The following is a 55611-nucleotide window of genomic DNA, read 5'->3' as shown; positions in this document are numbered from 1 at the left end:
TGGATGCAGGCGCAACTCGGCAGCTATCAAGTGCAACTGCACGAGCGGCCCGAGTTGGCCATGCTCGCCATTCAAGGCCCCCATGCTCGGCAGAAGATCGCCGAGTTGGTCACCCAGTCTCGCGGCACCCTGATCCACCAGCTCAAGCCATTTGAAGGCGAGGCCGACGGCGATTGGTTTATCGCCCGCACGGGTTACACCGGCGAAGACGGCCTGGAAATTGTGTTGCCTGCCGATCAGGCACCGGGATTTTTCAACGATCTGGTGGGTGCAGGCATCTCACCTATCGGCCTCGGCGCGCGGGACACCCTGCGCCTGGAAGCCGGCATGAACCTGTACGGCCAGGATATCCACCAGAACGTTTCGCCCCTGGCGGCCAACATGGCGTGGAGTATTGCCTGGGAACCAGCCGAGCGCGATTTCATCGGGCGTGCGGCGCTGGAAGCAGAGCTGGCCGCCGGTGTGCAGTTCAAACTGGTCGGGCTGGTACTGGAAGAACGTGGGGTTTTACGCGCTCATCAGGTAGTTCGCATCGCCAATGTTGGCGAAGGTGAGATCACCAGTGGTAGTTTCTCTCCTACGCTGAGCAAATCCATTGCCTTGGCGCGTGTACCGACGGCAACTGCCGACCGGGCCGAAGTGGAAATCCGCGGCAAGTGGTACCCGGTTCGAGTGGTCAAACCGACCTTCGTGCGCCATGGCAAAACCTTGATCTAACTATTTCCGGCAGGCCGATGGCCGCTGACACTACTTCTGAGGACACAGACTATGAGCAATATCCCGGCCGACCTGCGTTTTGCCGAGAGTCATGAATGGGCCCGTCTGGAAGCTGACGGTACCGTGACCGTCGGGATCTCCGACCACGCCCAGGAAGCGTTGGGTGATGTGGTGTTTGTTGAGTTGGCCGAAGTCGGCGCCCAGTTTGGCGCGACTGATCAGGCAGGTGTGGTGGAGTCGGTCAAGGCCGCTTCGGATATCTACGCCCCGGTTGCAGGCGAAGTGATTGCAGTCAACGAGGAACTGAGTGGTAGCCCCGAGTTGCTGAACTCTGACCCTTACGGCGCCTGGATCTTCAAGCTCAAGCCAAGCAACCCGGCTGATCTGGAAAAACTGCTGGATGCTGCTGGTTACAAAGCCGCCATCGGCGAGTAACACCGCACATAACCCTGTAGGCGCCGGCAAGCCGGCCCCTATAGGGTTAGCGTTTGAGCACCGCTTTCACTGCCGCCACCGACCGCTCCACATCCGCCTCAGTCATCGCCGTGAACATCGGCAATGAAACAATCAAGCGCCCAACCTTTTCCGCCACCGGGAACATGCCTTCCTTGAAACCCTGTGCCCGATAAAGGCTCAGCAGGTGGATCGGTGGGTAGTGATAACCAATGCCCACGCCATGAGCCTGCATCTGTTCCATGAACGTTGCGCGGGCCGGCAGGCCGTCCTGACGCTCCGGCAGCACTAGCTGGAACAGGTGCCAGTTGCTGTTTTCGAAGTCGGCGGGTGGCAGTTGTGCGCCGTACTTCTCTTCAAAGTCACTGCCGAAACACTTGAAATAGTGCCTCGCCAGGTTCTGGCGGTGGGCGGTGATTTTCTCGATATGGGCAAACTGCCCCAGGCCAATGGCCGCAGCGATATCGGTCATATTGAACTTGCCACCCAGCACATCAACATCCAGGCCGTCGAAGCCGGTACGGGTGACGCCCTGCAGGCGGTATTTTTCTGCCAGGCGTGCCTCTTCGGCGCTATTCAAAACCAGGCAACCACCCTCGGACGAGGTGATGTTCTTGTTGGCCTGGAAGCTGAACGAAACGAAGTCCCCGGTGGCGCCAATGCGTTCGCCATCCCAACTGGAGCCAAGGGCCTGGGCCGCGTCTTCGACGATACGCAGTTTGTACTTGTTGGCCAGCGCGTAAAGCATTGGCATATCCAACGGCAGCCCGGCCAGGTAAACGGGGATGATGGCCTTGGTGCGCGGTGTGATCGCGGCTTCCACCTGGGACAGGTCGATATTGCGGGTGATTGGGTCGATATCGGCGAACACAGGTGTGGCACCGACTTCCAGAATCACGTTGGCCGTTGCCACCCAGGAAATCGGTGTGGTGATGACTTCATCCCCAGGCCCGATACCGGCGATGCGCAAGGCAATCTCCATGGTGCAGGTGCCCGAGTTGAAGGTGCGAACGTGGCGCCCGCCAAAGTATTCCGACAGCTGCGCCTCGAACGCCTGCACCTTCGGCCCGCTGGTGATCCAGCCCGAACGCAATACATCGCCCACCGCCGAGATGGTGGCTTCATCGATGGTGGGTTTGGAGAACGGCAGAAAGGGCAGTTGGCTCATAACGACGAATGCATCCGTTTCAGGTTGGCGATGAGTACGGGAGGTATCAGTGCCGGCATGGTTGCACGGCTTGACTGAATATAGCCTGTCACCTGTGAATGAATCGTCATGTTACGGGCAAAAAAATGCCGCTTCAAAAGCGGCATTCTTCAGAGTGCGGAAATCACTCGGTGACAGCGTTTTTCGCGAGGATAGCGTTAGCCAGCTCCATATCCGTGGCCTGCAGGCCAGGATTGTCGGCGCGGACTTTCTGCATGGCGGCTTCCAGGTATGGGCCACGGATGCCGCCGTCGCTGGCAACAAAGCTGCCTGCGTCGTCTTGTGCGGCAACGACCAGCTTGTGGTCCTTGAAGGTCAGGTACGTCGAGCCGGTGGTGGCGCCCGACGAGATGACATTGCGCCAGAAACTGTCGGCCATGGCTGAACCGACAGGAAGGGAAAGCACAGCAAGGGTAGCGACAGCATATTTGAGACGCATGGTGGGTGACTCCGGGTGGGTGATCTGTACCGTTTGATTGTAGTTAGCCCAACCGAGTTCCATCACTGACTAAACAGTTTCTACCTTCAAAATCACGCCATCCAGACCAACCACCCGTACTTGAGCGCCTGCAGGGCTGTCAGGACCGGTCACCATCCATACGCCATCACCGACTTTTACCTTACCCCGACCGCCCGCGATCGCCTGGTGCACTACAAATGTGCGGCCGATCAGCTCCGAGCCGCGCTCGTTGAGCCCCGGTTGGTCACTGGCCTTTGCGCTGCTTCGCTGGCGTTTCCACCAGTAGACCGCTGTCAATATCGACAACACGGCGAACAGCAGCAGTTGCCATTCCGGTCCCAGGGGCGGCATCAGGAACTTGATAACGCCTACGGCTGCTGCTGCGATACCCATCCATAGCAGGTAACCACCGGCGCCGAACACTTCAAGAATCAACAGCACTGTACCCAGCGCCAGCCAATCCCAGAATGAAAGATGCTGCAGGAAATCCCACATGGCGACGGCCTCAACCTTTCTTGTTATCGAACGTTGCCTTGACGATCTCGCCGATGCCGCCCACCGCACCGATCACCTGGCTGGCTTCAAGCGGCATCAGGATGACCTTGCTGTTGTTGGCCGAGGCAAGTTTGCCCAAGGCGTCGATGTATTTTTGCGCAACGAAGTAGTTGATGGCCTGCACGTTACCGGTGGCGATGGCCTCGGAGACCACCTGGGTTGCACGGGCTTCAGCCTCTGCTTGACGCTCACGGGCTTCAGACTCCAGGAATGCGGCTTGGCGTCCACCTTCAGCTTCAAGAATCTGTGCCTGCTTCTTGCCTTCGGCAGTTAGGATTGCCGATGCTCGCAGGCCTTCGGCCTCAAGGATTTGCGCACGCTTGATCCGCTCGGCTTTCATCTGGCCGGACATGGCGGCCATCAGGTCGGCGGGCGGGCTGATGTCTTTGATCTCGATACGGGTGATCTTGATGCCCCACGGAGCGGTGGCTTCATCCACGGTGCGCAGCAGTTTTTCGTTGATGCCGTCACGCTGGCTGAGCATGGCATCCAGCTCCATGGAGCCGAGCACGGTGCGGATATTGGTTTGCAGCAAATTGCGGATGGCGTGTTCGAGGTTGTTGACCTCGTAGGCGGCCTGGGCGGTATTGACAACCTGGAAGAAACACACGGCGTCGATCTGTACGGTGGCGTTGTCGGCGGTGATGACTTCCTGGGGTGGAATATCCAGCACGCTCTCCATCACGTTGATCTTGCGACCGATGCGATCCATGACCGGGATGATGATGTTCAGGCCAGGCTTGAGGGTGTTGGTATAACGGCCGAAACGCTCGACGGTCCACTGGTAGCCTTGAGGCACCACCTTGAAGCCCATGAATAATATGGCGGCGGCCAAGCCCACGAAAAGAAGCAGTACGGTTCCGATCTGCATAGCGATTCCCTATCTGATGGTGTCAGTTAAACGACTGTTGGCCGAGTGTAACGGTGTTGTCACAGATAAGAACGATTTCAGCGCGCCGTAACCAAAGGATTTGTTACCGAATCCCCAGGCGTTACTCGCAACACTTCGGCCATCGTGGTCAGCCCAGCTTGCGCCTTCCTCAATCCGGCCATGCGCAGGCTGCACATGCCTTGCGCAATAGCTGCCTGGCGTAAGGTCTGCACGTCGGCGCCCGGAGTGATCAGTGCTTTGATCGACTCATTCAACACCATGATTTCGTAGACCCCTGCGCGTCCCCGGTACCCGCTGTTCCGACATTCCGCACATCCGACGGCCTCGTGGACATCGCCCGTCGAGCGCTTGCAATGGGGGCACAGCACTCGTACCAAGCGTTGCGCCATAACACCCAACAAGGTGGCCTTGATCAAATAATGAGCGATGCCCAGTTCCTGCAAGCGGCTAATGGCGCTGGGCGCATCGTTGGTGTGCAGCGTCGAGAGGACCAAGTGCCCGGTCAGTGCGGCCTGGATAGCCATTTCTGCGGTTTCCTGATCGCGAATCTCGCCGATCATGATGATGTCCGGGTCTTGGCGCAGCAGAGCGCGGATGCCGCTGGCGAAGGTCAGGTCGATGTTGTGCTGCACCTGCATCTGGTTAAAGGCCGGCTCGACCATCTCGATCGGATCTTCCACCGTGCACAGGTTGACCTCCTGGGTCGCCAGTTGCTTGAGCGTGGTGTAAAGAGTGCTGGTCTTGCCTGAGCCGGTAGGACCGGTGACGAGGATGATGCCGTTGGTCTGGCGCGTCATCGCGTGCCAGCGGTGCTGGTTCTCGGTGGATAAACCCAACTGGTCAAAATCCTTGAGCAGCACCTGGGGGTCGAAAATCCGCATCACCAGTTTCTCGCCGAAGGCTGTGGGCAAGGTCGACAGACGCAACTCAACTTCTGCGCCCGTCGGGCTTTTGGTCTTGACCCGGCCATCCTGGGGCTTGCGCTTTTCTGCCACGTTCATCCGCCCCAGGCTTTTCAGGCGGCTGACCACCGCCATCGTCACCTGGGGTGGAAATTGATAGACGTCGTGCAGCAGCCCATCAATGCGAAAACGTACCCGGCCCTGCTCACTGCCAGGCTCGATATGAATATCGCTGGCCCGCTGTGCGAAGGCGTACTGCAACAGCCAGTCGACGATATTAACGATATGTGCGTCATTCGCGTCCGGCTCCTGGTCGCTGGCGCCAAGGTTCAGCAACTCGAAGTTACCCGGCACCGCGACCTTTTGATCGGCCCCGCTGACGGACTTCGCCAGCCGGTAAAACTCGCTGATACACCGCTGGATATCCTGAGGGTTTGCAACCACTCGCTTGATCGAACGCTTGAGTACTTGCGCCAGTCCGGATTCCCAACTGCTGACGTGGGGCTGGGCGCTGGCGACGGTAACGGTATGCGCATCCACGGCCACGGCAAGAATGGCGTGGCGCTGGGCGAACGCGTGGGACATCAGTGGCACCACTGTTGCGACATCTATCTTCAACGGGTCGATACGCAGATAAGGTTGCCGGACACGCTGGGCAAGCCATTGGGTCAGGGTTTCCAGGGAAGGCCCATGGGCGGCGATGCGCTCCAACGGGTGTTGAGCGTTGTCGGGGCGCGCCGCCGATAACCGCTGCGCGGCGTCGGGAGTGATCAAACCTTCCTCCACCAAGGCCGGCAGCAACGCATGCAGTTCCAATCGCTGATCAACAGACATGAAGGTGTTCCTGGGTAGCCTTGGACGAAATTTCAGGCTAGCCAGCTCCCGAGTTTCATCCTCCCAGTGTGTGTTGCAGGTCTTTACTGAGCGGCTGCAACCACCGCTATAGGCCCCACGGAATCAGCTGACCACATGTCCAGAGCGCACACGCTGATCAGGTTTCGAATCTTTTCACCGATGACTTGGGCCCGATGCCAGCTCAGGCCATCGATCACGATATCGATGTTCAGCAGGTCGTCTTCCCGATTCACGGCGACGTGCCGAGGCGTCAGAAACTGCAACGCAAAATAGTTGAGTACTCGGCACAACACATCGGGCTCCGCCTCGGCGACGATCTGGTAGTGCGCCTGGCAATGGGCGCTGGTGACAGCCCACGCATCGGCGCGCGCAGCAGGTTGGATGGTTTCGACGGCGTGCATGCTGACTCTCCAGATTCGATGGAAGGAATTTTTACATTCGCCAGCGGAGATTTCTTATCTAAGATGGGCATGTTTTGCTAAAAATCGAATAGATCAATTCAAGTTCGATTCAGTAATAGGTATTTCTATGCATAGCGAGTTAGACGCTTACGACCGTCGCATCCTGGCCCTGTTGCAGGAGGACGCTTCGCTTTCCAGTGCACAGATTGCCGAACAGGTGGGTTTGTCCCAGTCGCCATGCTGGCGACGAATCCAGCGGCTGAAGGAGGAAGGTGTGATCCGCGGGCAGGTGACGTTGTTGGATCGCAAGAAGATCGGCCTCAACACGCAGATTTTTGCCGAGGTCAAACTCAACGCCCACGGCCGATCCAACTTCACTGAGTTCACCGATGCGATTCGCGGCTTTCCGGAAGTGTTGGAGTGCTATGTGCTAATGGGGGCGGTGGATTTTCTGCTGCGCATCGTGACGTCGGACATCGAGGCGTACGAGCGGTTTTTCTTTGAGAAATTGTCGATGGTGCCGGGGATTCAGGAGGTGAATTCGATTGTGGCGTTGTCGGAAATCAAGTCCACCACTTCCCTGCCAGTCTAGCGCTGACAGCGGGGGCTTCATCGGGGGCAAGTCCCCCCCCCACAGTTGAAACGCGTCAAAATGTGGGAGGGGATTGCCCCCCGATGGTGGTATTACAGACGCAGAAGAGTCTTCCAGGCACGGTTCTGATACACCGCAATCGCCTGATGCATACGCGCATCCAGCGATTCATCAGTGATCGGCTGGTTGGCCAATTGCGCCAACTTGTTCAGTTCGCCGTACAAACGGTCCAGCTCAGGAATATCCACCACGTTACGCGCATGGTGCAGCCAGGCCTGGATGCGTTCGATACGCGGCAGTTGCTCGGCCAGGTCTTCCGGTTGTTGCTGGTAGCGCGGCAGTTGCAGGGCGACGGCATCTTCGGCCAACAGGCGTGGCAGCCAGTTGGTGATTTGCGCAGCGCCCTGACGGTTGCCACGCACGTTGCGGTCGGCGGTCCAGGTGCGGGCGAGCAGCCATCGCGACAGGTTCAGTGAGAACAGGCCCCAACGCACGTCTTCCAACTCTTCGACGAATTGCTCCGGTGCGGCTTTGCGGATGTCTTCATCGTCGTCACCGGCTTGTACCAGTGGGCGCCAATCTTCCAGCAAGGCATCGAGTACGCTGCGCAGTTCGCTGGTGGATTGACGCGGTGCGGCCTGGCCGAGGCTGCCGATCAGGGCGCGCAATTCGCCGAGGTTGTCGACCCAGTCTTGCAGCAGGCGCCAGTGGCCATTGAAGCGATATTGTTCGGCCAGGCGTTGGCTGCTGCCCAACAGGTGCCACATGATCGCGGCAAAGGCGTCGTCCAACGGCATTTCGGCGTGGATCTGCGGCGCCGGCAGGCTCAGGGAGTAGCTGCTGGCGTCGTACAGGCGATAGCCGCGCTCGGCCTTGCTGATATCGCACGGCATCAGGGCAAGCGTCGCGGCCAGTTCAGCGGCCAGCTCCAGCAAGGCCGCTGGTTCGCCTTCGCGCAGTTCCAACTCCAGCTCGCAGATTTCTTCTTTCTGTTTGCCGACCACCACGTGGCCCAAGTCCAGGGCGGCTTCGATCACGACTTTGGCCTTACCGCGGCCCCAGGCGATTTCAGCGCGTTCACGCACGAAGTCGGTGGTGAAGATCGGCTTGAGGGTCTTCTTGTCCAGCTCGGCCAATTGCTCGGGCCAGCATTCGCCGTCGAGTTTCTTCACGTCGAGCTTGGCTTTGGGCAGGTCCCAGTTGTACTCATTGCGTTCCGACAAACCGGCGACGCTTTGGCCACGGGTCTTGAGGGTCTGGATAATGTCGTCACCGTCTTTGCGCAGGCGCAGGGCGACTTTTGCCTGGGCCAGGTCGCGCTCGGGGGTGTCAAAGTACTGGTTCATCAACTCACGGCGTTCCCAGCCACTTTTGTTGCGTTTTTTCAGTAACGGGTGCTCACGCAGCGCGGCGAGTGTTTCGCGGCTGACGCGTAGCTTGATTTCGGTTTCTTTCTGCATGGCCGGAAAATCCAGGATCGGGAGCGCAGCCGGGGAAAAGTGTGGCTGCCAAGGTCGTGCAGTGTACAGGACTGAGCCCGGCAACGTGCCGCAACGGTTTATTGTGTCGTGCAGATGGCTCTATAGTGGGGCTCATCCGGGAAGTTGAGAGACCGCGCATGCCGTTACCGTCCATGAAAGAGCAGTTTGCCGCCTTGATTGCCGCGCCGTCGGTCAGTTGCACCCAAGCGTCTCTCGACCAGACCAACCGGCCCGTGATCGATTTGCTCGCCAGTTGGCTGGGTGATCTGGGTTTTGCCATCGACATCCAGCAAGTCAGCCCCGGCAAGTTCAACCTCTTGGCCAGCTTCGGCAGCGGCCCCGGTGGACTGGTGCTGGCCGGTCATAGCGACACCGTCCCTTATGACGCCGCCCTGTGGAAAACCGACCCGCTCAAGCTGACGGAAGTCGACGGCCGCTGGGTAGGATTGGGCAGTTGCGACATGAAGGGCTTTTTCGCCCTGGCCATCGAAGCCGTGTTGCCGCTGCTGGACCAACCGTTCAAGCAACCGCTACTGATCCTCGCCACCTGCGACGAAGAAAGCTCCATGTCCGGCGCCCGCGCGCTGGCCGAAGCCGGGCGCCCTCTGGGCCGTGCGGCGGTGATCGGCGAGCCCACCGGGCTCAAGCCGATCCGCCTGCACAAGGGCGTGATGATGGAGCGCATCGACATCCTTGGGCGCAGCGGCCATTCGTCGGATCCAAGCCTGGGCCACAGCGCCCTCGAAGCCATGCACGATGCCATCGGCGAGTTGCGTGGCCTGCGCCTGGCCTGGCAGCGCGAGTACCGCAACCCGCAATTCAGCGTACCGCAGCCGACCATGAACTTCGGCTGTATCCACGGCGGCGACAACCCGAACCGCATCTGCGGTCAGTGCTCCCTGGAGTTCGACCTGCGGCCCTTGCCGGGCATGGACCCACAGGTGTTGCGTGCAGCCATCCGGCAGAAGCTCGAACCCTTGGCCGAGCGGCATCAGGTCAAGATCGACTATGCGCCGCTGTTCCCCGAGGTGCCGCCGTTCGAACAATCGGAAGACGCCGAACTGGTGCGGGTTGCGGAACGATTGACCGGTCATCGTGCCGAAGCAGTAGCGTTCGGCACCGAAGCGCCTTATCTTCAGCGCCTTGGTTGTGAAACCCTGGTGCTTGGCCCTGGCGACATCGCCTGCGCCCACCAACCGGGTGAGTACCTCGAAATGTCACGCTTGACGCCTACAGTGCGTCTATTGCGGGAACTGATCGACCATTACTGCCTGAAACCTGCATAAATTAACCCCAGCCTATTCGTACATAGAAGGAGAGCGAGCGTGTCGCCAAGCCTGTTCCGACGATAACCATCAGCCCGCTGTGCGTTTTCACGATTCATCCTTTTTTGGCTGCTTTTTATTACAGGCCCAGGTGTTATGCCCGAATACGTCAATTGGCTTCGTCACGCTTCGCCCTACATCAACGCCCACCGCGACTGCACTTTTGTAGTCATGCTGCCTGGCGACGGTGTGGACCATCCCAACTTCGGCAATATCGTCCACGACCTGGTGCTGCTGCACAGCCTGGGCGTGCGGTTGGTGCTGGTTCATGGCTCGCGCCCACAGATCGAAGCGCGCCTTGAAGCGCGCGGCCTGATCCCGGCTTATCACGAAGGTATGCGTATCACCGACGCGCCGACGCTGGAATGCGTTATCGACGCCGTCGGCCACCTGCGTATCGCTATTGAAGCGCGCTTGTCGATGGACATGGCCTCGTCGCCGATGCAAGGCTCGCGCCTGCGCGTGGCCAGCGGCAATCTCGTGACCGCGCGCCCGATCGGCGTGTTGGAAGGCGTGGACTATCACCACACCGGCGAAGTGCGTCGGGTCGACCGCAAAGGTATTAATCGCCTGCTGGACGAGCGCTCCATCGTGCTGCTGTCGCCATTGGGTTACTCGCCTACCGGTGAAATCTTCAACCTGGCCTGCGAAGACGTCGCCACCCGCGCCGCCATCGACCTGGGAGCCGACAAACTGTTGCTGTTCGGCGCCGACCCCGGCCTGATCGATGAAAATGGCCGGTTGGTGCGCGAACTGCGTCCGCAACAAGTACCGGCTCACCTGCAACGCCTGGGCAGTAGCAACTACCAGGCCGAACTGCTCGATGCCGCGGCCGAGGCTTGCCGGGGCGGGGTAGGGCGCAGCCATATCGTCAGCTACGCCGAAGATGGCGCGCTGCTCACCGAACTGTTTACACGCGATGGCGGCGGCACGCTGGTGGCCCAGGAGCAATTCGAACTGGTGCGCGAAGCGGCGATCGAAGACGTCGGTGGTTTGCTTGATCTGATCAGCCCGCTGGAAGAGCAGGGCATCCTGGTACGCCGTTCGCGGGAAGTGCTGGAGCGTGAAATCGAGCAGTTCAGCGTGGTCGAGCGCGAAGGCATGATCATCGCCTGTGCGGCGCTTTATCAGATTGCCGATTCGGATGCGGGTGAGCTGGCGTGCCTGGCGGTGAACCCGGAGTATCGCCATGGCGGTCGTGGTGATGAGTTACTCGAGCGCATCGAAACACGCGCCCGTGCCCAAGGCTTGAAGACCTTGTTCGTCCTCACCACTCGCACCGCGCACTGGTTCCGTGAGCGTGGTTTTGTACCGAGTACTGTGGACCGACTGCCGTCGGCGCGGGCGTCGCTGTACAACTATCAGCGTAATTCGAAGATTTTCGAAAAGGCGCTGTAAACCCGATCTTCAAAGCGCTGGAGATCCAAATGTGGGAGGGCGCTTGCTCCCGATGGAGGTGTATCAGTCAGAGAGATGTCGACTGATACACCTCCATCGGGAGCAAGCCCCCTCCCACGTTTTTTACCGAGTTTAGTCTTTGATGAATTTGTCGGTCACAAAGGCTGAATAGTCCGGTAGCACCGTCTCAACCTTCCCCTGCTCCTTCAAGAATTTCGCTGTCTCCCCAATCGCCTTCGCCGTGCCGCCTTTGAGCAGCGCATCGGTTTGCTGCGCTTGGGCATCCGGGAATGTGGTGCCTGCCAGCAGCTCGGGAATGTCCGCGGCATTAGAGCCTGTCAATTTGGCGATTTTCTGCATCGGCTCCGAGTCCACCGTCCAGCTGTCTTTATGGGCGGCATAATCGGCGAACGCGTCCAGGGTCACCTTGGCAAACTTGGCCACTGCCTCAGGATGTTTCTCCGCAAAATCCTTGCGCGCCACCCAGACTTCAAACGTCGGAGCACCCCACTGGCCCACCTGGGCCGCGTCAGTCAGGGTTTTGCCGGTCTTGCGGATTTCTCCCAGCGCAGGCGACCACACGAAGGCTCCATCGATATCCCCACGTTTCCACGCAGCGGCAATTTCAGCCGGTTGCAGGTTGACCACTTTGACTTGCTTGGTGCCCAGACCCCAGTGCTTCAAGGCGCCGAGCAGGCTGTAATGAGACGTCGAGACAAAGGGCGTCGCGATCGTCTTGCCGATCAAGTCTTCGGGTTTATCGATGCCGCTGCCGTTGCGAACTACCAGGGCTTCAGAACTATTGATCTGCGCCGATACGATGAACGCGACGATGGGTAGATTGCGCGAGGCAGCAGCTGCCAGGGGGCTGGACCCGAGGTTGCCGATTTGCACATCGCCGGAGGCGATGGCCGTTACGACTTCCGGACCACTGTTGAAGCGGCGCCAGGCAATCTTCTCGCCAATGGCCTTTTCATAGGCGCCATCGGCCTGTGGGACCTTGCTGGGATCGATGCCGGTTTGGTAGCCGATGGTCAAATCGGCGGCTTGGACAGCAAAAGAAACTATTAGTGACACAAAAACTGTAACAAATTGACGGGAGGATATGCGTTTGGCCATGATGGCGTCGCCTTTTTGATCGTGGGTGACGTATGCAGCAGAGTCGTCACACTAATCGATCTAAAAAAGCGCTAATAAATACCCTTTAGGAATTAGCTTATGGAGCGGGTGGTCTATCCTGACCGGTCCTTTTCATGCAAAGGCTTATTCCCAGATCGTATGAAAAAGAATGAAATAATTCTTTTTGGGTGTATGAAAAACTCATTACCCTGCAGGGACCAAATCAACTGCGATTAGACGAAGGTAGTAGACACACAAGGTTACGATTGACTTGTCAGTCACTATCCGGTGGTAATCGCGCATCTGTGGATCGAGGGCGTCAGACCCGAGACCAAAGAAATACAAAAATTAGAAATGAGAGGAGCGGTACATGAAGAAGTCCACCTTGGCTTTGGCTGTAGCTTTGGGCGCAATCGCCCAGCAAGCAGGCGCTGCCGGTTTCATCGAAGACAGCAAGGCCACACTGGGTCTGCGTAACTTCTACATCAACACTGATAACCGTGACGACGCTACCAAAGCAGCCGGCGCGCAGAACAAGTCGGAAGAGTGGGGCCAGGCTTTCGACCTGCGCTTCATCTCCGGTTACACCCAAGGCACCGTAGGCTTTGGTCTTGACGCTATCGGCCTGCTGGGCGTGCGTCTGGATTCGGGCGGCGGCACCAACGGCGCCACTGCTCCGTCGACTGGCAACGCTGGCTCTTACGGCGGCACGGTTTTCCCGAGCAAGTCCAATGGCGAAGCCGTTGATAACTACTCCAGCCTGGGCCTGACTGCCAAAGCCAAGATCTCCCAGACCGAATTGAAGCTGGGCACGCTGCAGCCAAAGCTGCCGGTTCTGGTGACCAACGATGGTCGTCTGCTGCCGCAAACCTTCCAGGGTGGCCAGATTACTACCAACGATATCAAGGACTTCACGCTGGTAGCGGGTCAGATCGAGAAGGCCAAGGGTCGTAACTCCAGCAACGTTGAAAACCTGTCCATCGCAGGTGCCAACGGTCGTACAGCTGCGGGTCGCGACAGCAACAAGTTCATCTACGCCGGTGGCGACTACAAGATCACCAAAGACCTGACTGCCCAGTACTACTACGGCAATCTGGACCAGTTCTACAAGCAACACTTCCTGGGCCTGCTGCACAACTGGGCTATCGGTCCTGGCGTGTTGAAAACCGACTTGCGCTACTTCAATAGCCGCTCTGACGGTAACAACAGCAACGACGCCAACTACTTCACCAGCGGTGACTACGGTACTAACGCCGCCGGCGCTAATATCGTCAAAGGTAAAGTCGACAACAACCTGTACAGCGGCTTGTTTCTGTACACCGTTGAAGGTCACACCTTCGGTGGCGGTTACCAGGCCAGCAACGGCAACAGTGACTTCCCGTTCCTGAACCAGGGCGATGGTGCGTCGGCTTATCTGACCACTGACTCGCAGATTGCCAAGTTTGCCCGTGCTGGCGAACGTACCTGGCAAGCTCGCTACGCGTATGACTTCGCCAAGATTGGCGTACCTGGCTTGACCGCTGGTGTGGTTTACCTGCGTGGCGACAATATCGATACCCGTGGCCGAGTGGGTGTTGCTCAGGTCCAGACAAACTCCAACGGCGCGAGCGAGTGGGAACGTGACATCACTGTTGCCTACGTCGTGCCACAAGGTCCGCTGAAGAACGTTGGCGTAGCCTGGAAAAACGCCATGTGGCGCAACGATATTGCCGGCCAGCGCGATCAGGACGAAAACCGCCTGATCGTCAGCTACTCGCTGCCACTGTTCTAGTAGCTTGAAGCTGTTGTAAGACTGTAAAAACCTTGCCCGGCGCAACGCCGGGCAAGGTGTCTTGCTTTTCAAGTCGGGCTCAACCCCCGCAAGCCCTTCCTGAACCCCTCTTTGTACAGCGTCTCAAGGCCTTCTCGAACCTTGGAAACGATGGTGCCCTTCACCGTTTCCGGCGTCCAATGAACACATTTTTAATATTCCTTTATCGTCTAGATAAATCGATATTTATTCTTTTTAAATAATCTCTAATCCATGCACAGTGGGCTCCATAAGCACTCACCAGGAGCCACACCATGAGCCTAAGACTGGGCGATATCGCCCCCGACTTCGAACAGGATTCCAGCGCCGGCAAGATTCGTTTCCACGAATGGTTGGGCGATAGCTGGGGTGTGTTGTTTTCCCATCCGGCGGACTTCACCCCGGTGTGCACGACCGAGCTTGGTTTTACCGCCAAGCTCAAGGACGAGTTCGCCCAACGCGGCGTCAAAGCCATCGCCCTGTCGGTCGACCCGGTGGATTCGCACCACAAGTGGATCGAAGACATCAACGAAACCCAGAACACTATCGTCAACTTCCCGATCCTCGCCGACGCCGACCGCAAGGTTTCGGACCTTTACGACCTGATCCATCCAAACGCCAATGACACCCTCACGGTGCGCTCTCTGTTCGTGATCGACCCGAACAAAAAGATTCGCCTGACCATCACTTATCCGGCCAGTACGGGTCGCAACTTCCACGAAATCCTGCGGGTCATCGACTCGCTGCAACTGACCGATAACTACAAAGTCGCCACTCCCGCCAACTGGCAGGACGGTGATGAAGTGGTGATCGTGCCGTCGCTCAAGGATGAGGAAGAGATCAAGAAGCGCTTTCCGAAGGGTTATCGGGCGGTGAAGCCGTATCTGCGGCTTACTCCACAGCCCAATCGTTAGCACATAACTGTGTGGGAGAGGGCTTGCCCTCGATTTCGGTGGATCAGCCAATTTGTTGGTCACTGACACACCGTAATCGGGAGCAAGCCACCACATTTTGACTGCATTTCAAGTTGCAAACCGAATCACATAGCAGGGGTTTTCAGGCCGTTTTTACGGCCTTTTTTTTCGCCTGGCGGTTTACGAACTACATATGCATTTAAAGAATAAACAAATGAAAAAATAAGATTTATAGATATATAAATCTGCTGATAAGGTCTGTCACATATTGGCGCCATCGCCGCACAGCGAACCGCCGGCACTTGCTCAAGGAATTCCTGCATGTTGGTCGTAACACTTGGAGGCAGTCCCAGCCAGCGTTCCCGCTCCGGGGTCTTGCTGGAAAAAACCCGTCAATGGTTGCAAGACAAAGGCGTTGAAGTGGTGAGTTATCAGGTACGGGACTTCCCGGCCGAAGACTTGCTGCACGCGCGCTTCGATAGCCCAAAGGTCATCGACTTGCTGCAACAGGTGGCTAATGCGGATGGCCTGGTAATCGCCACTCCGGTGTACAAGGCTTCGTTCTCGGGTGCGCTGAAAACCGTGCTCGACCTGCTGCCCGAACGCGCCCTGGCCCACAAGATCGTATTGCCGATGGCAACCGGCGGCAGCATCGCCCATATGTTGGCGGTGGACTACGCGCTCAAGCCAGTGTTGTCGGCGTTGAAAGCCCAGGAATTGCTCCACGGCATTTTTGCCGAAGATAGCCAGATTGCTTACGCCGAAGGCAGCGCCCAGGCGCAACTGGTGCCGGTGCTTGAACACCGTTTGCATGAGGCTTTGGAAACGCTCTACAGCGCCATGGCCCGCCGCCCTAAACCGCTGGACCCCCATGTGTTGAATGACCGTTTGTTGACTGCTCGCTGGAGCATCTGAGCCTCACCCTTTAAGAAACACTCACCTTACTCAGCCGCTAACGGCCAAGCAGGTGCAGCCAAAACCCTAATCGCATATTTGGAGAGAGCGCCATGCGCACTGTCATCTTGCGTCGTGGTCTGGTCGCACTGTTTGCTGCGGCTGTGTCCTTCGGCGCCATCGTTCAAGCTCAAGCCGCCGAGACACTGCGGATCGGCTATCAGAAATACGGCACGCTGGTTCTGCTCAAAGCCAAGGGCACCCTGGAAAAGCGCTTGGCCGCCCAGGGCGTGCAGGTGCAATGGACCGAGTTTCCCGGTGGTCCGCAACTGCTTGAAGGCCTGAACGTGGGCTCCATCGACTTCGGCGTGACCGGCGAAACCCCGCCGGTGTTCGCCCAGGCCGCCGGTGCCGATCTTCTCTACGTAGCCTACGAGCCGCCAGCGCCAACCAGTGAAGCGATCCTGGTACCGAAAGACTCGACGATCAAATCGGTGGCCGAGCTCAAGGGCAAGAAAATCGTGCTCAACAAAGGCTCCAACGTGCACTACCTGCTGGTACGTGCCCTGGAAGACGCCGGCCTCAAATACACCGACGTACAAACCGTGTTCCTGCCGCCCGCCGATGCCCGCGCCGCGTTCGAGCGTGGCAGCGTAGACGCCTGGGTGATCTGGGACCCGTACCAAGCTGCCGCCGAGAAACAATTGCAAGCCCGCACCCTGCGTGACGGCACCGGCATCGCCGACAACCATCAGTTCTACCTGGCGACCAAGCCCTACGCCGAGCAGCACCCTGAAGTGGTCAAGGCACTGATTGAAGAAGTGCGCGCCGTGGGCGAATGGTCCAAGGCCAACCCCCAGGAAGTGACTGAACAAGTCGCGCCACTGCTCGGCCTGCCGGCGGATATCACCCTGACCTCGGTGAAACGCCAAGGCTACGGCGCGCTGTTCCTGACCCCGGAAGTGGTCGCCGCCCAGCAAAAGATCGCCGACAGCTTCTACCAACTCAAATTGATCCCCAAACCCTTGAGCATCAAGGACGTGATCTGGACGCCACCCGCCGCTGTGGCCAAAGCGCCGTAATTCGACTTCTTCAGGAGACAACTCCATGGGCCTCAATATTTTCTGGTTCCTGCCTACCCACGGCGACGGCCATTACCTTGGCACCGCCGAAGGCGCTCGCGCCGTTGATCACGGTTATCTGCAGCAAGTGGCCCAGGCCGCTGACCGCTTGGGATTCGGCGGGGTGCTGATCCCCACCGGTCGCTCCTGCGAAGACTCGTGGCTGGTGGCCGCCTCGCTGATCCCGGTGACCCAGCGTTTGAAATTCCTTGTCGCGTTGCGCCCCGGGATCATTTCCCCGACGGTGGCGGCGCGTCAGGCCGCGACCTTGGATCGACTGTCCGGCGGCCGTGCGTTATTCAACCTGGTGACCGGTGGTGATCCGGAAGAGCTGGCCGGTGATGGCTTGTTCCTCAGTCACGAAGAGCGCTATCAGGCTTCGGTGGAATTCACCCGCATCTGGCGCCGCGTGCTGGAAGGCGAAACCGTGGATTACGACGGCGAGCACATCAGCGTCAAAGGCGCCAAGTTGCTCTACCCGCCGATCCAGCAACCGCGTCCGCCGCTGTACTTTGGCGGTTCCTCCGAAGCGGCCCAGGACCTGGCAGCCGAACAGGTGGAGATGGTGCTGACCTGGGGCGAGCCACCGGCCGCAGTCGCCGAGAAAATCGAACAGGTACGGGCCAAGGCCGCGAAACTCGGGCGCACCGTGCGCTTCGGCATTCGCCTGCATGTGATCGTGCGCGAAACCAACGATGAGGCCTGGAAAGCCGCCGACAAACTGATCTCCCACTTGGACGACGACACCATCGCCCGTGCCCAGGCTTCCTTGGCGCGCTTCGATTCCGTCGGTCAGCAGCGCATGGCTGCCTTGCATGGCGGCAACCGCGACAACCTCGAAGTCAGCCCCAACCTGTGGGCCGGTGTCGGCCTGGTGCGTGGCGGTGCGGGCACCGCGCTGGTGGGCGATGGCCCAACCGTTGCGGCGCGGGTCAAGGAGTACGCTGCGCTTGGCATCGACACCTTCATATTCTCCGGTTATCCGCACCTGGAAGAGTCGTATCGGGTGGCTGAACTGCTGTTTCCGCACTTGGACATCGAACGTCCCGAACTGCCGAAAAGCGCCGGTTACGTCAGCCCGTTCGGTGAAATGGTCGCCAACGACATCCTTCCCAAAGCTGCGTCACAGAGCTGAGGCGGCGTTATGAACTTTGAAAAATTGAGCCATCGCGTAGCGCCTTGGGTGCTGCCGATTCTATTACTGGCGGTGTGGCAGTTGTCGGTGTCGGCGGGCTGGTTGTCGACGCGCATTCTGCCGGCGCCCAGTGCGGTGATTGAAGCCGGTGTTCACCTGGTGGCCAGCGGCGAAATCTGGACGCACTTGGCCATCAGTGGCTGGCGCGCCGGCCTGGGCTTTGTGATCGGTGGCAGCATCGGCCTGGGGCTGGGCTTTATCACCGGTTTGTCGAAATGGGGCGAGCGCCTGCTGGACAGCTCGGTGCAGATGATCCGCAACGTGCCGCACCTGGCGCTGATTCCGCTGGTGATCCTGTGGTTCGGGATTGACGAGACCGCGAAGATTTTCCTGGTCGCCCTCGGCACGTTGTTCCCGATCTACCTGAACACCTATCACGGCATCCGCAACGTCGACCCGGCGCTGGTGGAAATGTCGCGCAGCTACGGTTTGTCCGGTTTCAGCCTGTTCTGGCAAGTGATCCTGCCGGGCGCGCTGCCCTCGATTTTGGTGGGCGTGCGCTTTGCTCTGGGCTTTATGTGGTTGACGCTGATCGTTGCGGAAACCATCTCCGCCAGCTCGGGCATCGGCTATCTGGCAATGAACGCCCGTGAATTCCTGCAAACCGACGTGGTGGTACTGGCCATCGTGATGTACGCGATCCTCGGCAAACTCGCCGATCTGGCCGCGCGCGGTCTGGAGCGGGTTTGGTTGCGCTGGCATCCGGCGTATCAAGTGAATAAAGGCGGTGCGGCATGACAGCTCAACAACCTCCGCGCCTGCTGAAGGGAATTCCTCTGGCGGTGCGCAAATTGCGCAAATCTTTCGGCGCACGTGAAGTGCTCAAAGAGATTGATCTGCACATTCCGGCTGGCCAGTTTGTGGCCGTGGTCGGCCGCAGCGGTTGCGGCAAAAGTACCTTGCTGCGCCTGCTGGCGGGTCTGGACAAAGCCAGCGGCGGCGAGTTGCTGGCCGGTTCTGCGCCGCTGAGCGAAGCGATTGAAGACACGCGGTTGATGTTCCAGGAAGCACGTTTGCTGCCGTGGAAAAAGATCATCGACAACGTGGGTCTGGGGCTCACCGGCAACTGGCGCCCTAAAGCGCTGGAGGCGTTGGAAGCGGTCGGCCTGGCCGAGCGTGCCAATGAATGGCCGGCGGCTCTGTCGGGTGGCCAGAAGCAACGTGTCGCCCTGGCGCGTGCGCTGATCCACCAACCGCGCCTGCTGCTGCTTGATGAACCGTTGGGGGCTCTGGATGCCCTGACTCGCATCGAGATGCAGCAACTGATCGAAAACCTTTGGCAGAAGCACGGCTTCACTGTGTTGCTGGTGACCCATGACGTCAGCGAAGCGGTGGCGATTGCCGACCGGGTGATCCTGATCGAAGACGGCGAGATCGGCCTCGATCTGATCGTTGATCTTCCACGTCCGCGTGCCCGTGGCTCACACCGCCTGGCCGCACTGGAAGCTGAAGTGCTCAACCGTGTGCTGTCGTTGCCCGGTACACCGCCGGAACCCGAACCTGTTTCACCGCTGCCTACGCAATTGCGTTGGGCTCAATAACTCACTTGTCCCGCGAAGGAAGAACACCATGACTATTAAAGCTATCAACGTGCGTAACCAGTTCAAAGGCACCATCAAGGAAATCGTAGTCGGCGACGTGCTGTCGGAAATCGACGTGCAGACCGCGTCCGGTATCGTCACTTCCGTGATCACTACTCGCTCGGTCAAAGAGCTGGAACTGGTGATCGGCAGCGAAGTGATTGCCTTCGTGAAGTCGACTGAGGTGTCGATCGCCAAGTTGTGATCACTTGGACCGCTATCGGGAGCAAGCCCCCCTCCCACATTTTGAATGTGTTCACAGATCAATATGTGGGAGGGGCGGTGCGACGATTCGACTTGCCCCCGATGAGGCCCGCCCAGCCAACCCAGGGTTCAGCGCTTAGGCAGATACGCCGGTAAATACAGCCCCACATACGCATCAAACACACGCATCCCTTCCTCCGCCATGCGCGGCGTGATCAGCCCATGCTGATGCACTGAGCGCGCGTAGACGCGGTCGCTCAACTCCAGCGCCAAGGCGAACACGTCCACATCGGCAGGCAGCGTCGGCACTTCAAAGTGGCGGGCGAACACTTCCAGCATCAAATCCCCCAGCTCCAGATCATGCTGACGATCCGCCTGGGTTACTTCGGTCAGCCCGTGCTGGGCCAGGATCAATTGGCGCGCGGCGGCGTCGTTGCTGTAGATGGTGAGCATGCGCTGCTCGACCACGTAGGACAGGTCCCGCCAGTGCTTGAGTGAGTCATGGTCGATGGGGGCCTGGATGGCCGCGCGGAAGGCTGCGTGGACGTCAGCGGTTAATGCTTCCAGCAACGCGGGCACACTGGCGAAAAAGTGATACACCGACGACGGCGGAATCTGCGCGCGCTCGGCCACGCTGTAGATCGACAGGCCTGCCACGCCTTCGGCGGCCAGCAAGGTGCGGGCGGCGTCGAGAATCGCGTCGATCCGCGCCTGGCTGCGTGCGCGGGGTTTGCGAGGGGCGGCGGGGTGGGTGGTCATGGAAGTCTCCTACAAGGCAGCGGGCATTGTATGAGTAGGAGTCTGTGTTGTCTTCCAGGCCGCCATCGGGAGCAAGCCCCCTCCCACACTTTGATCTGTGAACATTCAAATGTGGGAGGGGGCTTGCCCCCGATGAGGCCGGCCCGGTCTTCTGGAAGAAATCCAAAAAAAACGCCGCAGACCATAAGGTCTGCGGCGCTCTTTTTTCTGCAGCCGTCGTTTAGACGGTATGCAGGTACCAGTTGTACTCAAGGTCGGAGATGGAGTGTTCGAACTCTTCCAGCTCACTTTCCTTACAGGCGACGAAGATATCGATGTATTTAGGGTCGATGTACTTAGCCATCACCTCGCTGTCGTCCAACTCGCGCAGGGCATCGCGCAGGTTGTTCGGCAGGCTCTGCTCGTTCTGCTCGTAGCTGTTGCCTTCCACGGGTGCGCCCGGTTCGATCTTGTTGGTCAGACCGTGGTGCACGCCTGCCAGGACCGAAGCCATCAACAGGTAAGGGTTGGCGTCGGCGCCGGCTACACGGTGTTCGATACGTACGGCGTCGGACGAGCCGGTCGGTACGCGAATCGCCACGGTGCGGTTATCCAGGCCCCAGCACGGCGAGTTCGGCACGTAGAACTGTGCGCCGAAACGACGGTAGGAGTTGACGTTAGGGCACAGGAACGCCATTTGGGCGGGTAGGGTCTCCAGCACACCGCCGATCGCGTGACGCAATGCGGCGTTCTGCTCGGGATCCTCGCTGGCAAAGATGTTCTTGCCGTCTTTGTCCAGAATCGAAATGTGTACGTGCAGCCCGTTGCCTGCCTGGCCTGGGTAAGGCTTGGCCATGAAGGTGGTGTCCATCTCATGGTCGTAGGCGATGTTCTTGATCAAACGCTTGAGCAGTACAGCGTAATCGCACGCTTTGATCGGGTCGGCGACGTGGTGCAGGTTCACTTCGAACTGCGCCGGGGCACTTTCCTTGACGATGGCGTCAGCCGGGATACCTTGCTCTTTGGCACCTTCCAGGATGTCCTGGAGGCAGTCGACGTATTCGTCGAGGTCGTCGATCAGGTAGACCTGTGTCGAGTGCGGGCGTTTGCCGGAGATCGGCGAGCGGGGCGGTTGCGGGCGGCCGTTCACGTTCTCCTGGTCGATCAGGTAGAACTCAAGCTCAAAGGCAGCGCAGATGGTCAGACCGAGGTCGTCAAATTTGCTTACAACTTGGCGGAGCACTTCGCGTGGATCGGCGAAGAAAGGTTCACCTTCAAGTTCGTGCATGGTCATCAACAATTGCGCGGTAGGGCGCTTTTGCCAAGGTTCATTGCACAGGGTGTCGGGGATTGGATAACAGATTCGGTCAGCATCACCGATGTCCAGACCCAGGCCGGTGCTTTCCACCGTCGAGCCGTTGATATCCAGGGCAAATAAAGAGGCAGGCAGGTTAATGCCCTTCTCGTAAACCTTGTGGAGGCTGGTGCGTTCGATGCGCTTACCGCGCACCACACCATTCATATCCGCAATTAGAAGGTCTACGTACAGAACCTCAGGATGATCCTTAAGGAACGCGTTCGCTTCGTTAAGCTGAACGGCACGCGGGGGTACCGACATGATGCAACACCTTTGTTGTTAAAAATATCAATCATTGATCTTTTCTGGTTTCAGTCAACCCGAACGGCATGCCGAAGTCAAGCGAGGCCTTTTTTGCCCTAAAAAAGCGCCGTGAAGGCATTTTTGGGGCTTTTTGGGGCGGTTTTTTGCATTTGATTCGCTTGGGACTCGCAGGCTTGAGCGGGCCGTGTTGTATTTTTTACGGGGGTGTTGTGTAAAAAAATGAACAAGGCTAAGCTCGATTCAAACCCATAACAGCAATAATACCGGGGTGCTTCATGTTTCACCTGCCGCCGCTCGGCGTCTCTGCCTGCTCCAGCCAGGCGTTGTCCGCAGTTCGTTCGCCCCGCGTGAATGTCCCTGCACCGGCCAATATTCTTGACGGCCAGTCCGACCTCTTCTTTGCCACCTCAACTGCCTCTGACCGGCTCCCGTCCACGGAACCGATCATGATTCTGCACGACTTTGGCGTGAGGAATGCAACGCTGCAGCAAATGGCAGGTAAGCTCCTACCCTGAATGAACAAAACGACGCGGATGCTGCGTCAACCAACGCCTGGCCTTTAATGGATGCCAGGAAACCCAGCCCAGAGGCATTTATGAGTAACAACCTCGACCAGCTCACCGATTGGTTGAAAGACCACAAGATCACAGAAGTCGAATGCATGATTGGCGACCTCACCGGCATTACCCGGGGCAAGATCTCGCCGACCAACAAGTTCATCGCCGAAAAAGGCATGCGCCTGCCCGAGAGCGTTCTGCTCCAGACCGTGACCGGCGACTATGTCGAAGACGACATCTATTACGAATTGCTCGACCCGGCCGATATCGACATGATCTGCCGTCCCGACCAGAACGCGGTATTCCTGGTGCCTTGGGCCATCGAGCCCACCGCCCAGGTGATCCACGATACCTACGACAAGCAAGGCAACCCGATCGAGCTGTCGCCGCGCAACGTGCTCAAGAAAGTCCTCAAGCTCTACGCCGACAAAGGCTGGCAGCCCATCGTGGCGCCGGAGATGGAGTTCTACCTGACCAAACGCTGCGAAGACCCTGACTTCCCGCTGCAACCGCCGATTGGCCGTTCCGGGCGCCCGGAGACCGGTCGTCAGTCCTTCTCTATAGAAGCCGCCAACGAATTCGACCCGCTGTTCGAAGACGTCTACGACTGGTGCGAACTGCAGGAGCTGGACCTCGACACGCTGATCCACGAAGACGGTACCGCGCAGATGGAAATCAATTTCCGTCACGGCGATGCGCTGTCCCTGGCTGACCAGATCCTGGTGTTCAAACGCACGATGCGTGAAGCAGCGCTCAAGCACAACGTGGCGGCCACCTTTATGGCCAAGCCGATGACCGGCGAGCCCGGCAGCGCGATGCACCTGCACCAGAGCATCATCGACATCGCGACTGGCAAGAACGTCTTCTCCAATGAAGACGGGAGCATGAGCCAGCTGTTCCTCAACCATATTGGCGGCCTGCAGAAATTCATCCCTGAATTGCTGCCGCTGTTTGCTCCCAACGTGAACTCGTTCCGTCGCTTCCTCCCCGACACCTCGGCGCCGGTCAACGTGGAATGGGGCGAAGAAAACCGCACCGTCGGCCTGCGCGTACCGGATGCCGGCCCGCAGAACCGCCGCGTAGAAAACCGCCTGCCGGGGGCCGACGCCAACCCTTACCTGGCGATTGCCGCCAGTTTGCTGTGCGGCTACATCGGTATGGTCGAAGGCCATAACCCGAGCGCACCGGTGGTAGGTCGTGGTTACGAACGACGCAACCTGCGTCTGCCGTTGACCATCGAAGACGCCCTGGAACGCATGGAAAACAGCAAGACCATCGAGAAATACCTGGGTCAGAAATTCATCACAGGCTACGTCGCGGTCAAGCGGGCCGAGCATGAAAACTTCAAGCGCGTGATCAGTTCGTGGGAGCGGGAATTCCTGCTCTTCGCCGTCTGATGCGCCGGGCGCACGGGGTAACCCGCGCGCCCTTAACTGAAAAGTCTAGGAGATTGGTATGTCCAGCAACAACCCGCAAACCCGTGAATGGCAAGCCTTGAGCAACGATCACCACCTGGCGCCGTTCAGCGACTTCAAGCAATTGAAAGAGAAAGGCCCACGGATTATCACCAAAGCCCACGGCGTTTACCTGTGGGACAGCGAAGGCAACAAGATCCTCGACGGCATGGCCGGCCTGTGGTGCGTGGCGATCGGTTATGGTCGCGATGAACTGGCTGACGCCGCCGCCAAGCAAATGAAAGAACTGCCGTACTACAACCTGTTCTTCCAGACCGCTCACCCGCCGGTGCTGGAGCTGGCCAAAGCCATTTCCGACATCGCACCCGCCGGCATGAACCACGTGTTCTTCACCGGTTCCGGCTCCGAAGGCAACGACACCATGTTGCGCATGGTCCGCCACTACTGGGCGATCAAAGGCCAGCCGAACAAGAAAACCATCATCAGCCGCAAGAACGGCTACCACGGCTCCACCGTGGCCGGCGCGAGCCTGGGTGGCATGACTTATATGCACGAACAGGGCGACTTGCCGATCCCGGGCATCACCCACATCGCCCAGCCGTACTGGTTCGGCGAAGGCGGCGACATGAGCCCCGAAGAGTTCGGGATCTGGGCCGCCAACCAGTTGGAAGAGAAGATCCTCGAGTTGGGCGTGGACACCGTCGGTGCCTTTATTGCCGAGCCGATCCAGGGTGCCGGTGGCGTGATCGTCCCGCCCGCCACTTACTGGCCGCGCATCAAGGAAATCCTCGCTAAATACGACATCTTGTTTGTGGCCGACGAAGTGATCTGCGGGTTTGGCCGTACCGGTGAGTGGTTCGGTAGCGATTTCTACGACCTCAAGCCAGACATGATGACCATCGCCAAGGGCCTGACCTCGGGTTACATCCCTATGGGCGGCCTGATCGTGCGCGACGAAGTGGTCGAGGTGCTGAACGAAGGCGGCGATTTCAACCACGGGTTTACCTACTCCGGTCACCCGGTGGCCGCAGCGGTGGCCCTGGAAAACATCCGCATCATGCGTGATGAAAAAATCATCGAGCAGGTCAACAGCGAAACGGCACCCTATTTGCAGCGTCGTCTGCGCGAGCTCAATGATCACCCGTTGGTGGGCGAAGTTCGCGGAGTGGGTCTGTTGGGCGCCATTGAGCTGGTGCAGGACAAGGCCACGCGCAAGCGTTATGAAGGCAAAGGCGTGGGCATGATTTGCCGCAACTTCTGCTTCAACAATGGCCTGATCATGCGCGCCGTGGGCGACACCATGATCATTTCCCCGCCACTGGTGATCAGCAAGGCTGAGATCGACGAGTTGGTGACCAAGGCGCGCAAGTGCCTGGATCTGACTTTGGCGGCATTGCAGGGCTAAGTGCTAGGCTCAGTGCGCAGAGCACTGGGCAGTTATAAATGTAGGGGCTTTGGTTGAAAGCCGGCCCCTGAACTTGCCAGACTGTCGCCCTGTTTTGTTGCCCTCTGGAAGGGCCGCAGAACATGAAAAAACGTGGCCCAAAAAAGAAAAATTGGAGCATCACCAAATGAAGGCATTAGGTTTGAAGAACGCTGGCAAGACCCTGCTCGCCTTGTCCCTGATGGGCGCAATGGCGGGCGCGGCCCAGGCAGACGATAAGGTGCTGCACGTCTACAACTGGTCCGACTACATTGCACCGGACACCATCGCCAACTTTGAAAAAGAGTCGGGCATTAAAGTGGTGTACGACGTTTTTGACAGCAACGAAACCCTGGAAGCCAAGTTGCTGGCAGGCAAGTCCGGTTACGACATCGTCGTGCCGTCGAACAACTTCCTCGCCAAGCAGATCAAGGCCGGTGTCTACCAGGAGCTGGACACGTCCAAGCTGTCCAACTACAGCAACCTGAACAAGTCCCTGCTTAAAGCCGTGTCGGTCAGCGACCCGGACAACAAGCACGCCTTCCCGTACATGTGGGGTTCGATCGGCATCGGCTACAACCCGGAGAAGGTCAAGGCTGCGCTGGGCGTGGACAAGATCGACTCGTGGGACATCCTGCTCAAGCCTGAGAACATCGCCAAGCTCAAAAGCTGCGGCGTGAGCTTCCTCGATTCACCGACCGAAATGCTGCCAATCGCGCTGCATTACCTGGGCCTGCGGACCGACAGCCAGAAGAAAGAGGACCTCAAGCAAGCCGAAGCGCTCTTCCTGAAGATCCGTCCTTCGATCGGCTACTTCCACTCCTCCAAGTACATCTCGGACCTGGCCAACGGCAACATCTGCGTGGCCGTGGGTTACTCGGGTGATATCCAGCAGGCTAAATCCCGCGCGGCTGAAGCCGGTGGCAAAGTGAAAGTTGCCTACGACATTCCGAAAGAAGGCGCTGGTAGCTTCTTCGACATGGTCGCCATCCCTAAAGATGCCGAAAACGTCGACGCCGCTTACAAGTTCATGAACTACCTGCTCAAGCCGGAAGTCATGGCGTCGATCACCAACAGCGTGCGTTTCCCGAACGGTAACGAGAAGGCCACCGCACTGGTCGACAAAGACATCACCAGCGATCCGGGCATCTACCCGCCAGCCGATGTGCAAGCCAAGCTCTACGCCATTGCTGACTTGCCAGCCGCAACTCAGCGTGAAATGACGCGCAGCTGGACCAAGATCAAATCGGGCAAGTAAGCCTTAAAACCTGTGGAAGGGGGCTTGCCCCCGATGGCGTTGTATCAGAAACACATGCGCAAGCTGACACACCGCCATCGGGGGTAAACCACCTCCCGCACATTAAATGACAGAAAGTTTTGCCGGATCGGTTTATCGAGGGTAAGTTGCGCGCCGGTTTTGTTGCCGGGCAACAACTTCAGGCCCAACTATTTAAGAGGACCTCCACTTGCCAATTTCTTTATTTCGCAAAGCCATGCTGGTGGGCGCAGGTGTCACGCTGGCTGTCAGCGTGCAGGCCGCATCGACGGTGCATATTTATAACTGGTCGGACTATATCGGTACCGACACCCTGGCCAACTTCGAAAAGGCCACCGGCATCAAGCCCGTGTATGACGTGTTTGATTCCAACGAAACCCTGGAAGGCAAGTTGCTGGCCGGACGTACCGGCTACGACGTAGTCGTGCCGTCCAACCACTTCCTCGGCAAGCAGATCAAGGCCGGGGCGTTTCAGAAACTCGACAAATCGCTGCTGACGAATTACGCAAATCTTGACCCGGCCTTGCTCAAACGCCTGGAAAAGAACGACCCAGGCAACCAGTACGCCGTGCCGTACCTCTGGGGTACCAACGGCATCGGTTACAACGTCGACAAAGTGAAGGAAGTGTTGGGCGTCGACAAGATCGACTCCTGGGCTGTGCTGTTCGAGCCGGAAAACATGAAGAAGCTGGCCACCTGCGGTGTGTCGTTCATGGACTCGGCAGATGAAATGCTGCCGGCGGTGCTCAACTACATGGGCCTGGACCCTAACAGCACCAACCCTGAAGACTACAAAAAGGCCGAAGAAAAGCTGCTTAAAGTACGGCCCTACGTGACCTACTTCCATTCGTCCAAATACATCTCGGACCTGGCCAACGGCAACATCTGTGTGGCGGCCGGTTTCTCTGGCGATGTGTTCCAGGCCAAAGCCCGTGCGGCTGAGGCAGGCAAGGGCGTGAACATCGCCTACGCGATTCCAAAAGAAGGCGGCAACCTGTGGTTTGACGTGCTGGCGATCCCCAAGGACGCCACCAACGTTAAACAGGCCCACGCCTACATCAACTATTTGCTGCAGCCTGAGGTAATCGCCCAGGTCAGTGATTACGTCGGTTACGCCAACCCTAACCCAGGGGCGGACAAACTGATGGAGCAATCGATACGCACCGACGAAGCGGTTTACCCACCGCAGGCGGTTCTCGATCGGACATTCGTCAACTTCGAGCTACCCCCGAAAGTGCAACGTTTAATGACCCGTAGCTGGACCAAGGTCAAGACGGGCAAGTAAGGCTTAAATTATCCAAGGGTCGTCCGTATTGGGCGCTCTGCACTCTTTTTTTCTGGGAGTTTCGTAAATGGCAGTTGCCTCCGGCGCCTACAAGAAAGCCCTCGAAGGGGACCAGACACCGAAGAAGGTGTTGGTCAAAATCGACCGGGTCACGAAGAAGTTCGACGAGACGATTGCCGTGGACGATGTGTCCCTGGAAATCAAGAAAGGCGAGATCTTCGCCTTGCTCGGCGGTTCGGGTTCGGGCAAATCCACGCTGCTGCGCATGCTCGCAGGTTTCGAGCGCCCGACCGAGGGTCGCATCTACCTCGACGGTGTGGACATCACCGACATGCCGCCGTACGAGCGGCCGATTAACATGATGTTCCAGTCCTATGCCCTGTTCCCGCACATGACCGTGGCGCAGAACATCGCCTTCGGCCTGCAACAGGACAAGATCCCCAAGGCCGAAGTCGACGCCCGCGTAGCCGAAATGCTCAAGCTGGTGCAGATGAGCCAGTACGCCAAACGTAAGCCGCACCAGTTGTCCGGCGGCCAGCGTCAGCGTGTGGCCCTGGCCCGCTCCCTGGCCAAGCGCCCGAAACTGCTGCTGCTCGATGAGCCCATGGGCGCCCTCGACAAGAAACTGCGTTCGCAGATGCAACTGGAGTTGGTGGAGATCATCGAGCGCGTCGGCGTGACCTGCGTGATGGTGACCCACGACCAGGAAGAGGCCATGACCATGGCCGAGCGCATCGCAATCATGCACTTGGGCTGGATCGCACAGATCGGCAGCCCGATCGATATCTACGAAACCCCTACCAGCCGCCTGGTGTGCGAGTTCATCGGCAACGTCAATATTTTCGACACCCAAGTGGTGGACGACGCCGAAGGCCACGCCGTGCTCAAGTGCCCGGACTTGGACCGCGACATCTACGTGGGCTACGGCATCGCCACTTCGGTGGAAGACAAGTCGGTGACCTACGCGATTCGCCCGGAAAAATTGCTGGTCACCACCGAAATGCCGACCTGCGAGCACAACTGGTCCAGCGGCAAGGTGCACGACATCGCTTACCTGGGCGGCCACTCGGTGTTCTACGTGGAACTGCCGAGCGGCAAGCTGGTGCAGTCCTTCGTCGCCAACGCCGAGCGCCGTGGTCAGCGGCCGACCTGGGGTGATCAGGTTTACGTGTGGTGGGAAGACGACAGCGGCGTGGTACTTCGCTCATGAACACAAAAAAGCTCAAGCGGCGCTTGAACCGCCTCGTCCCGAGCGGCAAGCAGGTGGTCATCGGGATTCCGTTCCTGTGGCTGTTCCTGTTTTTTGCCCTGCCGTTTTTCATCGTCCTGAAAATCAGCTTTGCCGAAGCCGACGTGGCAATCCCGCCGTACACCGAGATCTACACATACGTTGAACAAAAGCTGCAAGTGGTGCTGAACCTGGCCAACTACAGCTTGTTGGCAGGTGATGAGCTGTACATCGCTGCGTACCTGGGCTCGCTGAAGATGGCTTTCTTCAGCACGCTGCTGTGCCTGCTGATCGGCTATCCGATGGCGTATGCCATTGCCACTGCGCGCAAAGAGATGCAGACCGTGCTGGTGCTGCTGATCATGATGCCGACCTGGACCGCGATCCTGATCCGCGTGTATGCGTGGATGGGCATCCTCAGCAATAACGGCTTGCTCAATGGTTTCCTGATGTCCATGGGGCTGATCAACGAACCGCTGCAGATCCTCAACACCAACATCGCGGTGTACATCGGCGTGGTCTATTCATACCTGCCGTTCATGATCCTGCCGCTGTACGCCAACTTGGTGAAGCACGATCAGAGCCTGCTGGAAGCCGCATCCGACTTGGGTTCGAGCACCTTCAACAGCTTCTGGAAAATCACCGTGCCGCTGTCCAAGAACGGCATCATCGCCGGCTGCATGCTGGTGTTTATCCCGGTGGTGGGCGAGTTCGTGATTCCGGAACTGCTGGGCGGCCCGGAAACCCTGATGATCGGTAAAGTGTTGTGGCAAGAGTTCTTCAACAACCGTGACTGGCCGGTGGCGTCTGCCCTGGCGGTAGTGATGCTGGCGATCCTGATCGTGCCCATCATTCTGTTTAACCGCAGCCAAGCCAAAGAGATGGAGGGCAAGATATGAAGCGCGTCAGTTTCTCAAGCTTCATGCTGGTGGCGGGGTTGTTGTTTATCTACCTGCCGATGTTGATCCTGGTGATCTACTCGTTCAACGAATCCAAGCTGGTAACGGTGTGGGGCGGTTGGTCGATCAAGTGGTACGTGGGCCTGCTGGACAACACCCAGTTGATGGGCTCGGTGGCACGCTCCCTGGAAATCGCCTGCTACACGGCAGTGGCCGCTGTTGCGCTGGGTACGTTGGCGGCGTTTGTGCTGACGCGCATCAGCCAGTTCAAGGGCCGCACGTTGTTCGGCGGCCTGGTGACCGCGCCGTTGGTGATGCCGGAAGTGATCACCGGTCTGTCGCTGTTGCTGCTGTTCGTGGCTATGGCGCAGATGATCGGTTGGCCCCAGGAACGTGGCATCGTCACCATCTGGATCGCCCACACCACGTTCTGTGCGGCGTATGTGGCGGTGGTGGTGTCGGCGCGTTTGCGTGAGCTGGACCTGTCGATCGAAGAGGCGGCCATGGACCTCGGCGCGCGGCCTTGGAAGGTGTTCTTCCTGATCACCATCCCGATGATCGCGCCATCGTTGGCGGCAGGCGGCATGATGTCGTTTGCGCTGTCCCTGGATGACCTGGTACTTGCCAGCTTCGTCTCGGGCCCGGGTTCGACGACGTTGCCGATGGAGGTGTTCTCGGCGGTGCGTCTTGGGGTTAAACCTGAGATCAACGCCGTCGCCAGCCTGATTCTGTTGGCGGTGTCGTTGGTGACCTTCCTGGTGTGGTTCTTCAGCCGTCGTGCCGAAGAGATGCGCAAGAAGGCCATCCAGCAAGCCATCGAAGAAGCCGCTGCCGATGGTTGGCAGCAGCCGGACAGGCGTCGGGCTCCAGCGCCGGTCTAAAGGCCTGCGCGGTCCAAATGTGGGAGGGGGCTTGCCCCCGATGGCAGTGGGTCAGTCAATAGACGCAGTGACTGACACTCAGCAATCGGGGGCAAGCCCCCTCTCACATTTGATGCATTTCAGGTCCAAGGCGATTTGCGAATCACCTCGACAAAGTTCATCGGTTTGAACCCCGGCTCCTGATCCACCAGCACATCCGTCTTCACGTTGCCAAACGTGGTCTGCGGGCGATGGCGCAAGCCATCGGCGAACGCACAGATGATGCACTCCTTGAACCCTTCACCCCGTGGATGCGCATGCACCACTGCTTCGCGCTGCACACTGCTAAACGCGGCGTAGTCCATGCCCAGCACGTCCATCTCCACCCCGGCAGTCACCAGCGCGACGGTGGGGCGCAGATGCTGCGGCACACCTGGCGTAGTGTGCAGGGCGATGGACAGCCACACCTGTTCGATATCGTCATCGCTGAGCCCGTAAGGTTTGAGGAAGGCCGCCGCCGCGTTGGCGCCGTCCACTTCGAAACGCTCGTTATCGCTGCGATACCCTTCCACCAGGCCCAAGTCATGGAACATCGCGCCCACGTAGAGCAACTCCGGGTTATAGGCCAACTGCTTGCGCTCACCGCTCAATGCGCCGAATAGAAATACCCGCCGCGAGTGGTGGTAGAGCAGATCGGATTCGATGTCGCGGATGTACTCGGTGGTGGCCTTGGCCAGGGCGCTGTCGGGGATCTTGATACCGGCGATGGTGGTGGTCATGGTTGCTCTCCTCTGGAAAGCATCCAGTCTGGTCGCGCGCACGTGAAGCGGCCATGGTGACGAGGGTGCGATCCCGGCCAATCTGCCGCCACATCGTGCCAAGGGGAAATCGGCTAGGGTGTAGCGGGCGATATCAATCTCGAAGCCTGCGAAAATCCCAATGTGGGAGGGGGCTTGCTCCCGATAGCGGTGGCTCAGTCAATAGATGCAGTGACTGACCCTCAGCAATCGGGAGCAAGCCCCCTCCCACAGGGTTTGCATTTTATTCCGCTAGAAAAAGGTGTCTGTGAGCATGCACAAGACCGTCGCCATCCTGATCTTCCCCGGCGTCCAGTCACTGGATGTGACCGGCCCCATGGATGTGTTCTGCGAAGCCAACCGCTTTCTGCCGCCCCAGGATCACTACCAAATAGAGGTCATCGGGCTAGGCCACGGCACCATGGCCGCCTCCAATGGTTTGGCATTGCAGGCCCACCGGCATTACAGCGAAGCCCTGCAGGCCTATGACCTGCTGCTGGTCGCCGGTGGCCCGCAGTTGCCGTTCGAAGATTTCGGCGTGTCGTTCGATGATTGGCTGCGTGGCGCCACCGCTCGGGCGCGACGTTTTGGCTCGATCTGCAACGGCGCCTTCATGCTGGCGCGCGCCGGATTGCTGGATGGAAAAACCGTCACCACCCATTGGAACGACGCCGCTGACCTGGCGCGCCTGTGCCCCTCGGCCCAGGTCGAAGCCGACCGCCTGTACGTCCAGCACGGCAACCTCTACACCTCGGCCGGGGTCACGGCGGGCATCGATTTGTCGTTGTACTTGCTGGCCCAGGACCACGGTCCGGAAGTGGCTTTGAGCGTGGCCAAGCGCCTGGTGGTGTTCACCCAGCGTTCGGGCGGGCAGTCGCAGTTCAGCCCGTTTCTTACACCCCACGCCGAAACCACATCGGCGGTAGCGCTGGTGCAGCTGTATGTATTGGCGAATTTGACCGGGGATCTGACCATCGCCGACCTGGCAAGGGCCGCCAATATGAGCGCGCGCAATTTTTCTCGGGTGTTTGCCCGTGAGGCGCAGGTTACGCCTGCGGAATTTGTTGAGCGGGCCCGGCTGGATGCGGCGCGGGTGATGCTTGAAAGTACTCACGCGCCATTGAAAACCGTGGCGTACCAATGCGGTTTTCGTGATGCCCAGCACATGCGCAGTGTGTTCAATCGCCGCCTGGGGGTGACGCCGCAGCAGTTTCGGCTCAACTTTGCGCCCCCAGCAACGGCGTAGACAAACGGTAGGCGTTGGCTTGCATAGGGCTACCGCGCCGGTAGTAGCTTCAAGGTGCCGCGCGTATTCGCCGTGACTTCCTCATCACTGAAATGCGCTTGCTCGTAACCGCCTTCGATATAGGTCTCTGCCTGGTCGCCATAGTGCTTGTCAAACGGCACACCGCTTTGACCGACCGGGTTGATCGTCAGCGCGTGGGCCACATCGGCGAAGTCGATCAGGCGGCGGGTCGAAGGGCCGTAGGTCACCGGCCAGGGCGCTGGGCCGATGGCGGCCGACTGATTGTTCGGCACTTCGTGAGTGCCGGGCGCCGGGAAGGGGCCGACGTTGAGAATCAGGTCCAGCGGCTTTTGCGAACCCAGCGGATGGCCGTGGGTCAGGGTATGGGCCTTGCCCCACTGCCACTGGGTCGGGTCATCGCCGAAGGTGGCTTTCAGGTGCGTGAGGCTGTTGTCCCAGGCGAGTTTGACGGTGTCGGCGCGCTTGCCGTCCCACCAGGGTGAGTCCGGGTCGGCAGCCAGGCGGGGCAGGGCGGCGTCGATTACGCGGGTGGTGAGCAGGGTCTTGAACATGGCGTCACCCAGTTTCGGGCGGAAGGCTGCATCGGCGAGGTTGAACAGGAACTGGTTGAACAGCGTGGCGCTTATGGAGTCGAGTGGGTAGTCACCCTTCCAGCTGGCAAGCTGTTCCACCTGTTTCAACTGTGCCGGGTCTTTGACCACCTCACGCAGCACCGGCAACAACGGCGCCAGCAGGCGCGGGCCGAAGGCGGTAGTGGTACCCAGTTGCAGGGCCTGGCTGTTGTTCACATCCCACTTCACGCTTTTGTCGCTTAACTGCGCGTTCAACTGCTGGCCACGGTCGGCCAGATTGTAATAGCCGGGGATTTCCATGCCGGTGGGTGATGCCGGTTGGGCATTGGCCGACACTACATAGCCACGCGCGGGGTTTTCTTCCTGGGGGTTGGCGCTGAACGGGTAGAAGCCCAACTTGTCGGCCTGGGCGGTGCTGCCGTCGAGGATAAATCCAGGGTTGACGCCGGCCGGACGAATCGGCAACTGCGCCGCCGCCCACCAGCCGATATCGCCCTTGGCGTTGGCCCACACGATATTCAGCCCCGGCGCCGACACTTTGGCCGCCGCCGCACGGGCCTTGGTCAGGGTGTCGGCGCGGTTGAGCTGATAAAAGCCGTCGAGGATCGGGTTCTGGGTGTCGAGGAAGGCCCACCACATGGCGATGGGCGTCTTGCCGGCGCTCTCGCCGAGTACGTCATTGATAATCGGCCCGTGGGGCGACTGGCGCAGGGTGAAGGTGACTGGCGTCTGGCCCTTCACCGCGATCTGTTGTTCGCTGCTGGTCATGTCGACCCATTGGCCCTGGTACCAGACCTGGTTGGGGTTGTCCGGGTTGAGCTTCTCGGCGATCAGGTCGACGTCGTCGTTCTGGAACATCGTCAGGCTCCAGCCGAAATCCAGGTTGTGCCCCAGGAAGGCCACTGGCACCAGCGCGTTGTGATAGCCATACAGCTCAAAGCCCGGCGCCGACAGGTGCGCCTCGTACCACACCGACGGCACCGAGAAACGGATATGCGGGTCACCCGCCAGTAGCGGCTTGCCGCTCTTGGTGCGGCTGCCGCTGATGGCCCAAGCGTTGCTGCCTTCGAACTGCGGCAGGCCGTTGTCGGCCAAGGCCTGTTCGCTCAGGGACGCGATGGCACCGAGGGTTTGCCAATCGCCGGCAGCCAGGTTGAGTGCGCCTTTGGGTTGCCAGTCGAGGTCGAACACTTTCAGGTAGTCACCGCCCAATTGGTCGCGAACGTAGGTCAACAAGGGCTCGGTGCGAAACGCGGCGGCAAAGCTGTAGGCCATGTATCCGGCGACGCTGATGGTGTCTTCGGCGGTGAACCGGCGCTTGGGGATGCTCAGTGCGTCAAACTCCATGGGGCTGGCGTGGGTGTCCTGATACTGATTGATTCCATCCAGATAGGCTTGCAGGGCCTTCCAGGACGCAGACTCGTGATCCATCTGCTCCACATAGCTCAAGGCCCGCTCACGGATGCGCAGGCTGCGAAACAGTTTGTCGGTCTCCAGCAGCTTGGGGCCGAGTACTTCGGCCAGCTCTCCACGGGACAGGCGCCGCATGATCTCCATCTGGAACAACCGGTCCTGGGCGTGCACATAGCCCAGGGCGCGATACAGGTCTGTCTCGCTGTCGGCGCGAATATGCGGCACGCCACGGTCGTCGTAGCGCACCGTGACCGAGCCTTGCAGGTTGGCCAGCGTGACCGAGCCCTGGCGAGTGGGCTGCTTGCTGTACACGTACCAGCCGCCGCCGAGGGCGATCAGCACCAGCAGAACCGCGAGAACCCGCAAGACGCGCTTCATGAACTTTCCTTACCGGGAGTGGAGTGACTAACGATCTTCAGGCCACGAACAATAGCAGCCCACTGCCAAGGTGTGAGTGGCATTCACTTCGCGCCCCGCTTGGAGTGCCTTCAGGATCGGCTCGATAAAACTGTTGCTGGCGTTGCACGTCAGGCCTTCGCTGTACGGCCCGAAATACGCGAGCTTGCCCGTGCGATCCCAGATGCCCACGGCCGGGCTGGCCGGTACCTGGTCGGCGCCGGGCAGGGCGGTGAGGATCTTCATGCTGCGCAGGTTGTCTGGCAAACGGCCGTGGCTGTCGGGTTTTTGCAGGGCGTAGAACTCGACGCCTTGTGGCGCGTATTGCTCGATCAACTCGCCCAAGTGTTGCTGGTTACCGACGTTGCACGGGCAGGCTGGGTCCCAGAAGTGCACCAGGCGGATTGGGCCAGGCCCGCTCAGCTCGGCGGGCAGGCGCAGTGCATCGCCGGAAAACACCGCTGTGTGTTCGCTGAAGGCGCGCAGGTAGCGGCCCTGGAACCAGTCATACGCGGCCCACAGCGCGACAGCGCAGATGATCAGGATCAGGCTGGCGAACAGGGTGGTACGGTAGGGTTGTCGCATCCGGATCTATCCTCGAAGGTCGCGTAGCTTGCCATGCTTGTCCTGACAGATGAATATCGCAGCTCGATATTCATCTGCCCTGTGCGTTAAGTCTGGAACCCCTTATGCCCGTTACCTTTGACCCCGATCATCTGCGCGACAGCTTGCGACCCCTGGTGGATGCGCAACCGCTCAGCGCCGAAGCGCGGGTGTACCAGCGCTTTTATGGATTGGACCTGGCCGCGCGCAAAGTGCCGGCTGTGAGCCGCCTGGGGCGCTTTGAGGTGCGCGGGTTCGAGGTGGTGGGGCAGGTGTGGTCGCCCCCACAACCGGTGGCGACGATGTTTATGTTTCACGGCTTCTACGACCACATGGGCCTGTACCGCCACGTGGTGGACTGGGCGCTGGACCAGGGTTTTGTGGTGATCGCCTGCGACCTGCCGGGCCACGGCCTGTCCAGCGGCGCGCGGGCCAGCATCGATGATTTTGCGGTGTACCAGGAGGTGGTGCAGGCGCTGTTCGCCCAAGCCCAGGCGCTGAAATTGCCGCAGCCCTGGCATCTGTTTGGGCAGAGCACGGGCGGCGCGGTGGTGGTGGACCATTTGCTCAACCAGGGGGCCGACAGCCCGGCCCAAGGCAAGACCTTCCTGCTGTCACCGTTAGTGCGGCCGCGTGCGTGGGGGTGGTCGCAGGTCAGTTATTACCTGCTGCGTCCGTTCGTCAAAGGCATCGCCCGGCGTTTCAGCGAGAACACTAACGACCCAGCCTTCAAGCCGTTCCTGGAGGCCGATCCGCTTCAGCCGCGCCAACTGCCCACCGCCTGGGTGGGGGCGTTGGCGCGCTGGATCAAGCGCATCGAAGCCGCACCGCGCAGCCCCCGGAGGCCGGTGATTGTGCAGGGTGAGGAAGACATGACGGTGGACTGGCAGCACAATTTGCAGGTGCTTCGGGGTAAGTTCGACCAGCCTGAGGTGCTGATGCTGAAGCGGGGAAGGCATCACCTGGCGAATGAGATTCCCGAGATTCGTGAAGAGTACTTCCGGTATTTGACAGACCATTTGAAATAACACAATCCAAATGTGGGAGGGGGCTTGCTCCCGATAGCGGTGCATCAGTCAGCTTATCTGTAGCTGACCCACTGCCATCGGGGGCAAGCCCCCTCCCACATTTTCTACTGCGTCAGGCTTGAAGTGCTTTGGCCGACCGCCAGCCCCGCGCGAATCGCTGCCAGCGCCGCCTGGTAATACGCCTTACCTTCCGACGACTCTGCAAACGTGGCGAACTCTTCCAGCTCCGGGTCGGACAAATCCCGATAGACGTACAGCAGGGTGTTGTTCAGATCCTTATCGATCTGCTGCATCAGCCGTTCACGTTGACCATTCAACATGCCCTGCGCCTGACCACCGCCCAGCAAACCGGGAATCATTTGACTCAAACTGTCGGCCGCCACGCCGGCAATCGCCAGGCTGACTTCCGCACCGGCCTCGCGGGCGGGCAGGGCCTGGGCCAGGTGGCCGATGATCAGGCTGCGGGTGGCGTCGGCTTCGATTTTCGGCAGGCCTTGGGCGTTTTTGGCCAGCTGGTCGCGGCGGGTGGCCAGCAGCTCTGCGGCGACAATCTTGCGGCCCAGCGGTGATTGGAAGAACGCCAGGGCAGGCTTCGGATCCGCCAGGTTCTTGCGCAATTGCGCCTCGGCGCGCTGGTCCATGGCCTGGGCGGCAAAGCGCTTATTGCTGTTGTCCACCAGCGCCTGGTACACCGCCGGCGGCAGGCTATTGCGATAGCGCTGCTGGGCGGCACTGAGGGCGTCATTGAAATGCGCACGTTGTTCGGCCCAGCCGGCGACCTTGTACAACTGGTCATGGCCGTCTGCCCAAGCGGGCAAAACGCAGAACATCAGCAAGGAAAAAAACAAACGACGCATATGGACTCCTGTCAGTCGGCCACTATTGTCCGTGTCGGGCGTAGGATTTGTCGAGAAGTCCTATCAGTCACCTGACTAAAGTGTATTGAGACGCTCGACGGCGCTGTCGGATTTGAAGGCGTATGGATACTATGCGCGCCATGCAAATACCCCTTGATCACCCCCTGCTGCAACGCATTGTCGACGACCTGGCCGAGAAAGGTTGGTCGCAGCAGAACGGCTTCCTGCCCCAGGCTCTGACCCTGGAACTGGCGGCTGAGTGCCGTAAACGTGCGGCCGAGGGTGAATTGGCACCGGCGGCGGTGGGGCGCGGACCATCCCAGGAGATCCGCGAGGGCATTCGCGGCGACCATATCCAGTGGCTGGAGGAGGGCGACGCCGCCGTCTGCGACAGCTACATGGCGTTGATGGACAGCCTGCGCCTGGCGATGAATCGAGGGCTGTTCCTCGGCCTGGAAGACTTCGAAAGCCACTTCGCGATGTACCCACCAGGGGCGTTTTACCTCAAGCACCTGGACCGTTTCCGCGACGATGACCGGCGCATGGTTTCGGCGGTGATCTACCTGAATGACGCCTGGCTGCCCGAGCATGGTGGCCAGTTGCGCATGTACCTCAAGGACGGTGTCGAATACGATGTGGTGCCTACCGGCGGTTGCCTGGTGGTGTTCCTGTCGGGCGAAGTGCCCCACGAAGTTATGCCCGCCACGCGCGAACGCCTGTCCCTCACCGGCTGGTTTCGGCGGCGGGGCAACGAGCCGTTTTAATCATGCAAAAGATACTGATCAGCCGCTGCCTGCTCGGGCACAAGGTGCGTTATGACGGCGGAGCCAGCGGGCCGTTCGATCAACTGGCTGCGTGGCAGGCCGAAGGCCGTGTGGTTGCGATCTGCCCGGAAGTGTCGGGCGGCTTGCCGACGCCCAGGCCCTCTGCCGAAATTCCCGGCGGGCAAGGCATCGATGTCTGGGAAGGTCGCGCCAAAGTGCTGACTGCCGAGGGCGAAGACTTCAGCGCTGCCTTCCTAGACGGCGCCCGCCAAGCGTTGGCGCTGGTGCAGCGCCACAACATCCGCGTCGCCATCTTAAAGGCCAATAGCCCATCCTGCGGCAATCTGCTGACCTATGACGGCACCTTCACTGGCGTAAAGGTGAGCGGCGAGGGCGTCACGGCGGCGCTGCTCAAACGCCATGGTGTGCAGGTGTTCAGTGAGCTGGAGTTGCCGGAGGCGGCACAGGCGTTGGCGCTTCTGTAGAGGCATCCCCCTCTAACCACTTCTGCGACAGCGCTTTCAACCGGCCATCGTCCTTCACCCGCTTCAACGCCCCGTCCAGGCTGGTCTTGAACGCCGGGTTGCCTTTCTGGAACGGGATTGCCAGCTCGGGTTTCTCGCTATAAGCCTCGCTGAAATCGAACTGATCCTTAAGCTCGGCAGTCAGAGCGATATGGTTGATGGCCACGTCGTATTTGCCGGTGGCAACCCCTGGCAGCAGGTCGGCGCCATCAGTGGTGATAAACGAGGGGCGCACGTCCATTTCTTTAGCCAGCAGTTCTCCGAGTTCGACTTCAAAACCGGTGAGTTTTTCGCCTTCCTTGAAGTTATAGGGCGGGGTGTTGGCTTCAAGGGCGATGCGCAGTTCACCGCGATCATTGACGTCGTCGATCAGTTCGGCATGAGCCAAGGGGCTCAGAAGGGGAAGCAAAAGTAACAGGCCAGGCGAAAAGCGCATGGTCACTCCTAAAGAATTCGAATGTGCGAGACGCCGTTCAGCATCGCTTTGCTATGGTGGTGAGTGACTTGGACAGCAATTTATCGCGAAGTTGTCATAACCCTACAGATTTCACAGAAAAACTGGAGAAGCGAATGAAAGCCCTTTTGTCCCGTGCAACGATTGCCAGCCTGTTGCTGGGTGCCTCGGTGTTGGCAAATGCCGCTGATGTGCCTCGTACCCCAGCACCCAAGGGCGCGGAGGTGTTTATCGTCTCGCCCAAAGATGGCGCCACCGTCGACAAAACCTTCACTGTCAAATTCGGCGTCAAGGGCCTGGACCTGGAGCCGATCGACAAGCAAGTGCCTAACGCCGGTCACCACCACTTGCTGGTAGACCAGGACGTGCAGTCGCTTAAAGCCGACGAAGCCATCCCGGCCACTGCAACTTCGATTCACTTCGGCAAGGCGCAAACCGAAACCGAACTGACCCTGACTCCAGGCAAGCACACCCTGCAGCTGGTAGCTGGCGACAACGTGCATCGCCAGTTCGAACCCACTGTAGCGTCGAAAGTGATCACGGTTAACGTCAAGTAAGATTTGTTCAGACAAAAAAATGGGAGGCCCCTGCGGGTCTCCCATTTTTTTGTGCAGCGTTTAAAGCGTTAGAACAACACGCGGCTACGGATAGTGCCGTTGATGTGCTGCAGCTTCTCTTGCGCCAGGTCCGAGTACTCGGCGTCGACGTCGATCACCACGTAGCCAACCTTCTCGTTGGTCTGCAGGAACTGACCGGAGATGTTGATGCCGTTTTCCGCGAAGACCTTGTTGATCTCCATCATCACGCCAGGGATGTTCTGGTGGATGTGCAGCAGACGGTGCTTGCCAGGGTGAGCCGGCAGGGCCACTTCCGGGAAGTTCACAGACGATACCGACGTACCGTTGTCGCTGTACTTGACCAGCTTTTCCGAGACTTCCAGGCCGATGTTGGCCTGCGCTTCAGCGGTGGAGCCGCCGATGTGCGGAGTCAGGATCACGTTGTCCAGGCCACGCAGTGGGCTTTCGAAGATATCGTCGTTGGAGCGAGGCTCCACCGGGAACACGTCGATGGCGGCGCCGATCAGGTGCTTGTCCTTGATCGCGTCGGCCAGGGCGTCCAGCTCGACCACAGTGCCGCGCGCGGCGTTGATCAGGATGCCGCCTTTCTTGATGGCGCGGATTTCCTTCTCGCCGATCATCCACTGGGTCTCAGCGGTTTCCGGAACGTGCAGGGTCACGATATCGGACATGCCCAGCAGCTCGGTCAGGCTCGACACCTGGGTAGCGTTGCCCAATGGCAGCTTGGTCAGGGTGTCGTAGAAGAACACCTGCATGCCCAGGCCTTCAGCCAGTACCGACAGCTGAGTGCCGATCGAGCCATAACCGACGATGCCCAGCTTCTTGCCGCGGATTTCGAAGGAGTTGGCCGCGCTTTTGATCCAGCCGCCACGGTGGCAGGAAGCGTTCTTCTCCGGGATGCCGCGCAGCAGCAGGATGGCCTCGGCCAGCACCAGCTCCGCAACGGAGCGGGTGTTGGAGTACGGTGCGTTGAACACCGCGATGCCGCGTTCGCGCGCAGCGTTGAGGTCGACCTGGTTGGTGCCGATGCAGAAACAGCCGACAGCCACGAGTTTCTTGGCGTGATCGAAGATTTCTTCGGTCAGCTGAGTGCGGGAGCGAATGCCGATGAAGTGCGCGTCGGCGATCTTTTCCTTGAGCTGGGCTTCCGGCAGAGAACTGGTGATGTACTCAATGCTGGTGTACCCGGCGGCTTTCAGAACGTCGACAGCCGATGGGTGGACGCCTTCCAGAAGAAGGAACTTGATCTTGCTCTTATCGAGAGAAGTCTTGCTCATCTGCGTAAACCTGTATCCCGGAGAAAAATGGCAGGGAATCGAGCAGCGCAAGCTGACCCGGACGGCAGGAAAGCCGTCACCGCAGAAACGCCCTTGGGCTCTGTCCTGCGGGGGCGGTATGCTAGCATACGCGCCCCGCTAAACACCTATTCCTGCGACGTGAAGCGTTCTCAGGATGACCATGAATTGTTCGAGAGTTCTGTCGATGACCCATCCTGCCCTGATTGATGAGCTAAAGACCCTGGTTGAGCCCGGCAAAGTGCTGACCGACGCCGACTCCCTGGAGACTTACGGCAAGGATTGGACCAAGCACTTCGCACCCGCGCCCACCGCCATCGTGTTCCCCAAGACCATCGAGCAGGTACAGGCCATTGTCCGTTGGGCCAATGAGCACAAGGTGGCACTGGTGCCGTCTGGCGGTCGCACTGGCCTGTCTGCAGCTGCTGTTGCGGCCAATGGCGAAGTGGTCGTTTCCTTCGACTATATGAACCAGATTCTGGACGTGAACCTCACCGACCGCACCGCCGTGTGCCAGCCGGGCGTGGTCACAAAGCAGTTGCAGAACGTCGCCGAAGAAAAAGGCCTGTACTACCCGGTGGACTTCGCCTCGTCCGGTTCCAGCCAGATTGGCGGCAATATCGGCACCAATGCCGGCGGGATCAAGGTTATTCGCTACGGCATGACCCGTAACTGGGTCGCCGGCATGAAAGTCGTCACCGGCAAAGGCGATGTGCTGGAACTGAACCGCGACTTAATCAAGAACGCCACCGGCTACGACATGCGCCAGCTGTTCATTGGCGCTGAAGGCACCCTGGGTTTTGTGGTCGAGGCCACCATGCGCCTGGACCGTGCGCCGAAGAACCTCACCGCCATGGTGCTTGGCACCACCGACTTCGACTCGATCATGCCGGTGCTGCACGCGTTCCAGAGCAAGCTGGACCTGACCGCGTTCGAGTTCTTCTCCGACAAAGCCCTGGCCAAAGTGCTGGGTCGTGGCGATGTGCCGGCACCGTTTGAAACCGAGTGCCCGTTCTACGCACTGCTGGAATTCGAAGCCACTACCGAAGAAGTCGCCAACCACGCGCTGGAAACCTTCGAACACTGTGTCGAACAGGGCTGGGTGCTGGATGGCGTGATGAGCCAGAGCGAAACCCAACTGCACAACCTGTGGAAACTGCGCGAGTACATCTCCGAGACCATTTCCCACTGGACGCCGTACAAGAACGATATCTCAGTCACTGTCTCCAAAGTGCCAGCGTTCTTGAAAGAAATCGACGCGATCGTCGGCGAACACTATCCGGACTTCGAAATTGTCTGGTTTGGCCACATCGGTGACGGCAACCTGCACTTGAACATTCTCAAGCCGGAAAGCCTGAGCAAGGACGAGTTCTTCGCCAAATGCGCCACCGTGAACAAATGGGTGTTCGAGACCGTTGAGAAATACAACGGCTCTATCTCCGCCGAACACGGCGTGGGCATGACCAAGCGCGATTACCTGACGTACAGCCGTTCGCCGGTCGAAATTGAATACATGAAGGCCGTCAAAGCAGTGTTCGACCCGAACGGGATCATGAACCCTGGCAAGATCTTCGCTGTTTAACCGCCCCCCGAAGGAGTCGTTCCATGAGCTACCAGCACAAGTATGTCGACGGCACCAACATCCACTTCCCGGTGGGTAAAGTGGTGTGCATTGGCCGTAACTACGCCGAACATGCCAAGGAACTGGATAATCCAGTGCCGACCGAACCGTTGCTGTTCATCAAGCCCGGCAGCTGTGTCGTGGCGCTGGAAGGCGGTTTTGCCATCCCTGCCGACCGTGGCTCGGTGCACTACGAAGCGGAAATCGCGGTATTGATCGGCAAACCGTTGTCGAACAAGCCAAGCCGTGAAGAAGTGCTGGACGCCATCTCCGGCTTCGCCCCGGCCCTGGACCTGACACTGCGTGACAAACAGGCCGAGCTGAAAGCCAAGGGCCTGCCGTGGGAAATTGCCAAATCCTTCGACGGCGCGGCAGTGATCGCACCGTTCGTGGTGGGCAGCACTTTCCCGGACGTGACCGATATCGGCATTCGCCTGACCATCAACGGCGAAGTGCGCCAGGACGGCAACAGCTCGCAGATGCTCAACCCGATCATCCCGATGATCCAGCACATGGCCGGCTGCTTCTCGCTGCAGGCTGGTGATGTGATTCTCACCGGCACCCCGGCTGGCGTGGGTCCGCTGAATGTGGGTGATGAGTTGGTGTTGGAATTGGCGGGAGTGAATCGCTTCGACAGCAGCGTTCGATAAGCACCTGGCCAACGCGGTCAAACCTGTGGGAGGGGGCTTGCCTCCGATGGCGGTGTATCAGTTAAGTGGATGTTGACTGACGCGCCGCTATCGGGGGCAAGCCCCCTCCCACATTGGAGTTGTGTCGGCCGGTAAAGCCCCGGGTTTTTGCATTTTTTTCACACGCCATCCGGATAATCCCCAGCCTCCAGAGCGCGGGCCCGTCGATCCTGTGCTATCACCTAACGCTGACTTTCCGGAAAAAGCGCCCCATGGCCGTGTCCCTGCCCTCTGCCACACCCAAGCCGCGTTCCCGTTTTGCCCTGCGCTGGTATTCCTGGCTGTTTCTGGCGGGGGCCATCTTTTATGGCGTTGCCTGGGCCATGCATTGGGATGACCGCGGCGTGCTGTGGTTGCTGGAGCGCTTCGAGACGCCCACCGAGCGCAGTGAAAGCGTATGGTTGCCGGACTACCACGCGGTCATCGACGCCAAGGTGTTACCGGGAATGGAGAAGGACGAAGCCTCGGACGTCGCCTACAACCCGCAGACCAAAACGCTGTTTTCCGTCATGGGCAAAAACCCGTTCCTCGTTGAGTTGAGCCTGCAAGGCGATGTGCTCCGCAAGATGCCGCTCAATGGCTGGGAAAATCCGGAAGGCGTAACGGTGCTGGAAAATGGTCTGATGGCAGTGGTCGACGAGCGCCAGCACAGCCTCACCATCGTCAAGGTCGACGCGACGACCCAACAGTTGAACAAGGCTGATTTCCAGGCCTACGACCTGGGCCCGTCCAAAGACCAGAACAAAGCTTTTGAGGCGATCACCTGGGACAAGCGCAACCAGCAACTGGTGTTGGGCGAAGAGCGCCCGCCGGCATTGTTTACCTGGAAAAGCGACGGCAGCCAGATCCTGAACGGCGATAAACAAAAACTCGCCAGCAAAGAATTGGACATGCGCAACCTCTCGGCCCTGGCTGTCGATCCGCGCACCGGCCACCTCCTTGCGCTTTCGGCCGACTCTCACCTGTTGCTGGAGCTGGACGAGAAGGGCGAACAAGTCAGCTTCATGACCTTGCTGGGCGGCTTCAATGGTCTCAACAAAACCATTCCTCGTGCGGAGGGGGTGACCATGGATGAGGAAGGCACTCTGTACATAGTGAGTGAGCCGAATCTGTTCTATCGTTTCGAAAAGCAGAAATAATCGACCAGTTACGTCGGATATTTCTCTATCAGCGGCATTCGCCAGACATCCGGGCGCGTTTAAGTTTAAATTCAGACAGGCGTGATATTCATTCGCCACTTTTGATTTTGAGCCCGCCCAATGCGCCGACTTGCCCGCCCCAAGCCCATTCTTTTTCTGTTCGTGCTGATCGCCCTGATCTGCGCCGGGGTCGCTGGGCAGCACTTTCGCTTGTTCGAGCGCGCTTGGTTCAATTGGCAGACATGGCGTCATCCCGCCGATGAGCGTTCCATTGGCCTCGCCGATTACCGGGTAACGCTGGAAGCCCAAGTCATCGAGGGGCTCGATGACGATGTCTCGGCACTCACCTATGACCCTGTGCGCAAAAGCCTGTTTACCGTGACCAATCAAAACGCCGAACTGATCGAGTTGTCGCTGGACGGCAAGATCCTGCGGCGCATTCCCTTGGTGGGATTTGGTGATGCCGAGGCCGTGGAGTTCATCAGCGACAACATCTATGTCATCACCGATGAACGCCAACAGCGCCTGATCAAGGTGCATGTTGACGACGACACCCAGTTCCTCGACGCCGCAGATGCAGAGCAAATGACCCTGGGCCTGCATGTAGGTGGCAACAAGGGCTTTGAGGGGTTGGCCTATGACTCAGTGGGCAAGCGCCTGTTCGTGGCCAAGGAGCGCGAACCGATGTTGATCTATGAGGTCCACGGGTTTCCTCATTTCAAGCCTGAAAAAACCTACTCGGTGCACGTGATCAATAACCCCAAGCGTGACGCCGGGCTATTTGTACGCGATCTGTCGAGCCTGCAATACGACGAGCGCAGCGGCCATCTGCTGGCGCTGTCGGATGAGTCATTTTTGGTGTTGGAACTGGATATCGACGGTCGCCCATTGAGCAGTCTTTCTCTACTCAATGGGCGCCATGGCCTGAAAAAACGTGTGCCTCAGGCCGAAGGGATCGCCATGGACGACGAAGGTACGTTGTACCTGGTCAGCGAGCCGAACCTGTTCTACGTGTTCAAGAAACCCAGTCCCTGACACACCGCCATTCGGGGGCAGGCCCCCTCCCACGTTGGATTGGTGGTGTCCTCAGGCCTTGAGGGTTTTCACGCCTTCGGAAGTGCCCAAGAGCAGCACATCCGCCGGACGCGCAGCGAACAGGCCGTTGGTGACCACGCCGACGATGGCATTGATCTGCGTTTCAAGCTCCACCGGATTGGTGATCTGCATATTGAATACGTCGAGGATGATGTTGCCGTTGTCGGTCAGCACGCCTTCGCGGTACACCGGATCGCCGCCCAGCTTCACCAGCTCGCGGGCCACGTGGCTGCGGGCCATCGGGATGACTTCCACCGGCAGCGGGAATGCGCCGAGGACCGGTACCAGCTTGCTGGCGTCGGCGATGCAGATGAAGGTCTTGGCCACGGCCGCGACGATCTTCTCGCGAGTCAGGGCTGCGCCGCCGCCCTTGATCAGGTTCAGGTGCGCGTCGCTCTCATCGGCGCCGTCGACATAGAACTCCAGGTCGCTCACGGTGTTGAGCTCGTACACCGGAATGCCATGGCCTTTCAGGCGTGCGGCAGTGGCTTCGGAGCTGGCCACGGCGCCATCGAACGCGCCCTTGTGCTGGGCCAGCGCATCGATAAAGCAGTTGGCAGTGGAGCCGGTGCCGACACCGACGATGCTTTTGTCGTCGAGTTTAGGAAGGATTAAATCGACAGCGGCCTGGGCCACTGCCTGTTTGAGTTGATCCTGGGTCATGCGGGCTCCGGAACGGGCGGGGAGTAAAGAGGGGCGCGAGTATAACCCAACAAAACCTCGGGATTCGTGTGGTCGTACGGCCAAAAGCCGGGTTAGACTCCTCGGCCCTGCCCAACTCGCCCAGTGATTCCCGCCGATGCTTGAACAGTACGTCAAAAAGATCCTCACCTCGCGCGTTTACGACGTTGCCGTAGAAACCCCGCTGCAGACCGCCCGCCAGCTCTCCGAGCGGCTGGGCAACAAGGTCTGGCTCAAGCGCGAAGACTTGCAGCCGGTGTTCTCGTTCAAGATTCGCGGCGCGTACAACAAGCTGACTCAGTTGACGGCTGAAGAGCGCGCACGCGGCGTAGTCACGGCGTCGGCGGGCAACCATGCGCAGGGCCTGGCCCTGGCTGCCAAGGTGCTGGGGGTCAAGGCCACTATCGTGATGCCCAAGACCACCCCTGAGATCAAGGTCGAAGGCGTGCGCTCTCGCGGCGGTAAAGTGGTGCTGCATGGCGACTCTTTCCCAGAGGCGCTGGCCTACTCGCTGAAACTGGTCGACGAAAAAGGCTACGTCTACATTCACCCCTACGATGATCCGCACACCATTGCCGGGCAGGGCACCGTGGCGATGGAGATTCTGCGCCAGCATCCAGGGCCGCTGGATGCGATCTTCGTACCCGTGGGCGGCGGTGGTTTGATCGCGGGCATCGCGGCGTACGTGAAATACCTGCGCCCGGAAATCAAGGTCATCGGCGTCGAGCCGGACGACTCCAACTGCCTGCAAGCTGCCATGGCCGCGGGTGAGCGCGTGGTCTTGCCGACGGTTGGGATCTTTGCCGACGGCGTGGCGGTGGCGCAGATCGGCCAGCACACCTTTGAAATCTGCAAAGACTATGTCGACGAAGTGATCACCGTGAGCACCGATGAAATCTGTGCGGCGATCAAGGACATCTACGACGATACCCGCTCCATCACCGAGCCAGCGGGCGCGTTGGGTGTGGCCGGGATCAAGAAGTACGTTGAGACCCGTGGTGTCAGCGGCCAGACGTTCGTCGCCATCGACTCCGGGGCCAACGTCAACTTCGACCGCCTGCGCCACGTGGCTGAGCGCGCTGAGTTGGGTGAAGGCCGTGAAGCCATCATCGCCGTGACCATTCCTGAGAAACCGGGCAGTTTTAAGGCGTTCTGCGAGGCCGTGGGCAAGCGCCAGATCACCGAATTTAACTACCGCTACCACTCCGGCAGCGAGGCGCACATCTTTGTCGGCGTGCAGACCCACCCGGAAACCGACCCGCGCAGCGCGCTGATCGCCAGCCTCACCGAGCAGGGTTTCCCGGTGCTGGACCTGACCGAGAACGAACTGGCCAAGCTGCACATCCGCCATATGGTCGGTGGGCATGCCGCGCACGTCAGCAATGAAGTGGTGTTTCGCTTTGAGTTCCCGGAGCGTCCGGGGGCGCTGTTCAACTTTCTTAACAAGTTGGGCGGGCGCTGGAATATCTCGATGTTCCACTATCGCAACCACGGCGCGGCTGATGGTCGTGTGGTCGCCGGCCTGCAAGTGCCGGCGAACGAACGTCACCTGGTACCGGCAGCGCTGGAGGCGATTGGCTACCCGTATTGGGATGAAAGTGATAACCCGGCCTACAAACTGTTCCTCGGTTGAGCGACTACGCTGATTGGGGGCAGCCTCTAAGGAATACGAAACATGGAAACCCTGATCACCCTGAAAGTTGTCCACATCGCGGCCACCGTGGTGTTGTTGCTCAGCGGCCTTGGCTTGGCGCTACTGGCCTGGCGTAAACGCAGCGCCGGCCCAGCCGTCACCGTGCAGCGCCCGTGGGCGTTTGTGTGGTTGCTGATGGGTATTTGTATGGTGAGCATGCCGTTCACCGGCTGGTGGCTGGTGCACCTGGTCGGCTGGCCATTGGGGCAGACCTGGATTCTGGGCTCCAGCATTCTCTACACCGTGGCGGCGCTGGCGTGGTTCTGGCTGGTGGCACGGCTCAATCGCTTGCGCAAAGGCGAGGGCGGCAGCCTGAATTTCACCCTGGTGCTGGCGGTGGTGAGCCTGGTGGGGTTTGTGGCGATTGCCGGGCTCATGGGCGCCAAGCCGGTTTAACGCGGTGAGGGCTTCTGTGGTGAGCGGGCTTGCCCCGCGCTGAGCTGCGAAGCGGCCCTGACAAAGGCCCGCATTTTTCCTGATAAGACCGGTTGGCAGGTTTTGGGGCTGCTTCGCAGCTCAGCGCGGGGCAAGCCCGCTCACCACGGTTACTCGCTACGCAGCGTAATCACAGGCCAACCACGCTTCTCGGCTTCAGCGCGCAGATTCGGATCCGGATCCACCGCCACCGGATGCGTCACTTGTTCCAATAGCGGCAGGTCATTCATCGAGTCGCTATAGAAGTAGCTGTCTTCCAGGCTATACCCCGTTTCTTCCAACCAACGATTCAAGCGCGTCACCTTGCCTTCTCGGAAGCACGGCACGTCAGTGCTGCGCCCGGTGTATCGGCCATTTTCCATCTCGCACTCGGTGGCGATGAGGGTTTCAACGCCCAGGCGTGCGGCAATTGGCGCGGTGACGAAACGGTTGGTGGCGGTGATGATCACCAGCTTGTCGCCAGCGGCGCGGTGCTTGGCCAGCAGTTCGACGGCCAGTGGCAGCATGATCGGCTCGATGCAGTCGCGCATATAGTCGTTGTGCCACTCATCCAGTTGGGCCATTTCGGTGCGGCCGAGGATTTCCAGGCAGAAATTCAGGTAGGCGGCGTTGTCCAGCTTGCCGGCCAGGTAGTCCTGATAGAACTCGTCGTTGCGGGCCTTGTAGGCTATCGGGTCGAGAATCCCGCGTTCGCACAGGTAATCGCCCCACGCGTGGTCGCTGTCACCGCCGATAAGGGTGTTGTCCAAGTCGAATAAAGCCAGGCGCATTGCAGTTACTCGCTGAAAAGTCTGTAAAAAGGCGTCCAGAATACGGTCTTTTCACAAGAGTGCACATAAGCTAAGAAGCCTCGTTGCCGCTTGCGCAACCTTTGTGGAACAATGCGGCGACATGCGTTTGCGAGGTTGTTGCCGTGATCGACCCCGATGGTTTCCGTCCTAATGTCGGGATTATTCTTACGAATGATGCCGGACAGGTGCTATGGGCTCGCCGAATCAACCAAGATGCCTGGCAGTTTCCTCAAGGCGGAATCAACCCCGACGAAACCCCTGAAGACGCCTTGTACCGTGAGTTGAACGAAGAAGTCGGCCTTGAGCGCGAAGATGTGCAGATTCTGGCCTGTACCCGTGGCTGGTTGCGCTATCGTTTGCCGCAACGCCTGGTGCGTACCCACAGCCAACCGCTGTGCATCGGCCAGAAGCAGAAATGGTTTCTCCTGCGCCTGATCTCCAACGAGCAGCGGGTGCGGATGGATTTGACCGGTAAACCGGAGTTCGATGGCTGGCGTTGGGTCAGCTATTGGTACCCGTTGGGCCAGGTGGTGACATTCAAGCGCGAGGTTTATCGTCGCGCTCTCAAAGAGCTTGCCCCGCGCCTTTTAGCGCGCGACTGACGACGGAGTTCGACCCCGAGCCATGCTCAATACGCTGCGCAAGATCGTCCAGGAAGTTAACTCCGCCAAGGATCTCAAGGCGGCGTTGGGGATTATTGTGTTGCGCGTCAAGGAAGCCATGGGCAGCCAGGTCTGCTCGGTTTACCTGCTGGACCCAGAGACCAACCGTTTTGTGCTGATGGCCACGGAGGGCTTGAACAAGCGCTCCATCGGCAAAGTCAGCATGGCGCCCAATGAAGGTCTGGTGGGCCTGGTGGGGACGCGTGAAGAACCCCTCAACCTTGAAAACGCGGCTGATCACCCGCGTTATCGCTACTTTGCCGAAACCGGCGAAGAGCGCTACGCGTCATTCCTCGGCGCACCGATCATTCACCACCGCCGCGTTGTCGGCGTGTTGGTCATCCAGCAAAAAGAACGCCGCCAGTTCGACGAAGGTGAAGAAGCCTTCCTCGTGACCATGAGCGCGCAGCTCGCCGGGGTTATTGCCCACGCCGAGGCCACGGGTTCGATTCGCGGCCTGGGCCGTCAGGGCAAGGGCATCCAGGAAGCCAAGTTCGTCGGCGTACCGGGTTCGCCGGGTGCTGCCGTCGGTACGGCGGTGGTCATGCTGCCACCGGCCGACCTCGATGTAGTGCCGGACAAGACCGTCAACGACATCGACGCCGAAATCAAACTGTTCAAGACCGCCCTGGAAGGCGTGCGCGCCGACATGCGCAACCTGTCGACCAAGCTGGCCACCCAGCTGCGCCCTGAAGAACGTGCGCTGTTCGACGTTTACCAGATGATGCTTGACGACGCGTCCCTCGGGAACGAAGTCAAAACCGTGATCAAGACCGGTCAATGGGCCCAGGGCGCACTGCGCCAAGTGGTCACTGATCACGTCAACCGTTTCGAATTGATGGACGACGCCTATCTGCGCGAGCGTGCCTCGGATGTGCGCGACCTGGGTCGCCGTCTGCTGGCTTACCTGCAGGAAGACCGCACCACCAACCTGGTCTACCCCGACAACACCATCCTGATCAGTGAAGAACTGACCGCCACCATGCTCGGCGAAGTGCCGGAAGGCAAACTGGTGGGCTTGGTCTCGGTTCTCGGTTCGGGTAACTCCCACGTCGCGATCCTGGCCCGCGCCATGGGCATTCCGACGGTGATGGGTCTGGTGGACCTGCCGTACTCCAAGGTCGATGGCATCGACATGATCGTCGATGGCCACCGTGGTGAAGTCTTCACCAACCCCAGCGACGTGCTGCGCAAGCAATACGCCGAAGTGGTGGAAGAAGAGAAACAACTGGCGCTGGGCCTGGATTCATTGCGCGAGTTGCCGTGCGTGACCACTGATGGTCACCGCGTACCGCTGTTGGTGAATACCGGACTGCTGGCCGACGTGGCCCGGGCGCAGCAGCGCGGCGCCGAGGGCGTGGGGCTGTACCGCACCGAAGTGCCGTTCATGATCAACCAGCGTTTCCCGAGTGAGAAGGAGCAGCTGGCGATTTATCGCGAGCAACTGCAAGCCTTCCACCCGTTGCCGGTGACCATGCGCAGCCTGGACATCGGCGGCGACAAGTCACTGTCGTATTTCCCGATCAAGGAAGACAACCCCTTCCTCGGCTGGCGCGGCATTCGCGTGACGCTCGACCACCCGGAAATTTTCCTCGTACAGACTCGCGCCATGCTTAAGGCCAGCGAAGGCCTGAACAACCTACGCATCCTGTTGCCGATGATCTCCGGCACTCATGAGCTGGAGGAGGCGCTGCATTTGATCCACCGCGCCTGGGGCGAGGTGCGCGACGAAGGCGCTGACGTACCGATGCCGCCGATTGGCGTCATGATCGAAATTCCAGCGGCGGTGTACCAGGCCAAAGAACTGGCGCGGCAGGTGGACTTCCTGTCGGTCGGCTCCAACGACCTGACCCAATACCTGCTGGCCGTGGACCGCAACAACCCACGGGTAGCCGATCTCTACGACTATCTGCACCCTGCGGTGCTGCAAGCGCTGCAACACGTAGTGCGCGACGCCCATGCCGAAGGCAAGCCGGTGAGCATCTGCGGTGAAATGGCTGGTGATCCGGCGGCGGCGGTGCTGTTGATGGCGATGGGCTTTGACAGCCTGTCGATGAACGCCACCAACTTGCCGAAGGTGAAGTGGATGTTGCGCCAAGTCGAGCTGAGTATGGCCAAGGATCTGCTGGCGGAGTTGATGACCATCGACAACCCGCAAGTTATCCACAGCTCGCTGCAATTGGCGCTGAAGAACCTTGGGCTGACACGGATGATCAATCCGGCCTCTGCCAAGACCCTCTAACGCCTGGCGCCGATCAAAAATGTGGGAGCGGGCTTGCTCCCGATGGCGGTGTGTCAGTACCAGATATTCTGACTGACACACTGCCATCGGGAGCAAGCCCCCTCCCACGTTGGTTTTTTGGTGTGTCTAGAGCGTGAGTTCGACTTCGCCGAGTCGGCCACCATGGGGCCCAAAACTACGCTCCACCATCCGCCGCGTGCCATCGGCATTTACAATCAGCGCCGTACTCGCCCGTGTCCCATAACTTGGACTGGCGATAAATACGCTCGATAACAGGCTTTCAGTCGCTAACCCCACGCCGGTATCCGGCAACTCAGCAAAGGGCGCGATCTGCGGATCGCTCAGAATCTCCAGTAGCGCTTCGGGTTGCGGATTGTTCAGCAACTCACTCAGCGCGGCTTTGGCCTTAAGCAGTTTCGGCCAAGGCGTATCCAGCCCTGCGTTGGATAATCCGTACACGCCCGCTTTCAACTGCGTGGGCTCGGTGTGATTGGCGTTGTAATGCCACAACTCATCCCGCGTGCCCACCAGCAGGTTAAACCCGGCGTATTCAATCGATCGGCCGTTAACGTCGGCCAAGTAGTCGTCAATGGGCAGTGAACCACTGAGAAACCGCGCGACCAGTTCGCCGCGTGACTTTCGTGCCGGCGGCTGGTGGGGATCACGGATATTGGTCAGGGCAGCAAATCGCCCATCGGCATTCACGCCAAGCCAAGTACCGCCTGCTTCCTGATCGCGACCGGCATAGATTTCGGGCACGTCCGGCCACTGGGCCAGCGGCAGACTGGGGCGGGCATAGAACTCGTCACGGTTGGCCGCGACGATCAGCGGTTGGGCGTGGCCCGGCCGCCAGGCGAAAACAATCAGGCACATCAGGCGATTCCCTTTTGTGTTTTTTGCCACTCTACCCACACCGGCAGCGGTGTTCCATCGTATCCAGTTGGGCCGCATGCCTTCCATCCGTTAACATGCCGGACTTGATTCGGGGGCTCCCATGGAATTTCTGCTGTATTTGCTGCTGGGCGCCTGTGCGGGTGTGCTCGCCGGGCTGTTTGGCGTGGGCGGCGGGATCATTATCGTGCCGGTGCTGGTGTTCAGCTTCACCTTGCAGGGCTTCGACCCGCAGGTGCTGACTCACTTGGCCGTAGGCACATCCTTGGCGACGATCATCTTTACCTCGGTCAATGCCGTGCGTGAGCACCACCGACGTGGCGCGGTGCGTTGGCCGATCTTTGTGTGGATGACCGTGGGCATCCTGATCGGTGCAGGTTTCGGTGCGCTGACCGCCGAGGCGATTTCCGGTCCGCATTTGCAGAAGATCATTGGCGTGTTCGCGCTGATCATCGCCGTGCAACTGGCCCTGGAGGTCAAGCCCAAGGCCAGTCGCACGGTGCCAGGCAAGGTCGGCCTGACCCTGGCAGGCACGGTGATTGGCTGGGCTTCGGCCATTTTCGGCATCGGCGGCGGCTCGCTGACCGTGCCGTTTTTGACCTGGCGCAGCGTGCCGATGCAACAGGCGGTGGCCACCTCGTCCGCCTGTGGCCTGCCGATTGCCCTGGCCAGTGCATTAAGTTTCATGATTCTGGGCTGGCATGACCCGCTGTTGCCCGCTCATAGTCTAGGGTTCGTGTATTTACCGGCGCTGCTGGGCATTGCCCTGACCAGTATGGTGTTTGCCCGCTTTGGCGCACGCCTGGCGCATCGGTTGTCGCCGCGGTTGCTCAAGCGGTTGTTCGCCGGCTTGCTGTTTTGCGTGGGTTTAAACTTTTTGCTGTAACGCAGACTTAATCGCGCCCGGGCATGGTCCGGTCGCCATAACGCATGATTTAACGAGGAGTCGCAATGCTGCCTTACCCGCAGATCGACCCGGTGGCTCTGGCCATCGGTCCGCTGAAAATCCACTGGTACGGGTTGATGTACCTGATCGGCATCGGCGGCGCCTGGCTGCTGGCCTCCCGCCGCCTGAACCGTTTCGACCCGACTTGGACCAAGGAGAAACTCTCCGACATGGTCTTCTGGCTGTCGATGGGGGTCATCGTCGGCGGGCGTCTGGGGTATGTGCTGTTCTACGATCTGTCCGCCTACATCGCCAATCCGACACTGATTTTCGAAGTGTGGAAGGGCGGCATGGCGTTTCACGGCGGGTTTATCGGCGTAATGATTGCTGCCTGGTGGTTCGGCCGCCGCAATGGCAAGTCGTTCTTCCAACTGATGGACTTCGTTGCGCCGCTGGTGCCGATTGGCCTGGGCGCCGGGCGTATCGGTAACTTCATCAACGCTGAGCTCTGGGGCAAGCCGACCGACGTGCCGTGGGCCATGGTATTCCCGCCGTTCAGCGACCCGGCACAACTGCCGCGCCATCCGTCGCAGCTATACCAGTTCGCACTGGAAGGTGTGGCCCTGTTCCTCATTCTGTACATTTTCTCGCGCAAACCACGCCCGACCATGGCCGTTTCCGGCATGTTCGCGCTGTTTTACGGCATCTTCCGTTTCATCGTCGAATTCGTACGTGTGCCGGATGCGCAATTGGGTTACCTCGCGTGGGGCTGGCTGACCATGGGTCAGGTGTTGAGCATCCCAATGATCCTCGTGGGGCTGGGCCTGCTGTGGTGGGCGTACAATCGCCCGCAGCCGCTGAAGAACACCGCGCTTTAAATTC

56 protein-coding genes (1 of these 56 running past the window's edge) are annotated in these 55611 nt (G+C 59.5%); 36 read left to right on the top strand and 20 right to left on the bottom strand.

Features of this window, described 5'->3' with window-relative positions; all coding sequences use genetic code 11:
- Together gcvT and gcvH are read left to right on the top strand one after the other, a co-directional pair.
- On the top strand, positions 1–717 hold the 3' portion of the coding sequence (gcvT, locus tag LRO94_RS27450; protein ID WP_032884277.1) for a glycine cleavage system aminomethyltransferase GcvT. 366 nt of this gene lie to the left of the window's left edge; the window shows 717 of its 1083 coding nt (coding positions 367–1083); the start codon falls outside the window, past its left edge; the stop codon is at positions 715–717.
- 51 nt (positions 718–768) lie between these two features.
- Positions 769–1152 carry a glycine cleavage system protein GcvH gene (gene gcvH, locus LRO94_RS27445; RefSeq protein WP_095185169.1) on the top strand — a complete coding sequence of 128 codons (384 nt, stop codon included), beginning with the start codon at positions 769–771 and terminating at the stop codon, positions 1150–1152.
- 46 nt (positions 1153–1198) lie between these two features.
- On the opposite strand, the gene LRO94_RS27440 is transcribed toward gcvH, so the two are convergent.
- From LRO94_RS27440 to LRO94_RS27415, 6 genes are all read right to left on the bottom strand, one after another.
- Positions 1199–2338, bottom strand: coding sequence for a DegT/DnrJ/EryC1/StrS family aminotransferase (locus tag LRO94_RS27440; RefSeq protein ID WP_032884274.1), 1140 nt, complete (start codon positions 2336–2338; stop codon positions 1199–1201).
- A gap of 163 nt (positions 2339–2501) precedes the next feature.
- Positions 2502–2816, bottom strand: a complete 315-nt coding sequence (locus tag LRO94_RS27435) for a DUF2388 domain-containing protein (protein WP_003176799.1) — start codon at positions 2814–2816, stop codon at positions 2502–2504.
- 69 nt (positions 2817–2885) lie between these two features.
- Positions 2886–3332, bottom strand: coding sequence for an NfeD family protein (locus tag LRO94_RS27430; protein ID WP_179179760.1), 447 nt, complete (start codon positions 3330–3332; stop codon positions 2886–2888).
- 10 nt (positions 3333–3342) lie between these two features.
- The gene (locus LRO94_RS27425; protein ID WP_032884271.1) at positions 3343–4263 is read right to left on the bottom strand and encodes an SPFH domain-containing protein; all 921 of its coding nucleotides are present in this window, start codon (positions 4261–4263) and stop codon (positions 3343–3345) included.
- 77 nt (positions 4264–4340) lie between these two features.
- Positions 4341–6020, bottom strand: coding sequence for a GspE/PulE family protein (locus LRO94_RS27420; RefSeq protein ID WP_179179761.1), 1680 nt, complete (start codon positions 6018–6020; stop codon positions 4341–4343).
- A gap of 83 nt (positions 6021–6103) precedes the next feature.
- The gene (locus LRO94_RS27415) at positions 6104–6442 is read right to left on the bottom strand and encodes a hypothetical protein (RefSeq protein WP_032884268.1); all 339 of its coding nucleotides are present in this window, start codon (positions 6440–6442) and stop codon (positions 6104–6106) included.
- Positions 6443–6569: 127 nt separating this feature from the next.
- On the opposite strand from LRO94_RS27415, the gene LRO94_RS27410 reads away from it, so the two are divergent.
- Entirely contained in the window at positions 6570–7034 is a 465-nt protein-coding gene (locus LRO94_RS27410; protein ID WP_032884266.1) for an Lrp/AsnC family transcriptional regulator, read from the top strand.
- A 92-nt stretch (positions 7035–7126) separates the two neighbouring features.
- On the opposite strand, the gene LRO94_RS27405 is transcribed toward LRO94_RS27410, so the two are convergent.
- Positions 7127–8494, bottom strand: a complete 1368-nt coding sequence (locus tag LRO94_RS27405) for a CYTH domain-containing protein (protein ID WP_032884264.1) — start codon at positions 8492–8494, stop codon at positions 7127–7129.
- Positions 8495–8652: 158 nt separating this feature from the next.
- Here LRO94_RS27405 and argE point away from each other — a divergent pair, with 158 nt between their 5' ends.
- On the top strand, positions 8653–9801 hold the full coding sequence (gene argE / locus LRO94_RS27400) for an acetylornithine deacetylase (RefSeq protein ID WP_032884262.1): 1149 nt from the start codon (positions 8653–8655) through the stop codon (positions 9799–9801).
- A 135-nt stretch (positions 9802–9936) separates the two neighbouring features.
- The gene (argA, locus tag LRO94_RS27395; protein WP_179179762.1) at positions 9937–11238 is read left to right on the top strand and encodes an amino-acid N-acetyltransferase; all 1302 of its coding nucleotides are present in this window, start codon (positions 9937–9939) and stop codon (positions 11236–11238) included.
- A 132-nt stretch (positions 11239–11370) separates the two neighbouring features.
- On the opposite strand, the gene tauA is transcribed toward argA, so the two are convergent.
- A complete protein-coding gene (tauA, locus tag LRO94_RS27390) occupies positions 11371–12357 on the bottom strand; it encodes a taurine ABC transporter substrate-binding protein (protein ID WP_179179763.1) in 987 nt (328 codons plus the stop codon).
- 370 nt (positions 12358–12727) lie between these two features.
- Here tauA and LRO94_RS27385 point away from each other — a divergent pair, with 370 nt between their 5' ends.
- Positions 12728–14128, top strand: coding sequence for an OprD family porin (locus tag LRO94_RS27385; protein ID WP_122681948.1), 1401 nt, complete (start codon positions 12728–12730; stop codon positions 14126–14128).
- 293 nt (positions 14129–14421) lie between these two features.
- Positions 14422–15060 carry a peroxiredoxin gene (locus LRO94_RS27380; protein ID WP_032884255.1) on the top strand — a complete coding sequence of 213 codons (639 nt, stop codon included), beginning with the start codon at positions 14422–14424 and terminating at the stop codon, positions 15058–15060.
- A gap of 125 nt (positions 15061–15185) precedes the next feature.
- On the opposite strand, the gene LRO94_RS27375 is transcribed toward LRO94_RS27380, so the two are convergent.
- Positions 15186–15383, bottom strand: a complete 198-nt coding sequence (locus LRO94_RS27375) for a hypothetical protein (protein ID WP_143521203.1) — start codon at positions 15381–15383, stop codon at positions 15186–15188.
- Here LRO94_RS27375 and ssuE point away from each other — a divergent pair.
- The 6 genes from ssuE to LRO94_RS27345 all read left to right on the top strand — a co-directional run bounded on the left by ssuE (position 15382) and on the right by LRO94_RS27345 (position 20055).
- On the top strand, positions 15382–15975 hold the full coding sequence (gene ssuE / locus LRO94_RS27370) for an NADPH-dependent FMN reductase (protein WP_032884253.1): 594 nt from the start codon (positions 15382–15384) through the stop codon (positions 15973–15975). The two genes, LRO94_RS27375 and ssuE, sit on opposite strands and share 2 nt — an antisense overlap.
- A gap of 92 nt (positions 15976–16067) precedes the next feature.
- Entirely contained in the window at positions 16068–17036 is a 969-nt protein-coding gene (locus LRO94_RS27365; RefSeq protein WP_032884251.1) for a sulfonate ABC transporter substrate-binding protein, read from the top strand.
- Between the two features lie 25 nt (positions 17037–17061).
- Complete coding sequence (gene ssuD, locus LRO94_RS27360; RefSeq protein ID WP_179179764.1) at positions 17062–18210, top strand: FMNH2-dependent alkanesulfonate monooxygenase; 1149 nt, start codon at positions 17062–17064, stop codon at positions 18208–18210.
- A 9-nt stretch (positions 18211–18219) separates the two neighbouring features.
- Positions 18220–19008, top strand: coding sequence for an aliphatic sulfonate ABC transporter permease SsuC (gene ssuC, locus LRO94_RS27355; protein ID WP_179179765.1), 789 nt, complete (start codon positions 18220–18222; stop codon positions 19006–19008).
- Positions 19005–19811 carry an aliphatic sulfonates ABC transporter ATP-binding protein gene (gene ssuB / locus LRO94_RS27350; RefSeq protein ID WP_032884247.1) on the top strand — a complete coding sequence of 269 codons (807 nt, stop codon included), beginning with the start codon at positions 19005–19007 and terminating at the stop codon, positions 19809–19811. The genes ssuC and ssuB overlap by 4 nt, the downstream gene beginning before the upstream one ends.
- A gap of 28 nt (positions 19812–19839) precedes the next feature.
- Positions 19840–20055: a TOBE domain-containing protein gene (locus LRO94_RS27345; protein ID WP_003176783.1), complete on the top strand. Its 216-nt coding sequence runs from the start codon at positions 19840–19842 to the stop codon at positions 20053–20055.
- 128 nt (positions 20056–20183) lie between these two features.
- On the opposite strand, the gene LRO94_RS27340 is transcribed toward LRO94_RS27345, so the two are convergent.
- Both LRO94_RS27340 and LRO94_RS27335 read right to left on the bottom strand, forming a co-directional pair.
- Positions 20184–20813: a TetR/AcrR family transcriptional regulator gene (locus tag LRO94_RS27340; RefSeq protein WP_179179766.1), complete on the bottom strand. Its 630-nt coding sequence runs from the start codon at positions 20811–20813 to the stop codon at positions 20184–20186.
- 220 nt (positions 20814–21033) lie between these two features.
- Positions 21034–22410 carry a glutamine synthetase family protein gene (locus tag LRO94_RS27335; RefSeq protein WP_003213894.1) on the bottom strand — a complete coding sequence of 459 codons (1377 nt, stop codon included), beginning with the start codon at positions 22408–22410 and terminating at the stop codon, positions 21034–21036.
- A 278-nt stretch (positions 22411–22688) separates the two neighbouring features.
- Here LRO94_RS27335 and LRO94_RS27330 point away from each other — a divergent pair, with 278 nt between their 5' ends.
- The 8 genes from LRO94_RS27330 (at position 22689) to LRO94_RS27295 (ending at position 31377) form a co-directional block, all read left to right on the top strand.
- Positions 22689–22928, top strand: a complete 240-nt coding sequence (locus LRO94_RS27330) for a hypothetical protein (protein ID WP_032884242.1) — start codon at positions 22689–22691, stop codon at positions 22926–22928.
- An 80-nt stretch (positions 22929–23008) separates the two neighbouring features.
- Positions 23009–24367, top strand: coding sequence for a glutamine synthetase family protein (locus LRO94_RS27325; RefSeq protein WP_032884240.1), 1359 nt, complete (start codon positions 23009–23011; stop codon positions 24365–24367).
- Positions 24368–24425: 58 nt separating this feature from the next.
- Positions 24426–25790 carry an aspartate aminotransferase family protein gene (locus LRO94_RS27320; protein WP_032884238.1) on the top strand — a complete coding sequence of 455 codons (1365 nt, stop codon included), beginning with the start codon at positions 24426–24428 and terminating at the stop codon, positions 25788–25790.
- 181 nt (positions 25791–25971) lie between these two features.
- Positions 25972–27066, top strand: a complete 1095-nt coding sequence (locus LRO94_RS27315; RefSeq protein WP_179180111.1) for a polyamine ABC transporter substrate-binding protein — start codon at positions 25972–25974, stop codon at positions 27064–27066.
- 208 nt (positions 27067–27274) lie between these two features.
- Positions 27275–28369 carry a polyamine ABC transporter substrate-binding protein gene (locus tag LRO94_RS27310; protein WP_032884236.1) on the top strand — a complete coding sequence of 365 codons (1095 nt, stop codon included), beginning with the start codon at positions 27275–27277 and terminating at the stop codon, positions 28367–28369.
- Between the two features lie 67 nt (positions 28370–28436).
- Entirely contained in the window at positions 28437–29579 is a 1143-nt protein-coding gene (locus LRO94_RS27305) for an ABC transporter ATP-binding protein (protein ID WP_003195240.1), read from the top strand.
- Positions 29576–30496 (top strand): ABC transporter permease subunit, encoded by a 921-nt coding sequence (locus LRO94_RS27300; protein WP_032884234.1) that lies wholly within the window; start codon positions 29576–29578, stop codon positions 30494–30496. The genes LRO94_RS27305 and LRO94_RS27300 overlap by 4 nt, the downstream gene beginning before the upstream one ends.
- On the top strand, positions 30493–31377 hold the full coding sequence (locus tag LRO94_RS27295; RefSeq protein WP_032884233.1) for an ABC transporter permease subunit: 885 nt from the start codon (positions 30493–30495) through the stop codon (positions 31375–31377). The genes LRO94_RS27300 and LRO94_RS27295 overlap by 4 nt, the downstream gene beginning before the upstream one ends.
- 119 nt (positions 31378–31496) lie before the next feature.
- Here LRO94_RS27295 and LRO94_RS27290 read toward each other — a convergent pair whose 3' ends face one another.
- Complete coding sequence (locus tag LRO94_RS27290) at positions 31497–32135, bottom strand: HD domain-containing protein (protein WP_122763947.1); 639 nt, start codon at positions 32133–32135, stop codon at positions 31497–31499.
- A gap of 292 nt (positions 32136–32427) precedes the next feature.
- Here LRO94_RS27290 and LRO94_RS27285 point away from each other — a divergent pair, with 292 nt between their 5' ends.
- Positions 32428–33399, top strand: coding sequence for a GlxA family transcriptional regulator (locus LRO94_RS27285; RefSeq protein ID WP_032884226.1), 972 nt, complete (start codon positions 32428–32430; stop codon positions 33397–33399).
- A gap of 29 nt (positions 33400–33428) precedes the next feature.
- Here LRO94_RS27285 and LRO94_RS27280 read toward each other — a convergent pair whose 3' ends face one another.
- Both LRO94_RS27280 and LRO94_RS27275 read right to left on the bottom strand, forming a co-directional pair.
- Entirely contained in the window at positions 33429–35783 is a 2355-nt protein-coding gene (locus LRO94_RS27280; RefSeq protein ID WP_179179767.1) for a penicillin acylase family protein, read from the bottom strand.
- A gap of 27 nt (positions 35784–35810) precedes the next feature.
- Positions 35811–36386, bottom strand: a complete 576-nt coding sequence (locus LRO94_RS27275; protein ID WP_032884222.1) for a DUF6436 domain-containing protein — start codon at positions 36384–36386, stop codon at positions 35811–35813.
- Between the two features lie 104 nt (positions 36387–36490).
- On the opposite strand from LRO94_RS27275, the gene LRO94_RS27270 reads away from it, so the two are divergent.
- Positions 36491–37432 carry a phospholipase BipL gene (locus LRO94_RS27270; RefSeq protein WP_032884220.1) on the top strand — a complete coding sequence of 314 codons (942 nt, stop codon included), beginning with the start codon at positions 36491–36493 and terminating at the stop codon, positions 37430–37432.
- A 104-nt stretch (positions 37433–37536) separates the two neighbouring features.
- Here LRO94_RS27270 and LRO94_RS27265 read toward each other — a convergent pair whose 3' ends face one another.
- The gene (locus LRO94_RS27265; RefSeq protein ID WP_179179768.1) at positions 37537–38289 is read right to left on the bottom strand and encodes a DUF2059 domain-containing protein; all 753 of its coding nucleotides are present in this window, start codon (positions 38287–38289) and stop codon (positions 37537–37539) included.
- A 131-nt stretch (positions 38290–38420) separates the two neighbouring features.
- On the opposite strand from LRO94_RS27265, the gene LRO94_RS27260 reads away from it, so the two are divergent.
- Both LRO94_RS27260 and LRO94_RS27255 read left to right on the top strand, forming a co-directional pair.
- Complete coding sequence (locus LRO94_RS27260; RefSeq protein WP_095185157.1) at positions 38421–39053, top strand: 2OG-Fe(II) oxygenase; 633 nt, start codon at positions 38421–38423, stop codon at positions 39051–39053.
- A gap of 2 nt (positions 39054–39055) precedes the next feature.
- Positions 39056–39538 carry a DUF523 domain-containing protein gene (locus tag LRO94_RS27255; RefSeq protein ID WP_032884217.1) on the top strand — a complete coding sequence of 161 codons (483 nt, stop codon included), beginning with the start codon at positions 39056–39058 and terminating at the stop codon, positions 39536–39538.
- Here LRO94_RS27255 and LRO94_RS27250 read toward each other — a convergent pair.
- Entirely contained in the window at positions 39489–40013 is a 525-nt protein-coding gene (locus LRO94_RS27250) for a transporter substrate-binding domain-containing protein (protein WP_095185156.1), read from the bottom strand. The two genes, LRO94_RS27255 and LRO94_RS27250, sit on opposite strands and share 50 nt — an antisense overlap.
- 134 nt (positions 40014–40147) lie before the next feature.
- On the opposite strand from LRO94_RS27250, the gene LRO94_RS27245 reads away from it, so the two are divergent.
- The gene (locus LRO94_RS27245; protein ID WP_032884216.1) at positions 40148–40588 is read left to right on the top strand and encodes a DUF4399 domain-containing protein; all 441 of its coding nucleotides are present in this window, start codon (positions 40148–40150) and stop codon (positions 40586–40588) included.
- 68 nt (positions 40589–40656) lie between these two features.
- Here the strand turns inward: LRO94_RS27245 and serA are convergent, their stop codons facing one another.
- On the bottom strand, positions 40657–41886 hold the full coding sequence (gene serA / locus LRO94_RS27240) for a phosphoglycerate dehydrogenase (protein ID WP_003176761.1): 1230 nt from the start codon (positions 41884–41886) through the stop codon (positions 40657–40659).
- 205 nt (positions 41887–42091) lie between these two features.
- Here serA and LRO94_RS27235 point away from each other — a divergent pair, with 205 nt between their 5' ends.
- The 4 genes from LRO94_RS27235 to LRO94_RS27220 all read left to right on the top strand — a co-directional run bounded on the left by LRO94_RS27235 (position 42092) and on the right by LRO94_RS27220 (position 46388).
- Positions 42092–43486, top strand: coding sequence for an FAD-binding oxidoreductase (locus LRO94_RS27235; protein ID WP_032884215.1), 1395 nt, complete (start codon positions 42092–42094; stop codon positions 43484–43486).
- Positions 43487–43509: 23 nt separating this feature from the next.
- Positions 43510–44175, top strand: a complete 666-nt coding sequence (locus LRO94_RS27230; protein WP_032884213.1) for a fumarylacetoacetate hydrolase family protein — start codon at positions 43510–43512, stop codon at positions 44173–44175.
- 251 nt (positions 44176–44426) lie between these two features.
- Positions 44427–45353: an SdiA-regulated domain-containing protein gene (locus LRO94_RS27225; protein ID WP_032884211.1), complete on the top strand. Its 927-nt coding sequence runs from the start codon at positions 44427–44429 to the stop codon at positions 45351–45353.
- Between the two features lie 120 nt (positions 45354–45473).
- On the top strand, positions 45474–46388 hold the full coding sequence (locus LRO94_RS27220) for an SdiA-regulated domain-containing protein (RefSeq protein ID WP_179179769.1): 915 nt from the start codon (positions 45474–45476) through the stop codon (positions 46386–46388).
- Between the two features lie 51 nt (positions 46389–46439).
- Here the strand turns inward: LRO94_RS27220 and rpiA are convergent, their stop codons facing one another.
- On the bottom strand, positions 46440–47111 hold the full coding sequence (gene rpiA, locus LRO94_RS27215) for a ribose-5-phosphate isomerase RpiA (protein WP_017253881.1): 672 nt from the start codon (positions 47109–47111) through the stop codon (positions 46440–46442).
- Between the two features lie 136 nt (positions 47112–47247).
- On the opposite strand from rpiA, the gene ilvA reads away from it, so the two are divergent.
- Together ilvA and LRO94_RS27205 are read left to right on the top strand one after the other, a co-directional pair.
- A complete protein-coding gene (ilvA, locus tag LRO94_RS27210; protein WP_032884206.1) occupies positions 47248–48762 on the top strand; it encodes a threonine ammonia-lyase, biosynthetic in 1515 nt (504 codons plus the stop codon).
- 42 nt (positions 48763–48804) lie between these two features.
- On the top strand, positions 48805–49218 hold the full coding sequence (locus LRO94_RS27205; protein ID WP_095185153.1) for a DUF2269 family protein: 414 nt from the start codon (positions 48805–48807) through the stop codon (positions 49216–49218).
- A gap of 149 nt (positions 49219–49367) precedes the next feature.
- Here the strand turns inward: LRO94_RS27205 and LRO94_RS27200 are convergent, their stop codons facing one another.
- Positions 49368–50027, bottom strand: coding sequence for a histidinol-phosphatase (locus LRO94_RS27200; RefSeq protein WP_179179770.1), 660 nt, complete (start codon positions 50025–50027; stop codon positions 49368–49370).
- Positions 50028–50170: 143 nt separating this feature from the next.
- On the opposite strand from LRO94_RS27200, the gene LRO94_RS27195 reads away from it, so the two are divergent.
- Positions 50171–50650, top strand: coding sequence for an RNA pyrophosphohydrolase (locus LRO94_RS27195; protein ID WP_003176750.1), 480 nt, complete (start codon positions 50171–50173; stop codon positions 50648–50650).
- A gap of 22 nt (positions 50651–50672) precedes the next feature.
- Entirely contained in the window at positions 50673–52952 is a 2280-nt protein-coding gene (ptsP, locus tag LRO94_RS27190) for a phosphoenolpyruvate--protein phosphotransferase (protein ID WP_032884201.1), read from the top strand.
- A 126-nt stretch (positions 52953–53078) separates the two neighbouring features.
- Here the strand turns inward: ptsP and LRO94_RS27185 are convergent, their stop codons facing one another.
- Positions 53079–53825, bottom strand: a complete 747-nt coding sequence (locus LRO94_RS27185) for an NRDE family protein (protein ID WP_032884199.1) — start codon at positions 53823–53825, stop codon at positions 53079–53081.
- 121 nt (positions 53826–53946) lie between these two features.
- Here LRO94_RS27185 and LRO94_RS27180 point away from each other — a divergent pair, with 121 nt between their 5' ends.
- Together LRO94_RS27180 and lgt are read left to right on the top strand one after the other, a co-directional pair.
- A complete protein-coding gene (locus LRO94_RS27180; RefSeq protein WP_032884198.1) occupies positions 53947–54729 on the top strand; it encodes a sulfite exporter TauE/SafE family protein in 783 nt (260 codons plus the stop codon).
- 65 nt (positions 54730–54794) lie between these two features.
- Complete coding sequence (gene lgt / locus LRO94_RS27175) at positions 54795–55607, top strand: prolipoprotein diacylglyceryl transferase (RefSeq protein ID WP_032884196.1); 813 nt, start codon at positions 54795–54797, stop codon at positions 55605–55607.
- Positions 55608–55611 lie beyond the last annotated feature (4 nt).

It is taken from the genome of Pseudomonas sivasensis (assembly GCF_021391435.1).
Taxonomy (GTDB): domain Bacteria; phylum Pseudomonadota; class Gammaproteobacteria; order Pseudomonadales; family Pseudomonadaceae; genus Aquipseudomonas; species Aquipseudomonas sivasensis.
The sequence above is the reverse complement of the archived record's forward strand: the minus strand, read 5'-3'. Positions and strand labels throughout refer to the sequence as shown.

What these genes read in the sequence shown, in the direction of transcription:
- gcvH (WP_095185169.1), top strand. Translation starts at nt 769, where the DNA reads ATGAGCAATATCCCGGCCGACCTGCGTTTTGCCGAGAGTCATGAATGG.
- LRO94_RS27440 (WP_032884274.1), bottom strand. Translation starts at nt 2,338, where the DNA reads ATGAGCCAACTGCCCTTTCTGCCGTTCTCCAAACCCACCATCGATGAA.
- LRO94_RS27435 (WP_003176799.1), bottom strand. Translation starts at nt 2,816, where the DNA reads ATGCGTCTCAAATATGCTGTCGCTACCCTTGCTGTGCTTTCCCTTCCT.
- LRO94_RS27430 (WP_179179760.1), bottom strand. Translation starts at nt 3,332, where the DNA reads ATGTGGGATTTCCTGCAGCATCTTTCATTCTGGGATTGGCTGGCGCTG.
- LRO94_RS27425 (WP_032884271.1), bottom strand. Translation starts at nt 4,263, where the DNA reads ATGCAGATCGGAACCGTACTGCTTCTTTTCGTGGGCTTGGCCGCCGCC.
- LRO94_RS27420 (WP_179179761.1), bottom strand. Translation starts at nt 6,020, where the DNA reads ATGTCTGTTGATCAGCGATTGGAACTGCATGCGTTGCTGCCGGCCTTG.
- LRO94_RS27415 (WP_032884268.1), bottom strand. Translation starts at nt 6,442, where the DNA reads ATGCACGCCGTCGAAACCATCCAACCTGCTGCGCGCGCCGATGCGTGG.
- LRO94_RS27410 (WP_032884266.1), top strand. Translation starts at nt 6,570, where the DNA reads ATGCATAGCGAGTTAGACGCTTACGACCGTCGCATCCTGGCCCTGTTG.
- LRO94_RS27405 (WP_032884264.1), bottom strand. Translation starts at nt 8,494, where the DNA reads ATGCAGAAAGAAACCGAAATCAAGCTACGCGTCAGCCGCGAAACACTC.
- argE (WP_032884262.1), top strand. Translation starts at nt 8,653, where the DNA reads ATGCCGTTACCGTCCATGAAAGAGCAGTTTGCCGCCTTGATTGCCGCG.
- argA (WP_179179762.1), top strand. Translation starts at nt 9,937, where the DNA reads ATGCCCGAATACGTCAATTGGCTTCGTCACGCTTCGCCCTACATCAAC.
- tauA (WP_179179763.1), bottom strand. Translation starts at nt 12,357, where the DNA reads ATGGCCAAACGCATATCCTCCCGTCAATTTGTTACAGTTTTTGTGTCA.
- LRO94_RS27385 (WP_122681948.1), top strand. Translation starts at nt 12,728, where the DNA reads ATGAAGAAGTCCACCTTGGCTTTGGCTGTAGCTTTGGGCGCAATCGCC.
- LRO94_RS27380 (WP_032884255.1), top strand. Translation starts at nt 14,422, where the DNA reads ATGAGCCTAAGACTGGGCGATATCGCCCCCGACTTCGAACAGGATTCC.
- ssuE (WP_032884253.1), top strand. Translation starts at nt 15,382, where the DNA reads ATGTTGGTCGTAACACTTGGAGGCAGTCCCAGCCAGCGTTCCCGCTCC.
- LRO94_RS27375 (WP_143521203.1), bottom strand. Translation starts at nt 15,383, where the DNA reads ATGCAGGAATTCCTTGAGCAAGTGCCGGCGGTTCGCTGTGCGGCGATG.
- LRO94_RS27365 (WP_032884251.1), top strand. Translation starts at nt 16,068, where the DNA reads ATGCGCACTGTCATCTTGCGTCGTGGTCTGGTCGCACTGTTTGCTGCG.
- ssuD (WP_179179764.1), top strand. Translation starts at nt 17,062, where the DNA reads ATGGGCCTCAATATTTTCTGGTTCCTGCCTACCCACGGCGACGGCCAT.
- ssuC (WP_179179765.1), top strand. Translation starts at nt 18,220, where the DNA reads ATGAACTTTGAAAAATTGAGCCATCGCGTAGCGCCTTGGGTGCTGCCG.
- ssuB (WP_032884247.1), top strand. Translation starts at nt 19,005, where the DNA reads ATGACAGCTCAACAACCTCCGCGCCTGCTGAAGGGAATTCCTCTGGCG.
- LRO94_RS27345 (WP_003176783.1), top strand. Translation starts at nt 19,840, where the DNA reads ATGACTATTAAAGCTATCAACGTGCGTAACCAGTTCAAAGGCACCATC.
- LRO94_RS27340 (WP_179179766.1), bottom strand. Translation starts at nt 20,813, where the DNA reads ATGACCACCCACCCCGCCGCCCCTCGCAAACCCCGCGCACGCAGCCAG.
- LRO94_RS27335 (WP_003213894.1), bottom strand. Translation starts at nt 22,410, where the DNA reads ATGTCGGTACCCCCGCGTGCCGTTCAGCTTAACGAAGCGAACGCGTTC.
- LRO94_RS27330 (WP_032884242.1), top strand. Translation starts at nt 22,689, where the DNA reads ATGTTTCACCTGCCGCCGCTCGGCGTCTCTGCCTGCTCCAGCCAGGCG.
- LRO94_RS27325 (WP_032884240.1), top strand. Translation starts at nt 23,009, where the DNA reads ATGAGTAACAACCTCGACCAGCTCACCGATTGGTTGAAAGACCACAAG.
- LRO94_RS27320 (WP_032884238.1), top strand. Translation starts at nt 24,426, where the DNA reads ATGTCCAGCAACAACCCGCAAACCCGTGAATGGCAAGCCTTGAGCAAC.
- LRO94_RS27305 (WP_003195240.1), top strand. Translation starts at nt 28,437, where the DNA reads ATGGCAGTTGCCTCCGGCGCCTACAAGAAAGCCCTCGAAGGGGACCAG.
- LRO94_RS27300 (WP_032884234.1), top strand. Translation starts at nt 29,576, where the DNA reads ATGAACACAAAAAAGCTCAAGCGGCGCTTGAACCGCCTCGTCCCGAGC.
- LRO94_RS27295 (WP_032884233.1), top strand. Translation starts at nt 30,493, where the DNA reads ATGAAGCGCGTCAGTTTCTCAAGCTTCATGCTGGTGGCGGGGTTGTTG.
- LRO94_RS27290 (WP_122763947.1), bottom strand. Translation starts at nt 32,135, where the DNA reads ATGACCACCACCATCGCCGGTATCAAGATCCCCGACAGCGCCCTGGCC.
- LRO94_RS27285 (WP_032884226.1), top strand. Translation starts at nt 32,428, where the DNA reads ATGCACAAGACCGTCGCCATCCTGATCTTCCCCGGCGTCCAGTCACTG.
- LRO94_RS27280 (WP_179179767.1), bottom strand. Translation starts at nt 35,783, where the DNA reads ATGAAGCGCGTCTTGCGGGTTCTCGCGGTTCTGCTGGTGCTGATCGCC.
- LRO94_RS27275 (WP_032884222.1), bottom strand. Translation starts at nt 36,386, where the DNA reads ATGCGACAACCCTACCGTACCACCCTGTTCGCCAGCCTGATCCTGATC.
- LRO94_RS27270 (WP_032884220.1), top strand. Translation starts at nt 36,491, where the DNA reads ATGCCCGTTACCTTTGACCCCGATCATCTGCGCGACAGCTTGCGACCC.
- LRO94_RS27265 (WP_179179768.1), bottom strand. Translation starts at nt 38,289, where the DNA reads ATGCGTCGTTTGTTTTTTTCCTTGCTGATGTTCTGCGTTTTGCCCGCT.
- LRO94_RS27260 (WP_095185157.1), top strand. Translation starts at nt 38,421, where the DNA reads ATGCGCGCCATGCAAATACCCCTTGATCACCCCCTGCTGCAACGCATT.
- LRO94_RS27255 (WP_032884217.1), top strand. Translation starts at nt 39,056, where the DNA reads ATGCAAAAGATACTGATCAGCCGCTGCCTGCTCGGGCACAAGGTGCGT.
- LRO94_RS27250 (WP_095185156.1), bottom strand. Translation starts at nt 40,013, where the DNA reads ATGCGCTTTTCGCCTGGCCTGTTACTTTTGCTTCCCCTTCTGAGCCCC.
- LRO94_RS27245 (WP_032884216.1), top strand. Translation starts at nt 40,148, where the DNA reads ATGAAAGCCCTTTTGTCCCGTGCAACGATTGCCAGCCTGTTGCTGGGT.
- serA (WP_003176761.1), bottom strand. Translation starts at nt 41,886, where the DNA reads ATGAGCAAGACTTCTCTCGATAAGAGCAAGATCAAGTTCCTTCTTCTG.
- LRO94_RS27235 (WP_032884215.1), top strand. Translation starts at nt 42,092, where the DNA reads ATGACCCATCCTGCCCTGATTGATGAGCTAAAGACCCTGGTTGAGCCC.
- LRO94_RS27230 (WP_032884213.1), top strand. Translation starts at nt 43,510, where the DNA reads ATGAGCTACCAGCACAAGTATGTCGACGGCACCAACATCCACTTCCCG.
- LRO94_RS27225 (WP_032884211.1), top strand. Translation starts at nt 44,427, where the DNA reads ATGGCCGTGTCCCTGCCCTCTGCCACACCCAAGCCGCGTTCCCGTTTT.
- LRO94_RS27220 (WP_179179769.1), top strand. Translation starts at nt 45,474, where the DNA reads ATGCGCCGACTTGCCCGCCCCAAGCCCATTCTTTTTCTGTTCGTGCTG.
- rpiA (WP_017253881.1), bottom strand. Translation starts at nt 47,111, where the DNA reads ATGACCCAGGATCAACTCAAACAGGCAGTGGCCCAGGCCGCTGTCGAT.
- ilvA (WP_032884206.1), top strand. Translation starts at nt 47,248, where the DNA reads ATGCTTGAACAGTACGTCAAAAAGATCCTCACCTCGCGCGTTTACGAC.
- LRO94_RS27205 (WP_095185153.1), top strand. Translation starts at nt 48,805, where the DNA reads ATGGAAACCCTGATCACCCTGAAAGTTGTCCACATCGCGGCCACCGTG.
- LRO94_RS27200 (WP_179179770.1), bottom strand. Translation starts at nt 50,027, where the DNA reads ATGCGCCTGGCTTTATTCGACTTGGACAACACCCTTATCGGCGGTGAC.
- ptsP (WP_032884201.1), top strand. Translation starts at nt 50,673, where the DNA reads ATGCTCAATACGCTGCGCAAGATCGTCCAGGAAGTTAACTCCGCCAAG.
- LRO94_RS27185 (WP_032884199.1), bottom strand. Translation starts at nt 53,825, where the DNA reads ATGTGCCTGATTGTTTTCGCCTGGCGGCCGGGCCACGCCCAACCGCTG.
- LRO94_RS27180 (WP_032884198.1), top strand. Translation starts at nt 53,947, where the DNA reads ATGGAATTTCTGCTGTATTTGCTGCTGGGCGCCTGTGCGGGTGTGCTC.
- lgt (WP_032884196.1), top strand. Translation starts at nt 54,795, where the DNA reads ATGCTGCCTTACCCGCAGATCGACCCGGTGGCTCTGGCCATCGGTCCG.